Here is a 42,186-nt window from a genome sequence, read left to right on the forward strand (position 1 = left end):
TCGAGAGGCGTATCACTTGGCCGACAACGGCACCAAGAAAGAGGGCCAGGCCCGAGTACTAAAACAAGTGTTCGACAGTGGGAAAATGACTGAGCGCAAGCGCCAGGCGGCAGAGAGCTGGCTGCAGGGACACCTGCCGGCGCTGGATGGACCGCACGCGAGCCGACCGTGGATCAAGTACGTCCTGCGGGAGCTGGTACGGTCTCCGTTCACGGTTGCATGAATGCTGACGGTGAGGTCTCACCTACCGGAACTTGACACGGACGCAAATGATTTTCTTCTTGAAAAGAGAAAGTCACAGATCTATAATTCAAATAGTTTATTTGTTAACCAAACATATTGAGGGGTGTAAAGTGTGAGCAGATCAAAGAGGCTGTCTCTAGTTGCCGTAAGCGCTGCCATTGCGGCTACTGTTGCGGTTGGGTGCGGTTCTGGTGGCACTTCTAATGGCAGTAATAGCAGCAGCGGTAGTAGCAGTAGTCACACATCATTGACACTTTGGAGTGTTGACAGTGGATTGGCTGAAAAGACAGACAATAAATTAATAGCGCGTTACAACAAGGCAAACCCGAATGCACAGATTCAGGCACAGTATATCGCGCCTAATCCGTATCTGCAAAAGTTCCAAATTGCAATGGGAGCTAAGAAAGCTCCAACCATCTTCATGAACTGGGGCGGAGGACGTCTTGAGAGTTATATCAAGGCAGGCGACGTGTTGAATTTGACGCCTTATTTGAACGCCGACCCATCATGGAAGAACAAGTACCTTCCGTCGGTAATGAAGTCGGTTACATTTAACGGGAAGATTTACGGGATTCCATATGGGAACATGCAGCCTGTGAACTTTTTCTATAACAAAAAATTGTTTCAGCAATATAATCTAACGCCCCCAAAGACATGGGATGACCTTCTCTCTGACGTGCGCTTCTTCAAATCGAAGGGTATCATCCCTATCGCTCTGGGTGGAAAGGATAACTGGCCTGACCTCATGTACTTTGAATATCTTGTAGACCGTTTAGGTGGACAACAGCCATACAACGATATAGCCGCAGGCAAGGCGGGTTCCTGGTCCAATCCGGTCATTACAAAGGCCTTAACTATGATGCAGCAACTGGTAAAGGCGGGCGCTTTTGAGCCGGGATTCAGTTCCGTCGGTTCCGGTGATGGATCTGATGCAGCTTTGCTTTACAGCGGAAAGGCCGCTATGTGGCTAATGGGCAGTTGGGGCTATGGCGCAATTAAGACCAGCGATAGTAGCTTCATGTCTCAACTTGGATGGTTCCCATTCCCTGCTGTTCCGGGTGGCAAAGGCAATCCCGCGGATGTTTGCGGAAACCCCAGTGACTACTATTCTATCCCGACGTCCGCGAGTCAACAGCAGGTCAAGGCTGCAATTAACTTCCTTAAGAATTACAATCTCGATTCGGATAACGTAAAAGACCTCCTTGCTATAGGTTATGTTCCTGCAGTGAAAGGGATTGAATCACAGTTGAAGCAGTCGCAAGATGCGTCTTATGAGACCTTCTATTATAACTTGGCGAAAAACGCTCCATATTACCAACAATCCTGGGATACGGCTCTTCCCGCCGCGGAAGGAAACGAGTTGGACACGGACCTTGGAAAGCTACTTGCAGGCCAGATGTCGATTAGTCAATTCGAGACAGACATGAACACGCAGCTCCAGCAGAATTAAGCAAGATTAAACAAGCGACCAGGAAGGCACGCCTTCCTGGTCATGATCTCCAGTGAGGAGTGATTGGATGCCTGGCACACGCATGAATTGGCAACGTTGGGTGATGACGTTGCCTGCCATTGTATTTTTCGGAGTGTTTGCCATCGTTCCGATGTGTGTTGCTGTATATTACAGCGGGCTAAATTGGAGCGGTATCGGACAGGCCCAATGGGTTGGTCTTGCTAATTGGGCAAATGCTTTCAGCAATGGAGAGGCGCTTCATTCTCTGTGGTTGACGATTGAATTGATGATTCTTTGTTGGCTGTTCCAAAACCCGCTAAGTCTTGTGCTTGGTGTATTTATGGCAGGAAAACAACGACACCGAGCTGTGTATGGGGTCATCTATTTCATTCCCTTACTTTTTTCGTCTGTGGCCATTGGTATTACGTGGTCATACATTCTGGATCCCGAGTTTGGATTGCTAGACTCGTTACTGAAAGCCCTCGGTATTGGGAATGGCTCTGAGAATTGGCTTGGTAATCAACACATCGCGATGTTCGTTGTTGCGTTAATTATCGCCTGGCAGTTTGTACCTTTTAATTCGCTGTTGTATCAAGGCGGTGCCAGGCAAATCCCTGAGTCGCTTTATGAGGCGGCAATGTTGGATGGGGCGACTCCGATTCAGGCGTTCTTTTTCATCACACTGCCCCAACTGAAGTACACCATCATCACGGCGACTGTTTTGATTCTCACAGGTACGCTTACGTATTTCGATTTAATCTATGTAGTGACAAACGGCGGCCCGGGCGATGCGACGCAGGTCCTTGCCATGGATATGTATAAACAAGCCTTCACGAAGCTGAACATCGGTGCGGGCAGTGTCATCGCTGTCATCCTTGCCGCTTTCGGATTGCTACTATCTATTCTCATTCTAAGGCTCACCGGTTTCAACAAGATGGAAAGTCAGATGGAGGGTGTCTGACCGACATGTCTACATCAATGGTAACCGTCCAGCAGGAAGTTAAGCATAATAAACGTCGCAACAGGGTATCCGGCTATGGGATTGCATTTACTGCGTTTGGTACTATTTGGCTGATTATAACAGTATATCCGTTGCTTTATATGCTGATGACCAGCCTCCGGACACAAAATGGTTACCTGATGGGGAAACCATGGTTACCGCCCTTGCATCCGACGCTCGATAACTATGTTCAAGTGATCCAAGCCGGTTTCTTTCATTACTTCCTTAATAGCGTCGTAGTATCTGTCTCAGCCGTGGTTCTTATTGTGACCTTTGCTCTGTTTCTAGCCTACGTGGTTGTCCGTTCGAGGAGCAAAATAGTACACACGATTTTTAATATTTTTCTTGTTGGGCTTGCCATGCCTATTCAGGCAGCCATCATCCCGGTTTATCTGTTAATCCTCAAGCTAGGGTTGTATGATACGTTGATTGGGATGATTTTTCCTATGGTTGCGTTCGGGTTGCCGTTGACCCTGCTTATCTTGGTAAATTTCCTACGTGATATACCTACGGAATTATTTGAGGCCATGGGGCTTGACGGTGCCTCCGATTTTCAGACCGTTTGGCACCTGGTAGCTCCTTTATCAATTCCCTCTCTTGTTTCGGTAGGGATTTATCAATTTATACAATCGTGGAATAACTTCCTGTTTCCCTTAGTACTTACGCAGAACAAAGCTGTCCAAGTCCTCCCCTTAGCTATTGTGCAGTTTCAAGGGGAGCATACAATTGACGTCCCTGTAACAATGGCGGCCGTTATTTTTTCGGCTCTGCCCCTTATCCTAGCGTATATATTTGCCGGACGATACTTGCGCCGTGGTATGTTGACCGGATTCGGTAAGTAAGATATCCCCATTTCAATTACCGAGATGGAACGTAATCGCTTTGTCCTCTCGGGGCATAGAAGGTATCGAAAGTCGTCGTTCCGTCAAGGGTCGCTGCGCTCGTTCGGTCTGGCGCCCTTGACGTCACTCCTACCGGTCGGATTTGAGCAGCTTCGGGACAAAGCCAGGGCTTGACGGGGCGGATCATCTGCTCCATCTCCCCACTTCAAGTATTTGACTAATGTTTCCAAGGCTGACAATACCACGCCTTTTAACGGTCGGGCCATCTCGATAGGACTCTAGTTTGACCTACCTTTTCGATAGGAAAGTGAGTCGAATCCATGAAAGAACCGCGCCGTGGCGCGGTATCGGACCCCAACCAGGTGGCTTATATGCTTCTAGTCATCTCGCCAACTCGTCATAAGCAACCGCCACTGCTCGTACGAGGGCCTTATCCTGCAAGCCACTCACGGACCTCACGATCCGCTCGATACCTTGCTCCCGGATGGACTCCTGCAGGCGCTGTGCCTGGGCGTCACCTGGGTAATCAAACCGATATGCGGAGGCGATACCGGTGACCAAGTGCTCGGCGGGCAGGCCGTACGCGCGACACAGTCGAAGCGGCGCAACCAGCCTGTCCTCGGGCCCCAGCTTCCGTACGGGGTCGCGCCCGACGCGGACAACCTCGTCGCCCAGGTACGGATTTCGAAACCGCTCAAACACTCGGTCTGCATACACAGCCAGATCGGCTTCGGTGAATGTCTGTTCATACTTCCGCGCTAGGGCGGCCGCAACCTCGGCCTGTGCGCCACGGGCTGTGTCTGCCGCTCGGCTGTGGTGTGTGGCCTCATCGATAGTGCGGCATCCTGCCAAGTAGCCGATATAGGCCAAGATGGCGTGAGCGCCGTTGAGCAAGAACAGTTTCCGCTCCAGGTACGGACCCAAGTCGTCCACCAGGTGGACTCCGTGAATCTTTACGTCCCCTTTCAGCGCACCGCGTTCGACGTCCCACTCAAAGAAGGACTCGACAAACGCGTCGAGCGGCTCGGCTCCCACTTCCGGCCGGTGATTGGGAGCAATCCGGTCCACCGCCACATTGGCGAACCCAATGTGTTCTTCGGCAAAGCTTTGCGTCGACTCGTCCAACCGCGCCCATACGGACTGTTTCAGCTGATGGGTGGCGTACAGCGCGTTTTCGCACGCAAGCACGTTTTGGTAGCCGCCCCTGCCGGACATGGCGCGCCGACGGATGGCTTCTGCCAGGACATCGGCCACCGCGTCCAGGTTATCGACACCTACGGCCGTAGTCACCACGTCCGCATCGGCGACGTGATCCACGCATTCGGAAGAATGTAAGCGCACCGCCCGCACGCCTGTAACAGATTCGGTTTGCATGGATTCTCCCAGGATGCACACGCGGTAGCGTCCACGCCTGTTGATCTCATCCACGAGCGTGTCCGCCACATCGGCAAACACCAATTCGTAGCCGGATTGGTGCAGCAACTGCCCGATAAATCCGCGGCCGATGTTGCCAGCGCCAAAGTGGACAGCCTTCATCACAGGCCCTCCCGCCGGATGATGTCGAGAATCTCACCGGCATTGGCGGCGCTGACCATGGCCTTGACGTTATCTTCCTCCATACACACCGTGGCGATCTTCCCGAGTACCTCGACGTGCTCTTCGCCGCGCCCAGCAATCCCAATCACCAGCCGAGCCACGTTCCCGCCGCCAAAGTCCACACCCTGCGGGTATTGTGCAATCACAATGCCCGATTCACGGATGAGAGGGACCGATTCCGGCATTCCATGCGGGATCGCGACTCCGTTGCCGATGTATGTGGTCATGCTCTGTTCGCGGGCAATCATCCCGTCGATGTAGCCGGCCTCCACGTAGCCATTGTCCACTAGTTTCTGCCCCACGCGACGAATTGCGTCGTACTTGTCCTCGCTCGGGACGCGCAGCAGCACGTCTTGTTCTGTCAGTTCCCTCATCTCTCTCACTCCTGTGTCTCCATGATGCGCCGCGCCTTTGCCGTCAAATCCTCGGCATCGGCTGCATGCAAATCAATGACCCACTGCGGGTCTTCCACCAGCGCTCGGCTCAACCGGCCGAGCCGCTGCAGCACCGCGGGCGGCTCGTCTTGGTGGGCCAACAGAACCAGCACCGTCCGCACCGGCTCTGGATGCTCTCCCAGGGCGCGCATGAAGACCGCCTCCCGCAGACGGACGACGCCGATATACGGAACACACAGATCCACGGTGCGTGCGTGCAAAAGCGCCATAGCCGCACCGGGCAGCACCACGCTGCCCTGTCGCTCCCGCTGCCACAGCGCCTCCCGCACCAAGGCGGCAGAGGCGCCCGCCAAATCTTGCACCCGCAGGGAAATTTGCTGGACCAGGTCTTCCACGCAGGAGGCTGAGGTCGACCACACATCCAATCCGGGTTCTGCCCACCGGCGAGCCGTCGGCGAAGGATGGCGGGGCGTCGCTCCTTGCATCGGTTGGCCGGCCGCGCGCAGGCTGGGCGGCGGCACGCCCTCCACTCCAGTCCGTTGTGGCCGGGCCGTCAATTCGTTGATTGCGGCGCGGACGCTGTCAATCTCCTCCTGGGTTAGAAACGGGGAGACCACCACAACCGGCACGTCCACCTCCTGGGCGTCGGCAGGCACGGTGCTCAATATCAAGTCGCAGTCCAGGGCCTGCCCGTGTCCCGCCGCCCCCACTCCGACAATTTCCAGCTGCGGAAGTTCGGCTCGCACGCGGCTGGCTAGAAGTTCCGCCGAACTGATGCCGTTGGGGCAGACGATGCGCGCCCGCGGCCGCTGCTGCACACGCAGGCGCTCCAGCGCGGCCCCTACGTGCATGGCCAAAAATCCGACCTCCTCCGCCGGAACGTCGAGCTTTGCTGTGGCAAACACCTCGCGACTGGCGGCGAGGGTGGCCGCATACACTCCTGGATAGCGCCGGCGCACCTCATCAAGCAGGGGATTCCGGATGGACAACCCGGCGGCCATCCGGTGCATCGCCGGCTCCAGGTGCTGAGCCAAGGCCGTCGTGAATTGCCGATCCGCCTGCAACGGGACACCGACCTGTCGGCCGATGGACTCGGCTAAACGATGCGCAAACTCGAGAGCAGTCACGTTGGCGGGCAGCAGCTGGTCCCGCTGGGTCAGTTGCACCTTGGCGCCGCGCAGGTGCGTGACCAAATCGGCGGCTTCGGCCTCCCATGCCAATCCGGCCGCATCCGGCGCAAGCTGCTCCAAGATGCGGCCGACCAGCCTGCGATCGCGGGTTTCCTCCTTCAGGCGGATACCGTCCTGAAGGCGGGAGCTGTCCACGCCGATCCGGACGCTGTTCGCCCCTCCCGCTTCCGTGCGCGAGCCGCGGGCAGCTTTCCCCTTTTCCCTCGGACGCGCATGTGAACGGGCACCCCTTCCAGACTGGTGCAAAGCAGGTTCATCGGCAGGTGCGTCGACGAGGCTCCGGCCCTCGCGCAACCGGGCGAGCGCAATCAGCACATGCAGCAAGAAGGATGCAAAGCCGGCTTCGTCAAGGGGCGGATCGAGCTCGGACAGCTCTGCCGAAACCACCTGATAGACCCGTTTCACCTCTTCGGGGCCAAAGAAGCGGACGAGAAAATCGAGGCGTGCGTCGGGCATCTCCGCCCCCGCCGCATGGGCAGCGCCTGCGGATGTCTGAGAAACTGGGTCGCGCAGGAACAGCATGAGGTCCTCCGGGCGAATCCGGTCGTGCACCAACTCCGCCAGAACCAACCGCCGCTGCCGCTCCTCTCCGGCCACCTCCACCCCGTATCCGCGCCGGCGTACCAAACGCAGGTGGTACTGGGCAAACCACTCCTCCAGGCCGTCCAGAAGGTGGCTGACGCTCGCCGGAGCCAGATCGAGACGGCGACTGAAGTAGGCCAGCTTGACCGGTCCGCCCGCCGCCAGCAGTTCCGCCGCGACCAGCCAGGCCCGGTCCGCCGGCCCCAGCGGCAGCGGCCAACGTGCTCGCGGGGCGCCACGCACGGCCTGATCGATGGCGGCGGCTGGACCCGCCAAGCGCCATATGCCTGCCTCGTCACTGGCGAGTGAAGCGCCAAAACCGTCCAGATACGCTGCCACCGCACGCAGGTCCCGTTGCAGGGTGCGACGGCTGACCCCCAGCTGCTCGGCCAATGCCACCATGTCAGCGCCCTGCGGTCGCGCGGCGGCCCGCAGGAGGAACGCTTGGCGGGCCGAAAGATGCCGGTTCATAGGTATCGCTCCCGTGCATGTTCAACGCACCCGCGAGCCCCGCTCACTCCGAGATGCGCTTGAGGTCCTCGACAAAGGCGTCGTACGTCGCCTTGTCCAAGAAATTGTCGACCACGTAGATTTTGGCGTGCGGGGCCACTTGCCGGGCGCGCCCCACCAAGCTCTGCTGGGTGAAAACGACCGTCGCGTCGGAGGGAATCTGGTTGACCGGGACGTGCGTCACGTCCATGTTGAATCCTCCGGCCTGCAGGCGTTTTTTCAGGATGGACGCTCCCATGGCGCTGGAACCCATGCCCGCCTCACAGGCGAACACCACGCGATTGGGTACCTCGGTGAGGGTATCCGTTGGCTCCTGCCCAATGGCGCGCTCCGCTGATGCGATGGAGCGGTCTGCCGCCTCCGGAACCGACTCGGCCTGGGCTGAGGCGGCCAGACCTTTGCTCTGCAGCTTCATGCCGCGCACCCGCTCTTTCGCTTCGTCCAGGTTGTCTTCCGCTCCTTGCCCCGTGCGCAGGAGCAGGCTGGAAATCACAAACGACACCGCCGCCGCGACGAAAATGCCCAACAGCACAGGGAACAGGCCGCCGCGCGGCGACATCATGATCTCCGCGATGATGCTCCCCGGTGAAGCCGTCGCGACCAAGCCCGCGCCCGTCCACATGAACGTCGCGTCGCCCGCGATACCCCCGCCGATGACCGCCAGCACGAGAATCGGCTTCATCAGCACGTACGGGAAATAAATCTCGTGGATGCCGCCGAAGAACTGAATCAAGATGGCACCCGGAGCAGACAGCCGCGCGTTGCCTCTGCCAAAAAGCCAGTAGGCCAACAGGACGCCCAAACCGGGACCTGGGTCCGTCTCCAGAAGGAAGAAGATGGACTTTCCAGTCTCCTTTGCTTGCTGGAGGCCGAGCGGATCGAGAATACCGTGGTTGATGGCGTTGTTCAAGAACAGAATCTTACCGGGCTCAATGAAAATCGCAATCAACGGCAGCAGGTGAATCGAAGTTATCCACTGCGCCGCAGCGCCGAGCGCCGCCGACAGGGCGGTCATCGCCGGTTCCACAACCAAAAACGCCAGGATGGCGAGGATACCGCCGAGGATGCCGGCCGAAAACGTGTTGACCAGCATTTCGAACCCCGCCGGAATGCGGTCTTTGACCGCCCTGTCGAACGTTTTCATCAAGTAGCCGGCAAGCGGCCCCAGAATCATGGCGCCGATGAACATAGGTACGGATGATCCGACCGCCACGCCGGCTGTAGCGATGGCGCCGACAACGCCGCCGCGCTCTCCGTGCACAAGCTTGCCGCCGGTGTAACCGATGAGCAGCGGGATGAGGAAGTTCACGAACGGATTGACCAGCTGCGCCAGTTTCGGGTTGGGCAACCAGCCAGAAGGAATGAAAAACGCGGTAATCAGTCCCCACGCGATGAATGCGCCGATGTTGGGCATCACCATGCCGGCCAAGAAGCCACCAAATCGCTGCAGGGCGGTGCGTGCCCCGCCGCTGGGGCCTGGCATGGCCGAGGCTGGAATCGCCATATATGAATCCCCCTTCATGTATGAGTGCTGAGATACCATCTGGTGACACGTCTACTCTACGAGGGGTGCAAGGCGGGGTCAACGCAAACAAATTCAGAGCTGGCGCGCCGGTTGGCGACAAAACTGAAGAGAGTCATGGCAAGAGCACCACCTTCATTGCCCATCCTTTTGCCGTCAAACAGGTTGTACCCCTGCTTCGCCCCAGAGAGGGGCAGACGGTGGGTGAGGGCTGTCCGTACCTAACGTGCTCCCGGACAGCAGGAATCATGTGGGTTCAGGAAAGGAAAGTGGAGAAGCGGAGATTATTAGGGCCTAGGCCCGTCCATCTGGTTAAAAATGGAACGCTGCGAGGTGGCTGGATTTGCATAACTTTGTCGGCCAAGCACAGATTAGGTGAGAGGTCTCATGATCTCGCACGAAAATAAGGGGAGGACTGGAAATGCACCAGGCTCTGCAAGAACTGCAGCAAATCCGCTCGATTTGCCAGCAGCTGGCGGCCGACGAACAGCACAACGCGCAGATACTCCAACAGTCGCCGACGGGCGCGACGATGGCGGCGAAAGAATCTCAAGCCGCACAGCAGCTCCAGCAATGTGTCCAACTGTGCGACCGGATTGCACAATCGATTCAGCAGTCCAGTCTGCAAACCAACCAGTTTGCGGGGTATGCACCGTTTGCCCAACAAAATCCGTCCCATCAACTCCAGCCGCAGACCTATTCGTCCGCCGCTGTGCAACAGGTGCTGCAGGCGGACCGGGGGACTGCGACCGACCGGCGCGAGGCCCCAAGCTACACCCATTACAGCTCCCAAGCTGCAGGCGCCCAATACGGACAAAACTTCGCGTCGAACACGGGTGTCCAGCAGGCGCTGCAGGCGGACCACCAGGCGACCGACTGGCGCGGACCGAGCCACACCAACTACAATGCCCGGCCGACCGCCCAGTTTGGCCACAGCTACGCTTCCAACACGGGCGTGCAGCAGGTGTTACAGGCTGATCACCAGGCCACCGACCGACGCGAGGCCCCAAGCTACGCCAACTATAACGCTCCGACTAATGCGCCGTATGGGCAGAATTACGGCAACCCCGGCGTCCAGCAGGTGCTGCAAGCGGATCACCAAGCCACCGACCGCCGAGGCCCCAGCCAGGCGAATTACAACAGCCGCGCGTATCAGTAACTTTTCGTCTCAGCCGCATCGGCCGCCCGTGCCGGGCGGCCTTTTGTCATTCGATATAGATCATCTTGCGCGTCATGCCACCGTCCAGCACCAGGTTGACACCTGTTAAGAAGTCGTTCGCGGGGTCGGTCAGATAAAAGCAAGCCCGGGCCACATCGCTTGGCCTACCTACCCGGCCCGCCGGGTGCTGAGCATGATCCGCCTGAGTCAGCGCGCCGTAATCACCTGTCTCAATCCACCCTGGACTGATACAGTTGACACGAATGCGCTTCGAGCCGAGGGAAACAGCCAGCGCGTGGGTGAGTGCCACAATCCCGCCCTTGGACGCGGCGTAGGCTTCACTGTTGGGCTCGGACATCAACGCCCGCGTCGACGCGATGTTGACGATGGCGCCCCCCGTCTCCGGCATCCGTTTTGCCACCTCGCGCGCGCACAAAAACGCTCCCCGCAGGTTGGTCTCAAGCACCGCGTCCCACTCCTCCACAGTCAGTTCCAGCGGCGATTTCCAGATGCCAATGCCCGCGTTGTTGATGAGAATGTCGATCCGCCCGAACCGGGCGGCGGCGGTTTCCGCCAGCCGTGTGACGGCCTCGGCCTGACGCACGTCACAGACCACGGTCGTAACAGAGTCCGGAGATAGTTGGGCAGTCGCCTCGTCCAGCAGCTGCGCGTCTCGGTCGGCGAAGACGACGCGCGCCCCCGCCTCCACGTATGCCGTTGCCACCGCCCGACCGATGCCCCTCCCGGCCCCGGTCACCAATACCACTTTTTCCGTGAATAGTCCTGCCATAAACGCGTGCCTCCTTGTTGCAAGTATCTTGGCGATTTCATGCGGCCGTTCCGCAGGCTGCCTCTGCGCACCTTCACATACCAACGTTGGCTTTATTCACCCTCTTCATCGCCTGGCGGCCGGTCGCAAACCAGGCCATCCCGGCAACCATCAGCAACAACCCGCCGGTACACCAAAACAGGCTGTGAATGGAGTAGGCGCCGCCAATCCATCCGCCAACCAAGGGTCCGACCGTGTTACCAATTTGGTTGGCGGTCTGGTTCAGCCCGAACGCGCGCCCGCGAAAATCAGGCGTGGTGAAGCGCACCACGAGCCCGTTGATAGCCGGAAACACCGCACAGAAAAACGCCCCGTAGATAAACCGAACAAGGGCAAACGTCCACACCTGGTGGAACGGAATCTGGGCGAGGGTCCAGAAGCCCCCACCAATCAGGCCAATCAGCAACACGCGCCGAAAGGTGGTCCTGTCCGCCAATTTGCCCCACAGTGGGGCAAACACCACGCTAGCGATACCCGCGAGGGAAAACACCACCCCGGATAGCAGCGAGGCGTTGCGCACAGAACCGGATAACTGGGCGACGTACAGCGTCAGTACGGGCTCGACGGTCATGATGGAAAAGGCGGTGAAGGCGTTGAGCCCGAAAGCGGACAAAAGTGGTTTGTTGTGCCACGCGTCCCGAAACGACGCGATCACAGACGTGCGCTGTTGAGTCGGCTTAAACCTGTCCTCCGTCACCCAGAAGATGACCAGGAGTGTCGAGCAAAACACCAGGACGCCCGCACTGGCGAAAGCGATCCGATTGCTGAACAGGTGGGAGAGGCCCCCGCCTAAAAGCGGCCCCACGATGCCGCCGGTGGCCGTCGCGGCGGAAATCATCGAGAGAGCGTACCCCACCTTATTCTCCGGCGTGTTGGTGCCGACCAGCGCAATCGCGCCTGGGATGTATCCGGACAACAGCCCCTGCAGGATGCGCAGGGCCAACACCTCGTAGGGGTTTGTGGTGAAAGCGGTGAGCACGTAGATAACGAACAAGGCAAACCCCGCCCGGACAATCATGGGTTTGCGGCCGTACTTGTCCGCCATGGAGCCCCAGAACGGAGAAGCGATGGCACCGGCCACGAAGGCGGCGCTGTACAACAGGCCTGACCACATTTCGGTGTGCGTGTGCACGCCTATCTGAATGAGGAACAGGGGGAGGAACGGGATGACCATAGAGAAGCTCGCCGAGGTGACCAAACACCCAATCCACAACACCGCCAGGTTCCGCCGCCACGTCTCCATGCCGTATCGCCTCTTTACCCTGTGTGTTCTCTCCCCATTCTACATTACTACAGGGTTTTTCAGGTCGAAGAATCTCACATGTTGCGCACGGCTTGCGCGCGGCCGAGTTTCCGTGAAATGAAAGATGGAGCCCCCTCTGCACACCGCTGCAGAGTACCACGACGGGAACATCTCCACAGCGATGGCCCCCGTAGCAGCTGCCATCAAGCCTTCTGTCGTCAGCGCGACCAAATGTCCAAGTGAATAAACTCCTGCGCCTCCAGCATCAGAAAGAAAATGACCGCAATCAAGATGACAATCGCCGCCACACGTTTCGCATTCATGAGTCCGGTCTCCTCGTACTGTGATGAAACATAGGGTACCCAATTGGCCACAGGCGCATGAGCCCGATCCCCAACGTCACATTTCATGTCACACCTGCACCTTTGACCTACAGATCACTTTATATTTGTAATGTTTTATTACAAATTAAGTTGATCCAGAGCAGCATTGGCGGTACGATTCAGCTACGGGCGTAAGCATCGCTCCCGTGCTTTACTCCCTCGAATCGTCCATGCGTCACTTCCCATGACTCCCACTCCGCGAGAGTGGGACTTTTTTTGCCTTTCCAGGTCTGTCCCCCGCTTAAATCATTTTGTATACTTTCCCTGGCAAAAAACAATGAATTACTGAGGTCAAACCTCCATGATTTCGTTATAATGTGTACGAGTCAGTTGTTTTGTCCCCAAGAAAGGAAGGTTGATGTCATGTCGAAGTCGCTTGGGACGCCGGAGCGTCCAAAAATCGCCCGCAACATTACAGAGCTGATTGGACACACCCCGCTCATCCGGCTCAACCAGATCAGCGATGCCACTGGCGCCGAGGTGCTGGCCAAGCTGGAGTACTTCAACCCGCTCGGGAGTGTCAAGGACCGTATCGGCTATGCCATGATCACCGCGGCCGAACAGCAGGGCTTGATCAACAAGGACAGCGTTATCATTGAACCCACAAGCGGCAACACAGGTATTGCCCTGGCGTTCGTATGCGCGGCCAAGGGTTACCGGTGCATCTTGTGCATGCCGGAGACCATGAGTATAGAGCGCCGCAAACTGCTGAAGGCGCTTGGCGCCGAACTCGTCTTGACCGAAGGGGCCAAAGGCATGAGCGGCGCCATCCAAAAGGCAGAAGAGTTGGTGAAGAGCACGCCCAACGCCTTCATGCCGCAACAATTTAAAAACCCTGCCAATCCGGAGATCCACCGTCAGACGACAGCGGAGGAAATCTGGGCGGATACCGACGGCAAAGTGGACATCCTGGTCAGCGGCATCGGGACCGGCGGCACCATCACGGGAGTTGCCGAGGTCATCAAACAGCGCAAGCCGTCCTTCCAAGCTGTGGCCGTGGAGCCCACGGATTCTCCCGTTCTCTCCGGTGGCAAGCCTGGTCCGCACAAAATCCAAGGCATCGGAGCCGGCTTCGTCCCTGATGTTTTGAACACGAAAATCTATGACGACGTGGTGCAGGTTTCCAATGACGAGGCGTTCCAGGCAGCCCGCAAGTTGGCCCGGGAAGAAGGCATTCTCGTCGGCATCTCGTCTGGCGCCGCGCTGCACGCGGCTTCTGTGGTAGCGAGCCGGCCTGAGAACCGGGGGAAAACGATTGTCGCCATTCTGCCGGACACGGGTGAACGGTATCTGTCCACTGCGCTGTTCCAAGACGAGCAATAATCAGGTCGACCGTCAGCGTAGAAGGGATTGTACATCTGTACAGCCAGCGTCAGGGGGCTGTCCCAAAGGTGCCAAACGCCCCGGGACAGCCCCCTTATTTGTGGAAATCTGTGTGGATTCATGACAAGGCTTCCGTGCAGCGATAGCCGCCAGCTGTCTCAGTTCCTAGACAGTTCCCCTATAAGTTCCAGCAAAGTCCATGCCTTCGGAACAGAATCAAAATCTTTCAAGAGAGACCAAACCTCATTCTGCTTTGTGTTCCCCCACGCTCCAGTTAAGCGACGAAATTTATCCTCCACCTGCACCCAAGTTAGCGGATTATCGATACTCCCGGACGCGTGGTCAATGCGAACAACACGTTCGCTCCCGTCTTTCAGTTGAACTTTCAACTCCGCCGCGTCCCTGGCAACATGAGAGGAACTCCGCAACGTTATCTTGTCCATCAAATTCCGAATCTCACTTCGCCCAATACACGCCTTGGAAAACTGCGAAGGCACAACAAACCCGTCAATAATCGCCAGGGATAACAGATAGGTCGCACTAAACTTCCCATCCAAGCCCTCCGACGGGTGCTTAATGGCGGTCAACTCGTTGACAAGTGGATGCACGAGTCCAACGATTTCTTCAATGCTATCCGCCGAAATGCCAAGGTTATGAATCTCAATTCCCCCGTCAATAATGGGATGAGTGACGACACCGCACGGATATGGCTTGAAGCTGTTATCCATAAAGTGCCATCTCTCATTGAGATCATTAAAGACCGAATAGTCTATTCGATCTGTAGTGATGGCCAATCCCCGGTCACTCTCAAGAAAATTCGCAGGACCATCGGCACCCATTTTGGCCATTTCAGCCGCCAACACTGAATTGCTCGCTGCCAATCCAACCTGATATGGCTTGCCCATAGTGCCAAACGCAGCGCGAAATCCACTTGTCCCCAAACCCGCCAACGCGGCTGCGTTCACGGTCTGTTTGAGAGAAAAACTCATCAGCTTCGCTATTGCGAATGCCCCGCCGAATCCACCGAGGCTTGCAGTGATATGCCAACCGGCATCGTAATGTTTGGGATTCACAGCAATTCCTATGCGAATGAACAATTCGCATGCAACCGAAAAAGCGCTAAGAACATCCAGCCCGCTTGCTGTAGAGTCTTCGCGAATGACCGACAACAGCGCAGCAAAAACCGGCGCACTGGGATGAATGACGGTTGCAAGATGCGTGTCGTCAAAGTCTAAAACATGAGCGTTCGCACCATTGATGAAAGCAGCATTCATCGGACTGACACGGTCACGAACGCCAATCGCAATCGCGGTTCCCGGCCCAAAAGACCATCCCGGAGCCGTATCGCCACAGAAGATTCGCCCCTCATCCGTCTCCTGGCCAGCCCACGTCACTGCAATCCAATTGGCCAGTGACTTTTTGGCGTGTTCTATGACTTCGCACGGAATGTCTTCGCTCTTCACACTTAATGCCCACCGTGACAGTTGCTCAAGCGCATGTACACTTCTCTCCACCGTTTTTCAGCAACCCTTTCTGTTCTGATGTTGGTTCATTTCGTGTCAGTTGGGAGGACGTAAAGAACAATGAACGTGCAGGCATGGGAGACGCAATCTGTCGGACAATAGATTTAAGAACAGTATCAGATACGCGTCCCCCGCTTGCGGCCTGCTCGTCAACACGCAAATCGGCCACTTGGCTTCTTCGTCGAAACATCCGCTCACAATTATAACTTATAATCTCGAAACGATGATCTCATTCTCTTGTGCATTCTCGACAGTTCCCGAATTACTGGACACTGCGTCATCACCCTCAAAACCTGTGGAAAAATCATCCTTCTATTCGAAATGGGTGCGATTCCGTTTGTCGCTAGATGCCCATTGGCATCCTTACCCCGAGACGACTCTCCCTTCGATATCCTCCAATGACTTTTTATTTGTTTCTTCTCCAAAGGCCGCTGTAACGACGCCGACGCCCAACACGGCCGCAATCATGGCGAAGACCCACTCGACACCGTATTTGTGTAAAACAAACACCACCGCATATGGAAATACAGCGCTTGCAACCCGACCAATGGCGACAGCTAGCCCCACTCCAGTGACTCTCACTTCAGTTGGGAATAACTCCGGCAAATACGTCGAAATACTGACCCCGCCAAACGCCATAATCATGACCTCGGTCAGGAATCCCATCAATAGGATGACAACAGGATTTCCGCCATGAGTCAATGTAACTCCATACAAAATTCCAAAGACACACCCTAAAACTCCAGCCCCAATCATGACAGATTTCCGCCCCACGGAATCACTAAAGAAGACACCTATCAAACCTCCCAATGGCAGCCCGATCCCCATTACAGCTGTATAATACAAGGAATGCGCCAGTGTGAAATGGGCAGAAACGAACATCGTGGGGACCCAAGAGACGAAGCCAAAGACAACACAGAGCTGCACACATTGCAATAAAATTGCAATGATAGTCCTTCTTATCAACCGTGGACTGAACAACTTCACGAACCCCAGGTCTTTTTTGGTCAAAGACAATTTAGTCTTTGTTCTGTTTGCTTCTCCTAAACTCTCCACTTTCTCTCGAATTTTCCGCAAGTATTCGCCCTTGCTGATTCCCTCTGCAATTGCGTTCGCGATCGTGACATAACCCTTTTTCTCCAGCCAACGCGGAGATTCAGGCAACGTTTTTCGAAGCGCCCACACAATCAGCCCCATGATTCCGACAGACGCGAACATCCAACGCCATCCGATGGTAGGCAATAAGGCAAGCCCTACGAACGCAGAAACGGGCTGACCGATGCTGACAACGGCATTGAGCAGGTTGTTATTCACCCCTCGGCGCTGGGGAGGAACAAACTCAGCCAGGGTTGAGTATCCCGTGATGATCTCACCGCCCAATGCCAGGCCAATGATAAAGCGAAACACTGTGAACCACACGACATTCGGCATCAACGCAGCCAGTATGGAGGCAGTGCCGAACACAAACAGATTAATTTGGTACATCTTCTGACGTCCGAGAAGATCAGCGACCAACCCCGAGGCAATGGAACCTATCGCTAAACCCAAGAAATTATAGAACAATATATTCGCATTCTGATTTACATTCGAAAATCCTGACACCACAAAGAGGGCCAGAATCGGACTCAGCATATATAAATTAATGCCGTCGATAAACATTCCAGCCGCGATTAACACATTGATCTTTGTGTGAATGGATGAAATGTGAGCGCTATCAAGCCGTCGCTGAACAACAGATTCATACTCAAATTCAGCCACTGAACCCACTCTCCCATTGATTTTATATTTTGATCGATAGACTCCCCCATTTGTGGCTCGTATCTGCAGCGCTCTACTCTATAATTTATAAATTATAATATCACCTCCTCAGTAAAAGCACTTGCATTCAATTTCAGGCCTCACCCCCTCCACATACTTCCGACTAGCGCAAGACTTTTTTTAGAGCATTTCTAACTTGATCCCAGCTGTGATTGACGTGGGTTCTCACTGCTTCCACCGCCTGAAACGGATCCTCCGTCAAAGTATCCACGATAATCCGGTGTTCTTGTAAAACCTCAATTGGTCGTTCCTGACTGTGCGTCCAAGCTACTGCTCGCAGAAGCGGAACCATCATCCACAGTCGTTCAACCATGTTTTCCATGAGCTCATTCTTGCTCAATTTCGCTAATGTCACGTGAAATTTATAATTAAGAAATTGCAATTGCTCATGGTCTCCCCGTCGCAGCGCCGATTCCTGGTCATGGATCAAGCTGTCTAACATCCGCAGAACAGTTGGATCAACACGGTATTCAGCCAATTCTATAGAGCACGGTTCTAGCACCCTGCGCAGGTCATATACATTTTTCGCCTCTTCCCAGGAAAAATTACGTACAAATAAGGCGCGATGCTCCTTTCGTACAACAATACCGTCCGATTCAAACTGTTTCATGGCTTCCCTTACAGGTGTCAAGGACATTTCAAACTCAGCGGAGATTTTTTCCTCATACAGCCTTGTGCCTGGCAAGTATTTTCCCTTTATAAATTGCTCTTTCAAGCTAGTGTAAGCAATTTGAGATAACGTTCTGTTAATATCCGGCACCACCTATTTTATTAATTATCATTTATAAGATTATATTGATGTTACAGTCCAGTGTCAACGACACAAGGTCATTCAGGCTGATATGAGCGAGTCCGTCCAGCCTCAAAAAGGCACATTTTAAGCGAACGGATAGTGAGTTCCAGATATCCAGAAACGTTATTGTCCCCCTTTTCTACAACGATGAACAGTTAGATGGAATGGGGCGCTGTCGCGAGGCGAAGGAAATATGGAATATTTTGATTTGATAACCCGATTATACTGCCCTACGGTTACGCAATATTGATGGCCCTCGCGGCTAATACTGCGATAATCATCAGCGATATAGAAGACTGGGCCATCATCAGTACTTTGCAGCGACGCGACATAACCATCGTGTCTGTCGGACTGAACGCTGTACTGGTGTTGAACGCTAGGAATAGATAGTCGATGAAATTGGGGGTCCAGCTTTCCCATTCAGGCAGATTGGATGTCATCTGTGGAAAAAGAAAGTCACGTAACTCAGGTTGATGGGCATGCCGACGGATTGGACCGCCTTGATCTACCTCCCAGTACCAAACCGCGAACACAAGGACATTCGCTGACCAAAGTATAGCCGCGTCACGGAACAAAGCGAGTGCGCCTTCGGTGTGATGAAACAATGCGATGACGAGTAGAATCACACTAATAAGTACCCCGACCGTGACAATGAATGTGATAAGGATCCCTATTCTTCGCGTCCATACATGGTGACCGCGAAGTATCGCAACATAAAGTGGTATCAACAAACATCCGATAAACACGAGCAGGCCCCAGTTTGGTCCCGGTGTGAGATTCCCCGATAAAACACTAACCAGCATGCCAATGACCAATACAGCGATGGAAAAAGGCCACCGTCGCACATGGCGAACCACTTCACTAAGTTCCTGAAGTTCATGTTGAATTGGATCGTAGCTTCTGGAATGCTTTTTTCGCATAGGTTAGTCCTCTCTTCCTATGAGCGAATAGCCATAGCGCACCTTCTTTGTTAACTTTGTCAACATCCGAATAGAATAATTACCGCATTATCCGATCTTGTGAAAAAATCATGAATGGTTGACTGTAAAACACAATTAGCGGATTCAAACCACTTGTAGAGTCCAGCCGTGGACTCGCCGAAGTCATCTGTGATGCAATCATAGGTGACTTTCATTATATCAGCATGACACGACTTGAGTGCGATCATGGCCGCGCAGCACATCTAAAGTGACCACAGCCGTAAGCGCAATGAACGCTGACAAAGGAGAATCGCGACAATAGTCCCTCTGATGTTGTTGTAATGATAAATCACAGACAATCAGAACAGAGACAGGCATCCATGTGCGCGGTCTCCGGTATATTTTCATTTAAAATCAGGTTAAACGAGATCACTATCTCCTGTCAGTTCCAAGAAGGACTCTTCCAATGTCTTGGTTCGCACGTTGACCCAATACACTTTAATGCCTGCAGCCACGAGGGCTTCGACAACCTGCGATGTTTCCTCACGAGTAACACGCACCGCCAAACCATGGTTTGTTGTTTCAGCCGGTCGATTCACAGTGGCGGAGATCACTTTCTCGGCGTGGTCCAGTTGATTCACATCGAACACCGTGATTTGTTCGTTAGTACCACTGACCATGTCATGGACTCGCTTTACGCTGATAAGCCTCCCATGCTGAAGAACTGCCACCCTGTCACACATCAACTCCATTTCGGAAAGCAAGTGACTCGACACGATGACCGTTAGACCTTCCTGGTTAGCCAATTTGCGCAGATGATCTCGAAGTTCCCGAATGCCAGCCGGATCGAGCCCGTTTGTAGGTTCATCAAGAATGAGTACTGAAGGCTTGTGTAGAAGCGCTTTGGCTAACCCCAGGCGTTGACGCATTCCGAGGGAATAGGTTTTGACCTTATCGTTAATCCGCTTTTTCAATCCTACGAGTTCCACGACTTCGTTGATCCGCTCTCGGGAGATATCGGATGACATCCGGGCAAAGTGCAGCAGGTTTTGATAGCCGGTGAGAAATTTATACATTTCCGGGGTTTCAACGATGCAACCGATCCGTTTCATAGCTTCTCGGAAGTCGCTCCGGATATTTAGCCCGTCAATGAAGACATCACCGCTTGTGATGGACATCAGTCCGACCATCATCCGGATCGTGGTCGTTTTCCCCGCTCCGTTCGGACCTAACAAACCGAATACTTCTCCTTTTGGGATGTCGAACGATAAATTATCGACAATGGTCTTATTGCCGATTCTTTTGGTGAGATTCCGAATTTCAACCACTATGTCTTTTGCCATGAAGAACTAACCTCCTGAACATCGACGTGTCGGATACGCAACGAGAACATCATGTCTTCCTTAGTGGCCCGATTTTTTCAATAACTCAATCGAAATCAAACGAAATTGTTTTTGTGGTATCCTACCCGAGAGTCCAGAGACTTAAGACTACGCACTACTGTATATTTAGAACCGACTCCGAAGCATTACTGCATTAACGCCCCATTAGCTGAATATATGCAGGGTCGCTTTACTTGAAATCCCAATTATTCATCATTTACGTATGCGACACATCTCGTTTCACGAATGTCATCCAGGCCAGTCCAATCATGACGATTAAGTACGCGATGAGCATTGAGATAGAAAAACCGGGTCTCATTCCATGAAGCAGAGGTCCGCGAATCACGTACTGAGACAGATCGGCGTTTACAAACAAAAGGTATTTGTCCCAAGAATAGTTTCTGACAGCAACAGCAAGTGTGGGCCCCATTAGAGTTGCCATAATGGCAACGGTTATAGCCAACGCACTGCTGCGGAACAGGGTTGAAATCATGATAGCGATAGTCGTTGTCACAGTAACCTCGATGTACAAGAAACCGTATTGCATAAACAGATACGATGACACAGCCATTTGGTGAAACGTATGGTTTGGGCCTACGTATGTTTGAGGTACCGAGGCCCCTGCAAACCCGAAAAAAACGCCACCAATAGCCCAAGACAGGATCAACATCGACAGGGTCATAAACAGTGAGAATAATAATGCGGCCAAGTATTTTGAGGCTAGAATTTTCGACCTTGACACACTTTCTGTCAACAACATATGGATGGTTCCGGCGCTGAACTCTCCAGCGACAATATCTCCGCCGATGACTGCCACGAATGCAAACAATAGTGTTTGGAGATCATTCGTGGCTTGTAACGAAAATGTCCACGCGTTCAAACTGGTCGGACCCAGAGCTTTCATCATGTTCTGTCCGCTATACAAAAACAATGCGGTCAATATGATAGCAACACCGAGAAGTGAGAACAGGCTCCACGTTCTCAGCCGGAAGTAAATTTTCATGTTCTCATTACGAACTAGGTTGAGCAATTGTACGCCCCCCTGGGCCTTTCCGGAATCACTCGTAGCGTAATCGATTTGCGCGCTCACTCCGTACAGCATATTCCGAATCCGAGCCTAGGGCAATCTGAAGTTAACTAAGTGTCTAGGTGTTTTACGTCCACGGTTTTTAGCCCATACAATGATGTGATACAACTCTCAACTCCCCATTCTACCGATCCAATAAGCGAATCAATCATGACACTTTGCGGCCATAGCTCGAGAATATGAAGTCACCGTATACTTATACTGGTGTATTTATGGGAGAGTGACGAGGAACAAGACCTGGGCCATGCCTGGGACCACGCCCGGGACACGACCAGGCCCTGTCGGCCTCCCGTCTATTCACCGACCGGCCGTTGCCCGCAAATACTTGCCCGTAATCGAATGTTCGGCGTCGACGATTTGCCCGGGCGTGCCTTCGAAGATCACTTGCCCGCCCCGGGTGCCGCCGTCAGGTCCCATTTCGATAATCCAATCGGCGTTTCGGATCACGTCCAGATTGTGTTCGATCACAATGACGGTGTTGCCGGCATCGACCAACCGGTTCATGATCGCCAGCAGATGGCCGATATCGGACATGTGCAAGCCGGTCGTCGGTTCGTCCATCACGTAGATGCTGCCTTTCTTGTGCAGCTCGCTGGCCAGTTTGATACGCTGGCATTCGCCGCCCGATAGCGTGCTGAGCGGCTGGCCGAGGGTCAAATAATCGAGCCCCACATCGCTCAATGCCTGAAGTTTGCGGAGCACGTCCTTGTTTTCGAAGAAGGCGAGTGCCTGCTCGACGGTCATCGCCAGCACGTCGGCGATCGATTTGCCGTTGAGCTTGTATGCCAGCACTTCTTCCTTGAACCGTTTGCCTCCGCAAACTTCGCAAGGAAGCTTGACGCTGTCCAGGAACGCCAGATCGGTATAAGTGACGCCGAGACCCTGGCAATTTTCGCAGGCACCTTTGGAGTTGAAGCTAAACAGACCCGGGCTCACCTTGTTCGCCGCCGCGAACGCCTTGCGCACGTCGTCCATAATGCCGGTGTACGTGGCCGGATTCGAGCGCGCCGAGACGCCGACGGCCGATTGGTCGATCGCAATCGCCTCGGGATATTGGCGCAGGAAAACCTCCATCAAAGTGCTCTTGCCCGAGCCGGAGACGCCTGTCACCACCGTCAGTACACCCGCGGGAATGTCGACGCTGACATTGCGCAAATTGTGCAGATTGGCGTCCACGATGGACAATTTGCCGGACGGCTGGCGATATATCTCCTTGAACGGGAGCGGCTTCCTCAAATGTTTACCTGTAAGTGTATCGGCCTCGAGCAGGCCCTCATAACTGCCTTCGTAGACGATCGTACCGCCGCGGCTGCCGGCATGTGGGCCGACATCGACGATATGGTCCGCCACTTGAATGACGTCCGGGTCGTGTTCGACGACGATGACGGTATTCCCCTTGTCGCGCAGCTTGCGCAATAATTCGTTGAGCCGGTGCACGTCGCGGGGATGCAGCCCGACACTCGGTTCGTCAAAAATGTAGGTTACATCCACCAGACTGCCGCTCAGGTGCTTCACCATCTTGACGCGCTGCGACTCGCCGCCGGACAATGTATCAGTCTCACGGTCCAGCGTCAAGTAGTCAAGTCCGATATCCACCAGATGCTGCAGCCGCTCCGTCAGCGACTTGACGACCGGCGCGGCGACAGGATCGTCAATCTCTCGAATGACGCGGATGAGCTGTCCGACCTCCATGGAGGACATCTCCGCAATGTTGAGTCCATTGATCCTGCAGCTGAGCGCGGCCTGATTGAGTCTCGCGCCGCGGCAGCTGGGGCAGGGACCCTCGGAGATGTACGGCGCAACAGCTCGTTGTGTGCGTTCGGACAGCGTCTTCACATCCCGCTTGATGTACTTGTTGGTGAACTTCTCGATGATGCCTTCCACTGTAATATTCACTGCCTTCCCGGCGAACTGCATCTTCACTTTCCTCGCCTTGCCGTACAGCAGTTGCTCCAGCTCCTCATCCGAATAATCGCTCAGCTTCTTGTCGGGATCGAAGAACCCCGACTGCACGATATACGTCCAATCCATGCTGTTCACCGTATAGCCCGGCAGCAGGATTGCCCCTTCATTCAACGACTTTGACTTGTCCAGCGCCTTGTCGAGGTCGACGCCGAGCCTGCGGCCGATGCCGTTGCATTCCGGGCACATCCCGTTCGGATCGTTGAAGGAAAACAAATGGGGCGGTCCGACATGCGGTTCTCCCAAACGGGAAAACAGCAGGCGGAGCAACGGGGAAATATCGGTAATGGTGCCTACCGTGGAGTGCGATCCACCGCCCAGACGTTTCTGGTCGACGACAACCGCCATGCTCAAATTTTCGATCGCGTCTGCATCCGGTTGCGGAATCCGCGGCAGAAAGTTGCGGACGAACATACTGAAGTTTTCGTTCAGCAGACGCTGGGATTCGGCGGCGATGGTATCGAAAACGATCGACGATTTGCCGGAACCGGATACACCGGTAAAAATGGTGATTTTGCGCTTGGGAATGCGCAAGGATACGTTCTTAAGATTGTTCTCCCTGGCCCCGCGAATTTCGATAAACTCTTGATAAGGTTGGTTCATGGTACCTTCCTCCGTTCAACGAAAGCTGAATTCTTCATAGAGGTAGTACCAGCGAAGCTGTTACCACCCGCAATGGAATATAGTGGTATTTCCAGTCCCGAAATCAGATACAGCCAACATACGTGTAAAAACAGATCACTCAACTTTTTAAGCTCGCCGCACCATTTACCCCAGCCATACTTAGCGCCTTCGAGTCCTTGAGCATTTGAGGTTCCGATATATAGTCAAAAACAAAAATGGCTAGTCCAATAACGGACAGTCTGTCGACTGAAACGGCCTTCAGATTCCATTCTGAGACGTGTTTCTTATCTCCTCCATATGTGACTCCCTTACATAACGAAAACGCCGCACAAAACGGCGTTTTCTGTCTGATAATAGACCACTCTGTCGACTAAAACGGTCTCGGCCAGTTAGGATTAAAGGGAGTCCGGATCGTATTGCCTACCCCGTCAGAAAAGAGATTGACCTACATGTAGAAAATTCGTGTTACAGTTCTGTTAACACGTTTTCGAGCTGTTTAGCCATGCTCTGCCAACCATATTTCGCTCCACTTAATGCTTGCTCCGAACTGATACCGGTTTGATCGAGATGCACATGAGTAGTTCCATCCTCATCCTGTTTCAACGTCCAAGTAACCGTATTGCTTTCCCCAGCGCTTACCCATGTGTAAGATAACCGATGAGGCTCGTCCACTTCGAGGACTTCACCCTCTATAATGCCGTTCCACCCTCCTGTCGGCTCCATCCGAAACTGAAATTTATGTCCAACAACCGGTTTAAAATCATTCTCCCTGAACATCATCCATTTCGAAAGAGTATTCGAATCCGTTAAAGCGAACCACACCTTCTCGATTGGACTCTTAAAGTGAAAATCCAGTGAGAGGGATTTCATTTTTTGTTCCTCCTGTAGTAAATGATTTAAAACGATCATTCTTTCTTTCCAGAATTTCTCGTAATAAGATACCCAATCTTGAATTTGCCTTAACGGAGCAGCATTCAGCCGATACAGCGTTTCCCTGCCGACTCTTCGCTCGGTTACGAGACCGGCATCTTTGAGGACCGCCAAATGCTTGGAAACCGCTGTACGACCCATTTGAAAGTGAACCGTTAACGCATGCAGAGGCAATTCTTCTGCATCTGCCAAGAGACGAAGCAATTTGCGCCGAGTTGGATCGGCAATGGCGTGATAAACATCCCGCATTTGACTTTTATCTGTCAACATCACCCTCCCCATAAATACAATTTCCAAAACAATACTGATCAGTGTCCTATTTTAGGACACTAATCGGTGTCCTGTCAATCATTAGGTGTTTGTTAATATCTCCCTGTATGACTGCCTACATTCGGAGGAGCTGCGCAACGGGTATCAGGACGACGTACCTTGTGTGGGAAATACATCAGGGACATTTTTTCGTTCTTCCGGCACATCACCCACAGATGCAATGAGAACATGGCAATATTAAGCTGAACAGACCGTTGGAAGGCTGTGGAGTCTACGTCCCGAAGCCAGGGATATCGCTGTTTCAACGCGGGGAGTTGTCGCATGCAGGCGTATTGGTTCATCGTGGTCTTGCCCCGTTCGTAGGATTCCTTCCGACAGGTGAGAAAATGGTTGAACACGAATCGGCGGCACCCGATGGTGCGTAGGATTTGTTATTCCTCTTCTTTTGTTGGATAGAGGCGGAAGGTTTTATGCATATCGTCCACCCACAACACGCTTCATCCCACCCCTAAAGGAGTGGGCTTTCGCACGGGATTTCTGTAAATTAAAGAATCGGTGCATACCCGCTCCAGGGGGTTCAATGTCAACTTGTAGATCTGAAATTTTGGAACAACACCGATGGCCCCGACCGAGAAAACGCTCAGGGTGGAAAGTTACAACACCATCCTCTTCATGAAGATTCCTCCTCATGGATTGTCTACAGGTAGTATAGCCTGATGCTCTCTACACGTCTAAAGAACAGACGCAATCGGCGCAAATTTGATGCGACTTCTCACGACTCACGTCCGCATTGACGTATATTCTTGCTGTGTTACACTAAATATGAAAAGAGAGCCGGAGGGGGCAACCTCCGACTCCCGGGCACCAACGCCTTGGGCGTTGTCCCTGCCCAACAAGTTGTACGTCAGGCAGTAACCGCCCCACAGGCGCTAACCAATGGGGGCGGTTACTTGCGTTTTATGGCAAGAACCACTGCCACGACGAGCGACAAAAGCGCCACGATGAAAGATTGGATCATCAACGACAGCACAGTAGCTACGCTCATGGCCCCACCCCCTTCCCGAAAAGCCGGGCAGGGAGTGACCCCCAAGGTTTCGGTGCTTAGATATAGTCTATCAGATTTTTTTCTTTAGAGAGGAGACTAGAAACTACGGAATCGACACAATGGGGGAAATCTCGCGTATCCTGTGGAGCACAATTAGAGATGTCAATAAAAAGGTCGAGAGCAAGAGAAATTGAACAGATTAGAAGCCGCCTGGAATTGTACCTCCAACCGGCTTTTTCCTATTTCTGAAAGTGTTCTTGAAGAAACAAACCCCTAACCTCCGGCGGAACAGGCGGATTGCGCACTTTCTCCACTTCACGTACGACATATTGAGAAGTAGTTCAACATGGTCCACAACGCGAGAGCCGCACATAGGTTTCAAAGGTTCCTGCGTGCTTAGGTACCAGAGCCAGATCTTCGTGTATGCGCCGTTCCTAATAAACTTAGGGGCAAGCAGGTTTAGTGCTATGAGGGCCAACTGTGGAATCGACGCTAACGCTCGGGCCGATTTTGCACAGAGGACAGTTCATCCAGCGGCCGGCCAGTCTTGGTGGGATTGGCTGTAAATCTTTTTATTTTATAGAACCGTTTCCAACTCGAGCTGAATCGCAACACGGTTCTACAACGAGAACGGTATCGTCAGTTCAAGCAGCAGCCTGCGCTCCACAGGCCTCACCTCCCGGTACCCGTAACGCGGTCCGCAGGCCCGGGGGTGAGCGACCGTTCACTGCAGCGTCAGAGGGGATGATAGGATAAAATAATCAAGGTATAATGAGAATGAATAAAGGAGACGCACAACTGAATACGGAATCACCATAGCAACTCGTGCCCCTCGGTTCTCCGGCAAAGAGATGCCGCATCACCCTACGATACTGGCGAGGGGGCTGTCGTCCATCTTTACTCAGAACTTTCACCGTATAGACCCCCCCCACGCCGATAGCGGCGTGGCACCCTGGTAGCAATGGCGCAGAGGAGCTCGTAAGGAATTGTGTTTGCGAGTTCAGCCAGTTCGATCAAGGTCAGGTTGTCATAGATGACCACTTCATCTCCTTCCTGCACGTCTGAGAGCGAAGTGACATCCACCAAGGTTTGGTCCATGCATACGCGACCGATGATGGGACACCGTTCACCGTGAATGCGGAAGTATCCTCGGTTCGAAAGAGAGCGCGGGAGTCCATCTCCGTATCCAATCGGGATAGTCGCCACGCGTGTCGTCCTGGTTGTCACGAACGTACCGCCGTAGCCGATGGCCGTCCCTGGTGGTACTTCCTTGAGCATAACAATCCGCGACATCAGACGAAGCGACTGAATCAACGTTACGGAATGCTTTTTCAGGTTTTTGGAAGGATACACCCCATACAGGCTAATGCCGAGCCGGACCATATTGAAATAGCTGTCTGGCAGTTGCAGAATGCCTCCCGAGTTCGCCGCATGGAACAACAACGGACCCTCATTTGGAATGGCCTGCTTCAATAGCTCAAAGAATGCGCGGCTTTTTTTCAGTTGTTCTATGGAAAAAGAAAGATCACGTGCGTCCGATTGCGCCAGATGAGTAAATGCACCCGTCAGCCGAATATATGGGTGCCGCCCAATCAGCATCACGGCCTGCAGTAGCTCGTCCGCGTGACGAACACCAAGTCTGACCATGCCTGTGTCAATCTTCAGATGAACGTCCAGGAGTGGGCCTTGAGCCGTTGTCATACTTGCAGCCAGCTGCTCAGCGTGGCACACGGATACCACGGTAAGCGCGATCTGATGGCGGGCTGCAACGACCGCATAACGTGGGGAAACATGCCCGAGCACCAGAATCGGCACGTCTATACCGGATTGCCTCAGTTGCAGTGCCTCATCCAGCGTCGCAACGCCTAAGCAGCGGGCGCCCGCCTCCAGTGCGGCCTCAGCGACTTGACAAGCCCCGTGTCCATACGCATTTGCCTTGACGACCGCCATGATTTGAACGTCGGGTCCGACGTGCTTTTGGACCGCCCGTACATTGTGGATAATTGCGTCGAGGTTTACATCTACCCACGTATCCCTGTAGTAGGTGCCCTGTAAACTCGTCGTCATCACCCTCAGTCTGACCTGGTGCCCTCTGTCAAGAAACGACAAATTCGTATTCGTGGTATGGCATATCCAGGGCCTCAGCCACCGTTTTGTGAGTCACTGCACCGTATGCGACATTCACCCCGCCCCGAAGCGCCGGGTTTTGCCGTGCAGCCTGCTCCCACCCGAGGTTTGCAATTTGCAGTGCAAATGGGAGAGTGGCGTTGGTCAGTGCGATGGTTGAGGTTCGAGCCACTGCACCCGGTATGTTGGCAACCGCGTAATGAATCACACCGAACTTTGTGTATACGGGATTCTCATGGGTCGTGATGTGGTCGATGGTCTCAACTGAACCGCCTTGGTCTATCGCAACATCTACAATAACGGAACCAGGTTTCATGGATTGCACCATCTCGGTGGTCACCAATTTCGGAGCCTTCGCGCCAGGTATCAGGACCGACCCAATGAGCAGGTCCGCCTCTGCGGTGCACGCAGCGAGGTCGTAGGGATTAGAAGCCATAGTCTGAACCCGATTCCCAAACAAATCGTCCAGAAATGCAAGGCGCTCAGCGCTCTTATCTAGAACCGTGACGCGCGCACCCATTCCCACAGCGATTTTCGCCGCATTCGTGCCGACTGTGCCCCCACCGACAATCACCACATAGGCCGCGCGTACGCCGGGGACACCACCGATAAGAATGCCAGGTCCCCCATAGTGGTTTTCGAGGAATTGGGCACCGATTTGCGGCGCCATTCTTCCGGCAATCTCGCTCATGGGCGCTAGTAGAGGCAGTGCACCACTTTGGGTTTGGACGGTTTCATACGCGATCGCGGTCGTCCTGGACTCCATCAGTTGTTTTGCGAGTTCCGGTTCTGCCGCAAGATGCAGATAGGTAAACAGTGTCAGACCTTCCCGGAAAAACGCGTATTCTGACGGCTGTGGCTCTTTCACCTTGACGACGAGATCCGCTTCTGTCCAGGCATCTTCGTGGGAGACCAGCCGTGCCCCCGCCGCTCGATATTCCTCGTCAGTGAAACCGCACCCCTGACCCGCACCCGCTTCGACAAGAACTTGGTGACCTTGCGCGACAAAACTCTTTACACCTGTCGGGGTGACGGCGACTCGGTTCTCATTGTGCTTGATTTCTTTTGGGATGCCAATCAACATGCGTATGTTCCTCCTACTGTACATTTGGCCGCGACATCACTCGTGCCGCGTTGCGGAAGGTGAGCATCGCGATCTCCTCGTCGTTAAATCCCCTCGCATATAACCGCTCAATCAGGCGAGGCACATCCTCCACGCGCGCCAGTCCATCGGTTCGTTCTGGAAACCCAAAGCTGTCCGGCAGATAATCCATGAAGTCAAAGCCCAATCCTACGTGCTCAATGCCAATCAGATCGGCTATATAGACAATGTGATCAATAAAACGGTCGACAGTCGCATGGTCCGCGTCCACAAAGCGCGCATACGAATTGATACCCACCACTCCCTGCCGCTCGCCGATTCGGCGCAAGTGTGCGTCGGACAAATTGCGCGGATGATTGCACAATGCACGTGCATTGGAATGGGAAGCGATGACCACTCCCTCTGTAGCCTCAAGCACATCTGTCGTGGACGCTTCATCCAAATGCGACACATCGATCACGATATTCGATCGCTCACACGCTTGAACGACAGCACGGCCAAAGTCCGTCAACCCCTGTCTCGCATCTGGATCGTAGAATTGACCTGGGCCGCTTGCAAGTTCGTTCTGTCCCCCCCAGACGAGGATTGCGTGGCGAAGTCCCAGCGCTTTCAGAATGCCGAGCGACTGGGCGCATTGTTCATTCCGCAATTGGTCGAACTGCAGGCCGAGCGACGTGGGTCTCCACCCATCGTGAAAGACAGGCCATTGCTCAATGAACGTCATTCCTTCTACGCCCAACATCACCGCGAATTTTCCGGATGCGATGCAATCCAAAAGTTCATTCACATCCGTCACCAATTGCACGCACGCTGTGGATTCCGCGAGATCAGCGAGAAGTGCGCCGGCAATCTGCAGGATCCGCCTAGCGGCGTTGGCACGGTAGGCAGGTTCTACCCAAAGCGCGAGGATAGCTGCCTTCACTCCATGATCCATCAGGCGCCTGGCATGCCGGTTCTGAAACACGGCGTGTTCACCGCTCGCCCGTCTCGCTACGATATCGGCGGGAATGTCCGAATGGAAATCGAAGATTGTCAACCCGGATGTGTTACACAACGAACTCCCCCCAATCTTTGTGCTCCCCGCCGAACATCAATGGGTCCCTTCCTGCTTCACGTGCATTATAAGATGGAGAATGGATGTTTTCAATATCCTAAATAACAAAAAATAAATTTACATGATATTAAACGACAACGGTCCGACTTATCCGTTCGTACATTGACAAACAGGGATAAGTTAAGATAATGTACTCAATGGGTAAAAATTTTATTTTATTGAAATCTATTTGGAGAGGGAGGAGAGCGCGTGAAGGTTGAGGGATCGAAGATACATGGCGGTTTTAAACCGGTTATGGGACTGCGCCAGGTACTCGCAATTGCCATTGCTGCCATTTCCCCCACCACGTCCGTATTTCTCGTTTATGGTGCTGGCTTGGATTCGGCAGGGACCGGTGTATTTTGGGCATTCATCATCGGGGCGTGCATCGCTATCTCTATGGCGTTTTGTTACGCGGAACTGGGGTCCATATACCCAGGTGCAGGGGGAGCCTATACAATCGTCCGGCGCGCGCTGGGAAAACCGCTCGGATTTGTTGCAGTTTTCTTGTTTTTGGTTCTGGGGGTTGTGGTGACGGCAAGTATTCTGGTGGCTTCTTCAACATATCTGAATTCACTTGTACCCCAAATCCCCGTGAATTGGGCGGCCGTGGCCATGATGGCGATTGTCACGTGGTTCTCACTAGAACGTATCGGTACGGCGAGTTGGGTTGCCATGGTCATGCTGGTCATTGAGCTTGTCGTGATCCTGGTATTTATCGCTGTTTCCTTTACAGGCGTCAGTCACCCTATCGGATTCATTCTTCATCCGATTACGTTGAATGAGCATGGTATTCTAACCGGAGTCGGATTGACCTCCATGATGGCCGCAGTGGTGCCCGCATTGTTCGCCTTTAATGGCTACGACTGGCCGCTCTATTTTGCGGAAGAGACGATAGAACCTCGTCGCAATCTACCACGGGCGGTCATGATTGCCGTGTTGACTTCCGTCGTGGTGGAAGTACTGGCTGTTGTGTCTGCGACGCTCGCTATCCCGGACTTCGGCACTGCCATGAAGTCAAGTGCGCCACTTACCTATGTGGCACAGTCTGTGGCAGGCCACGTAGGTGCGACCATACTGATTATCGGGGTCGTCATCGCCATGTTTGACACCGGATTAAGCGGAAATCTGGCGTATGCCCGCATTTATTTGGATGCGGCGCGCAATGATAGCTGGCCGGAACCTATCAATCGCTTCTTTGGCAGCATGAATCGACGCAATGTCCCGAAGTGGGGGTTCGTCTTTCTCGGTCTAGGTAACGCGATCCTGTGTTACTTCACATCATTGAACAACCTCATCACGTTCACCGGTGTTATCATTGTGACCATCTATCTTCTGATTGCGATCTCCGCAATTGTGAATCGCTTCAAAGCCCGTTCGGAGGAACGGCCATTCCGGATGCCCATTTGGCCCCTCCCTCCCATCATCGCGATACTTGGCGTCGTCGTAGCCCTGACGCAACAATCGTCCGGTGACATCATTAAAACTGCGGTAATTGTGGTTGTAGCATTCCTGTACTGGATTGCATATTTGAGGCTAAAGGAACGCAAAAAAGAAATTGAAACGGAAACTGGAGTGCAGAATTTCGACAGCGTTGCATATGAGTTGAAGACGGAGGATTGAAGGCCCAAAATCTTTAAATTGGTATCCGCGCACCGTGCAAAACATGACTACAAGGATTCGCCGTCATGTTTTGCACGGTGCATGTATTGTAAGTTATTCTATTAATCAAAGAGAAAGCCGGCGTAACGGTCAACAGTCTGTTGGAGGAACCAATCGAATGTCGGAATTTGACTATGCTAAATTAAGAGAGGTTCGGCAACAAAAGGGGTATACGATCAAAGAACTCGCCGACGCCTGCGGCGTGAGTACCAGCCTGATCAGTCAAGTTGAACGCGGAAGAGTTGTTCCGACCCTTACCGTCTTTTGGAGGATATGTAATTATCTCGACATCCCTATGCATGCTTTTTTCCAAAAACAAGAGACCGACGAGAATCTGGTTGTACGTAAACATCAGCGCAAAATCATTCATTTTCCGGACTCTCATGTACGTTATCAGCTATTGACTCCGAACATGCATGGCCAAATCGAATTTCTTCTCGTCGAGATCGAACCCGGCAAAGCTCATGATCCAGAAGGTCTTGTTATGCACGCCGGTGAGGAATGCGGCTATGTGCTGGAAGGAGAACTCATCATTCGCCTCAATACCCATGAAATCCGTCTATATGAGGGGGACAGTATTTCATTCCCTTCTTCCACTCCTCATCGGTTCATAAATCCTGGGTCTGTAACATGTCGTTCCATTTGGGCCATGACACCTCCAAGTTTTTGAACAAGGCCCTTAGGGTGTCTCTGCATAGTGTCTGATAAGCCGCTTCTCTGGTACGGGGGCGTTACCTTCTTCGTAGGTGAGATGAGGATAATGTTCATTCCCTCGTGGACCAGAGGCGGTATCTTTATTCCGTTGTCTGCGATACCCTCCCGACTCATGATATAGTGTCCGTTCTCCTTGTCGGGGACCGTTCTCGCCTTCTTCCAAAGTGGATGAGGCATCAATGTACCAGAAGTTTCCGTCGTCGAACTCGGCCTCGTTCGATTCCTTCATCAACTGAGTCTATTTACCATTTGTGTAATATAAGGTTACGGGTGTATAGTCTTATTTTTTACCTTGCGTATATAATTTACCATTTACTACACCACATTCCAATTTTCTGGATACCCTTGTGGATCCCTCGGAAGAGCTGTCACGTGGGTTAATTTTCTACCCTGATATTCCCTAATATCATGCCGTCATTGACATACAGCACATTGTCCAACTCAATATCTGGATGCCTTACATATCGATGATCATTTATCATCTGAATAAGCATAACATTACATTGCACAAATTTACTCCTCTAGTGGACATAGATCAATGGAGCCACAGAAAGTAGACAATCTCCTGTTAGTAGGATGATACTGGGAATGCCAACCGAGAAAACGCTTAGGGAAGAAAATGCCAACATCGTCCATATACTCTACAAATCCATTGTGGATAGGCGGAAGGATTGGCAATAAATTGTTTATACCAATCTCCGTTAGCGGTAGCGTCCAGCCCCGTCAGATGAAGCCATGTGGTGCCGAGGCCAAAAGGCGGCAAGCCCGGGGTTAAGGCGCTCAACCAATGGGGTAGTTCCTTGCGTTTTACGGCAAAAACCACAGCCACGACGAACGGAAGCAATGCGACGATGAACGATTTAAGTAATTTATGCGACATCGCACCGGCTCATATGGAGCAGGCGATAGCATTGTTTCTAACCACGTTATTGCCTTGCATAATCCCCACCGCATTCAGGTATGCATCTCGCTTTTCCGCCGTGATTGGAATCTGGCAACTTTGGTTCTATTCCCACATATCTTCATAGAACACCATTTACGTCTACCAGTCGAATCCCAAAAGAGCAACACACAATCAGGATTTTCGCAGCGACGTATATGCCTGAACTTTTCTCCCGATAGAAGCTGTAGAGCATCAAACGCCACCAGTGATAGAAGTGAATCTCCAGGTGTCCCGAGAGGGAAAGGTAGAAGTTGATCTGCAACTAATTTGTAAGAAAAAGGTGTGTTCCTTATTCGTTCCTCGAGTTCCTCTATCCAATCTTCATCAGGTGAGTTTCCGGCCGCAATATGTTCGAAGTTGGTACGTAGAACAGCTCGAAACGATCGGATTTTCTCCAGATCGTTTGTTGTCCATTCTTCGTCTACTTCCAAAGATAACTGCATGGGATCCAACGCCTTCGCACATGTCATGGTTTTAATCCACAGCTTAAGATCGTCTGTTGATTTCAACAGATCATGTCGAACTCCTCGTTTGATGACTTCTGTATTTACAAGGTCCATAGAGAGAGAACCTGATATTAGTGGGAATGCCTGTTTTTTTGCGGACATGTTCCTGCCTTCCCTTCAACGTCCATTGACTGCGAGTAGCAAAGTGAGCATTTCGTATCCCTTCGTAAGAAAAAACTGACCAAACCATCATGAAGAGGAGAGCAACAATGACTCTTCATCAGATTAACTTAGATGACTCACTTTTGCACGGTGCTCTCTCATTGGGCGGAGATGTGGCTCGTCTTGGGGACGAGATGTGAGGGTACTAGCAGATGATGCCAGGGGGAACACAGGCATCAGGCTGTACTTACCTGAATCAAGGGATCCGCATGGTGATGTTTAAAAGCCTTGTCACATAAGACTTTTCACTCGTACAGCAACTCCCAAGTTAAGCTGGGAGCCCGACGTGAAAATCTTATGTTAAAACAATTTTCATCACACCATCTATATACGCACAGGTTTAACTAACCTAGAATAAATTATTGACTGGTTAGTTTGCAGAAGGATATACTTTTTTCAGCCGTGTTTTCGTGACAGACCTAGCGCAAACGAGGTGAGACTGATGCAACCACAAGACTGTATCCGTACCGTGACATCAAACGTGTCCACAGTCAGAATGTCTTATATCAGGAAAATGAGGGGGCAAGGGCGTAGTCCGCTGAAGATCAATGTAATGGACAGTGCGACAGGGTTTATCGGCGGATTTTTGACTATTCTTATCCTTGTTGTTCTAGCACATTATTCATCGTTCCCCTGGCTAATGGCCCCGTTTGGTGCCAGCTGCGTTTTGGCCTTTGCCGCCTGGCAAGCTCCGTTGTCACAGCCCAGAAACATTATTGGAGGGCATTTTGTTTCCACACTCGTAGGCTTAGTAATCTACCACCTTTTTGGAGATCAACCTTGGACGTTAGCGTTAGGAGTAGGGGTTGCCATTGCATCTATGATGCTGACAAAAACAACCCATCCGCCAGCTGGTGCGGATCCCCTGGTTGTTATACTGGATGGGAACACATGGATCTTTCTGTTATCTCCAGTTCTGCTAGGCTCTATTGTGATTGTTCTTATGGCATTAATCGTAAATAATCTAAGAAAAGAAAGACAATATCCGACTTATTGGGTGTAGAGTTCTCAAGCTCGATTTGACGACACCATGTTGAGACGATGGAGAATGAGAGATATGGTAAGACGTGGATTCGTAGCACCCAGGGATATCCTATGAGGATAGGAGTTCGCATTCCGAAATTGAGATGAGTTCAATGCGGGAAGAGCCTTGCCCTTCCCGCAAAACGTTTTTCAGACTCTGCTTTCATAGAGGCTACTTTGTCGGCTGGAACCACATCTACGGGCGGATGTTATCGAAAGTCCCAATAGAAGGGTACGTGCCGCGGGCCCTGCCTTCGCCGGACGGGGATGGCAGCCACACACACTGCCCATTCGGTAGTTTACTCATCGGTTCTGCTCAATAATTCACGCGCACAACGCTGTCCGGATGCTGTTTATAAAGGCTAATCGCCTGTTGGGCCATAAACAAGCCGACAGCTTTGTTTTGGTTCCAGATGGTCGAAAATTGATCGAGCGGAACGGGCTGATTCCCTACGTATGTTCCTACTTCAACCGTCAGTCCGGGGCGACCGACATTGTGCGTCCACCAATCCGTCAATCCGCCACCGTCAGAGGCCCCTATGGGCTCAATGGAGTACCCTGTCATGCTTCGAACTTTCGTCGCGTACCAATTGTCAGTGCTCTCTTGAGTGTGGGTCAATTTGTAGCCCCAGTAAATGACTCCGCCTGAAGAATGATACGCGACTTCGTCCTGCGGATTGATTTGATTGATTAATTTCAGCACAGCTTTGACTTCATTAATGTAATACGGCGCGGGCCCTTTGTAATTTTCGTACCACGGATGGTTTACAAGATCGTACCGAAGGTCCGCCCAGCCTCCGTCGTATTGGAGGTTCGGATCGATGCCCTGTGCGTTGGCTTTCCAGCGTTTGAAATTGCTGCTTCCGCCATTCCAACGCGTCAGGTTCGCCCAACTGCTTTGAGGGAAGGCAGACAAACCGAATTGTTCAAGTGTAACGCCGTCCGGGTTGACCATCGGGATAAACCAGATTGTCGCGTTGTTCAACACATTCCGCACGTTGTATCCGCCAATGGATTGACCTTTCTCGTACGCCTGAGCGTATTGCTCGATCATGTACATGTTTAAGACGGTCGTGATCCATTCCCGGGCATGGTGGGAGCCGTTGATGAACGCCGTTGGTTTTCCCTTGCCGATCGACACAGCGTAAATGCTGCGACCGTAAACAGTTCGTCCGACTATCTCCGAATGCACCAGATCTGGGTACTTGCGGGTTAAGGATTGGATGTCTTGAACCATCTTATTATATGTATAGGTTTGATAGGGATTGACGATTGTCTTCGGTTTCGTCGAAGATTCGGGAGAGAATCCAAACAAAGCATTCCATGTTGCCAGACCAACCACTCCATCGACCGTCAAGTGGTGAGCTTTCTGGAAGGCTTTTACGGCCTTCAATGTCTTTGATCCAAAAATGCCGTCCGCTGTACCACAAGAATAACCGAGCTTGTTTAATTGTTGCTGAACTTCTTTCACGTACGTTCCCCGACTCCCCATTTCTATCAAGTGCCCTGGGTATGTGACAGCCGTCGTGCTGTGTGATGAGGTCGCTGCATATGCCGTAGTTGGCAGAACTCCTCCAACTGTCCCCGCTGACAAAATACCCAAAGCAGAGAGCGCCAACATCGTCCTCTTCATCAAGATTCCTCCTTATTGGTATCTACAAGCAGTATAGTAAACTAAAAAGACCCACAAAAAGGATTTCAAAGGATTTCGTCTGTTGCATATGAACATGATGATTTCGCACAGGCCTACTGAATCCTTGATGATGCCTATGGTAGTCCTCGCGACACGCCTAACTGGGATTTGTTTATGATGCCGGCTCGCCTCATTTCAGTAGGCAGCACAGCGATCGCGGAGAAGCCAACATGTTAGAGTAATAGAAAGGAACACATTACATATTCGACCTTGCATTGGAGGCATTTTGGTGAGAAAAACAATCCTGGCTCTATCAACAATCACTGCATTGTCTACCGGTTCTATCTTTGTTCCCCCGACGACGGCTATGGCCTCCACATCCACATCCACATCTATCGCGTACCCGGGACACTTGATTCAGATTGGGTCTAGGGGAACCTATGTCAAGGAAATCCAAGAGCGACTGAACAAGCTCGGCTATTCAGCGGGTACTGCTGACGGGATTTTCGGTCCAAAAACGGTGAGTGCAGTGAAAGCTTTTCAACAGGCACATCACCTCGCCATCGATGGGATCGTGGGCCCGCAAACCTGGGATGCGTTGTTTAGCTCGACTGGAGCCTCCTTTTCTACGCATCCTGCGAACTCTACGAAGAGTACCGTCAAACTTTCATGGGAGCAACAAAATTCGATTGTGTTCGACGGCGCTTTTAAGGATTACCTGGAAGACCGCCACGACACCGTTTCTGTAGCTGTCTATGATGCGAATACAGGGCAAACGTACACGTACAATCCGAATGCGACCTATTGCACGGCCAGCATCGTGAAAGTTGCCCTGATGACCGTTTTATTGTACAAAGACCAGATCGCACATCGTGGAGTGACAGCCGCCCAGAAAAAACTGTTAACCCCCATGATCGAAGAGAGCGACAACAACATGGCATCAGAACTTTGGAATCAATTAGGGCGTGGGAAAGGGATAACCCCTTACCTTCGCAAATTCGGAATGAGCCACACGATAATGCGGAACGACGGTTATTGGGGCCTGACTGAGACAAACGTACTGGATCAGGTAACGCTTCTGAAACTGCTGGCATATCCCAACTCGATCATCGACAACACGAACCGACAGTATGCTCTAGGATTGATGGAACATGTCGTGAGCGGGCAGCGCTGGGGAGTGTCGGAGGGTGTCCCTTCGGGAACGACCGTTGCGTTGAAAAACGGTTGGTCTCCGTATGTTGCTGGAAATTGGCGCATTAACAGCATTGGCTACATTCATGGACATGGTCACAATTACGTAATTGCCGTTCTAACCTTCCACAACGCCAGTGAGGACTACGGAATCGACACAGTGGAGGGAATCTCAAGAATCCTGTGGAACACAATTGGAGAGGTGGATGAAAAGGTTGGTCACGAAACTAATTGAAACCCAACAGATACTGTAAGAAATTAAATCATGCGGCCTGTTCTATGAGCCCACAGCTTTAGCTGTGTGGCTCATGACCTAGATGCACAGATTTGGGTACAAATGGTATAACACAGGCAGAGCAGACTTAACTTCCGGAGACAACTTTACACCTTGTTTTTCGGTCCAGCGCCAGAACATAATGCGAATGTCCTCTTGGCCTGGGTTAGGAACGTAGATCTTCGTTCTCAAGCGCCCAGGGAGAACTAGTGCCTCATCGAAGTCTTCCAAGCGGTTGGTGGCCTCCATGACGAAGACCCGATCCCGCGGCTCGAACCCGTCCATCTCCGCCAGGAGTTGATTCAGCTGGCTGCCGTGGTACGGATTCATGCCTTCCCGTTTCCCGATAAAGATGGTGGTGTCTTGAGTTGAACCTTAATTCGTTGGAGACGCTCAGGATCGCGTGACAAAAACTCTTCAACAGACGCAGATGATGATGATGTACTAAAGCATGTTCACCGGCAATTCGATCTGTCTGACAACCATCCATTCTGTTCCGCAATGTACGCAGCTTCTACACGATTCCGAGCACCAGTCTTTTGAATCGCTGATGACAGATAGTTACGAATCGTCCCTTCGGATAAATGAAGTGCCCGGGATATGTCGGCAATGGTAGCCCCCCCAGCGGCTGCCCCGAGCACAATTCGTTCCCGTTCGGTGAGAGGGTTGGGCCCCACGCTCAGTGCCGATGCCGCCAAATGTGGGTCGATCACTCGATCTCCCGCCACGGCCCTGCGAATAGCTACCGCCAATTCCGAGGCCGGAGCATCTTTGACCATAAAACCGATTGCACCGCCGTCCAATGCTTGGCGTAGATACCCCGGACGTCCAAAGGGCGTCAAAATGAGGATACGACAATCCGGAAGATGCTTATGCAGTTCGGCCGCTGCTGTTAATCCGTCACTGCCCGGCATTTCGATGTCGATAAGCGCGACATCAGGATTTGTGGCGAGTGCGGCTGACAGCACCTCGTCACCACGCGATGCCTCGGCCACCACTAGAATATCGTGTTCCAGAGACAGTAGTGCTCGAAGCGCACCTCGGACCATGGCCTGATCTTCCGCAAGCAGAACGCGAATGACGTTATCCGTGTTCCCCACGATAGATTAACCATCCTTTTACACTTTTACAGATTTCAAACGGGCAAGTGTACTCGGAACAGAAAGCTGCCTGCGCCATCCGGACCTGCTTCAAGCTGTCCTTGTACCGCGCGGACTCGTTCGGCAATCCCAGACAATCCTGAACCGGCTACGAAAAGGTTCCCGGGTTTGACAGTCGTCCCCTCCTGGCTGCAACCGTCGTTCCAGACTTTCGCGTGTACATTCTCACGGTCTCCCCAAATTGTAATCTCACACTGCCCAGCTCTACTGTGTCGAATCACATTGGTTATGGCTTCACGTATTGTCCAAGCCAGAACCGAATCGATTTGTGGAGGTAGGCTGGCAACTGAGCAATCGATATTGCATGCAATGCCCGCAGCGAGCAGCATCTCCCGTGCGTTTTCCAATTCCTCAGTGAGTGTGGGCTTACGATAATTCATTACGGCCTGCCGGACCTCTTTCAGGGCCTCGCGAGCAACATTTTCAACATCTTGAATCTCAGCACTGGCTCGCTCTGGATCGAGAGGGAGAAGTCGATGTGCCAATTCACTCTTGAGCGCCATGAGGGAGAGACTGCGGCCAAGCAAATCGTGAAGGTCTCGGGCAAACCGCAGGCGTTCATTGGCGATGGCCTCCGCTACGGCAAGGCGTGCGATCTTCATTCGCGCAGCACGCAACTCGTGAATTGTCGCTCCCATACGGACAAACCCGATCATGCCGAGCCCGAGTCCACACATGACTACGACAGTAATGCCGATGTTCACCCAGCCGACTCTAACGGTGAGGCCGGTCGCAATGGCCGTTACCATTGTCGCCAATACCGCTCGGACGGCTAACTTAGCTGGGAGTACGAGGCCTGCACCACTAGCTGCGAAGAAAAACAGTTCTAACCAATTCGATCGCCAGAGCAGCGTGCTACCCACCGCCATCGCCGTGATCAAGCTGAGGAGCAACGTCAGCTTGTACAGGTTTCGTCGCCCCTTACCGTGGGGATTCCAGATGAGGTACACGTATAGCGCTGAATACGAAATGGCAACAACTAAGCCCGTGATGGTAGGAACTGTCCCCTCTTGAGAGATCAGCAAGTTCCGCACGGGAAGGTAGAGAAACAGAAGCCACATTGCGATAAAAGTTCGTTCCAAAATCGGCGGAAGGCCAAAATAGGACGTAAGTGAAGTGGATATTCGTTGTCTGACGGACTGATGATGCTGCTGTGTATGATCGAAGAGGTGCTGCGTTGCCCCCCTATAGAGCACCCTCGACAACCTCCTTGGGTCGTGCTTAACTCGATGTAAGGTACTCATCACGATGATACGCGATGATCGCTAATACTAAAAATCCCACTGTATAACCTGTGATCCAAGCAATATTGGTCCAGATGTCATGTCCGCCCTTAGCACCAAGCGTTGTCCAGCCCCACTCCGCTAGGTTGTATGAAGGCAGATAGGGAGCGAGTTCCTGAATGAACTTCGGAAGCAACGGAAGCGGCATAAACAGTCCTGACGCAAACGACATAGGAAAGAAGATGAGATTAGCGACAATGGTAGCCGAGTTTGGACCGGTTATGAGACCCAGTAGAAAGCCTAATACAATGAATGGAAAAGTTCCACATAACAATACACCGAGCACTTCGAGCGATTTACTGATTGGCATATGAATATGGGCGACGAAGGCACCGAAAGTAAAGAGTGCGGTCAATGTAATCAATTCAAACACTATCGCCATGGTGAATTTGCCGATGAAGTAGGTTCTGGTAGTGACGGGCGTGGTGCGCAGAAGCCGATACCAACCGCTTCCTCTTTCGCTTGCGACCGACGCACTGAACGAAGACATGGCCATGGACATTACGGCGTAGGTTCCAAAGGACGACATCATGTAGCATCCGGCATTGATGCCCGCCATTTGATCCTTGACATATGGCATGCCAAACATGGCAAAGAACAGAACAGGAAATAGCATCGTGGGAACGGAGAACATGGGCATACGAAACAGTTTAACGCATTCGAAATACACATAATGGAGGAGCGTCCCAATA

General features: G+C 52.7%; 34 protein-coding genes and 2 pseudogenes. 10 read left to right on the plus strand and 26 right to left on the minus strand.

The window, feature by feature from the left end; translation table 11 throughout:
* From AK2_RS17205 to AK2_RS13580, 4 genes and pseudogenes are all read left to right on the plus strand, one after another.
* Nucleotides 1-223 (plus strand): annotated as a pseudogene (locus AK2_RS17205) (ISLre2 family transposase); the annotation flags it as partial.
* Between the two features lie 132 nt (nucleotides 224-355).
* Nucleotides 356-1,693, plus strand: a complete 1,338-nt coding sequence (locus AK2_RS13570; RefSeq protein WP_067935488.1) for an extracellular solute-binding protein — start codon at nucleotides 356-358, stop codon at nucleotides 1,691-1,693.
* 67 nt (nucleotides 1,694-1,760) lie between these two features.
* Nucleotides 1,761-2,654 (plus strand): carbohydrate ABC transporter permease, encoded by an 894-nt coding sequence (locus tag AK2_RS13575; protein WP_067935491.1) that lies wholly within the window; start codon nucleotides 1,761-1,763, stop codon nucleotides 2,652-2,654.
* 5 nt (nucleotides 2,655-2,659) lie between these two features.
* Nucleotides 2,660-3,535, plus strand: a complete 876-nt coding sequence (locus tag AK2_RS13580) for a carbohydrate ABC transporter permease (RefSeq protein ID WP_217994707.1) — start codon at nucleotides 2,660-2,662, stop codon at nucleotides 3,533-3,535.
* Between the two features lie 381 nt (nucleotides 3,536-3,916).
* Here the strand turns inward: AK2_RS13580 and AK2_RS13585 are convergent, their stop codons facing one another.
* Genes AK2_RS13585 through AK2_RS13600 form a run of 4 tightly spaced genes read right to left on the minus strand, consistent with a single transcriptional unit; the run spans nucleotide 3,917 to nucleotide 9,312 of the window.
* Nucleotides 3,917-5,071 (minus strand): mannitol-1-phosphate 5-dehydrogenase, encoded by a 1,155-nt coding sequence (locus tag AK2_RS13585; protein WP_067935496.1) that lies wholly within the window; start codon nucleotides 5,069-5,071, stop codon nucleotides 3,917-3,919.
* Nucleotides 5,071-5,505 (minus strand): PTS mannitol transporter subunit IIA, encoded by a 435-nt coding sequence (locus AK2_RS13590; RefSeq protein WP_067935500.1) that lies wholly within the window; start codon nucleotides 5,503-5,505, stop codon nucleotides 5,071-5,073. Before AK2_RS13590 ends, AK2_RS13585 begins: the two co-directional genes overlap by 1 nt.
* A gap of 5 nt (nucleotides 5,506-5,510) precedes the next feature.
* Nucleotides 5,511-7,769, minus strand: coding sequence for a BglG family transcription antiterminator (locus AK2_RS13595; protein ID WP_067935504.1), 2,259 nt, complete (start codon nucleotides 7,767-7,769; stop codon nucleotides 5,511-5,513).
* Between the two features lie 43 nt (nucleotides 7,770-7,812).
* On the minus strand, nucleotides 7,813-9,312 hold the full coding sequence (locus tag AK2_RS13600) for a PTS mannitol transporter subunit IIBC (protein WP_067935507.1): 1,500 nt from the start codon (nucleotides 9,310-9,312) through the stop codon (nucleotides 7,813-7,815).
* A 439-nt stretch (nucleotides 9,313-9,751) separates the two neighbouring features.
* Here AK2_RS13600 and AK2_RS13605 point away from each other — a divergent pair, with 439 nt between their 5' ends.
* Nucleotides 9,752-10,489, plus strand: coding sequence for a hypothetical protein (locus tag AK2_RS13605; protein WP_067935511.1), 738 nt, complete (start codon nucleotides 9,752-9,754; stop codon nucleotides 10,487-10,489).
* 46 nt (nucleotides 10,490-10,535) lie between these two features.
* Here AK2_RS13605 and AK2_RS13610 read toward each other — a convergent pair whose 3' ends face one another.
* Nucleotides 10,536-11,279 carry an SDR family NAD(P)-dependent oxidoreductase gene (locus AK2_RS13610; protein WP_067935514.1) on the minus strand — a complete coding sequence of 248 codons (744 nt, stop codon included), beginning with the start codon at nucleotides 11,277-11,279 and terminating at the stop codon, nucleotides 10,536-10,538.
* Nucleotides 11,280-11,352: 73 nt separating this feature from the next.
* Complete coding sequence (locus AK2_RS13615; protein WP_067935517.1) at nucleotides 11,353-12,561, minus strand: MFS transporter; 1,209 nt, start codon at nucleotides 12,559-12,561, stop codon at nucleotides 11,353-11,355.
* 746 nt (nucleotides 12,562-13,307) lie between these two features.
* Between AK2_RS13615 and cysK the strand changes: the two genes are divergently transcribed.
* Nucleotides 13,308-14,267 (plus strand): cysteine synthase A, encoded by a 960-nt coding sequence (gene cysK / locus AK2_RS13620; RefSeq protein WP_067935521.1) that lies wholly within the window; start codon nucleotides 13,308-13,310, stop codon nucleotides 14,265-14,267.
* 158 nt (nucleotides 14,268-14,425) lie between these two features.
* Here cysK and AK2_RS13625 read toward each other — a convergent pair whose 3' ends face one another.
* From AK2_RS13625 to AK2_RS13680, 14 genes and pseudogenes are all read right to left on the minus strand, one after another.
* Nucleotides 14,426-15,781: an MmgE/PrpD family protein gene (locus AK2_RS13625; RefSeq protein WP_083521211.1), complete on the minus strand. Its 1,356-nt coding sequence runs from the start codon at nucleotides 15,779-15,781 to the stop codon at nucleotides 14,426-14,428.
* Nucleotides 15,782-16,153: 372 nt separating this feature from the next.
* The gene (locus AK2_RS13630) at nucleotides 16,154-17,548 is read right to left on the minus strand and encodes an MFS transporter (protein ID WP_067935527.1); all 1,395 of its coding nucleotides are present in this window, start codon (nucleotides 17,546-17,548) and stop codon (nucleotides 16,154-16,156) included.
* 163 nt (nucleotides 17,549-17,711) lie between these two features.
* A complete protein-coding gene (locus AK2_RS13635) occupies nucleotides 17,712-18,371 on the minus strand; it encodes a GntR family transcriptional regulator (RefSeq protein ID WP_067935530.1) in 660 nt (219 codons plus the stop codon).
* A gap of 266 nt (nucleotides 18,372-18,637) precedes the next feature.
* Nucleotides 18,638-19,321 carry a hypothetical protein gene (locus AK2_RS13640; RefSeq protein ID WP_067935533.1) on the minus strand — a complete coding sequence of 228 codons (684 nt, stop codon included), beginning with the start codon at nucleotides 19,319-19,321 and terminating at the stop codon, nucleotides 18,638-18,640.
* Between the two features lie 419 nt (nucleotides 19,322-19,740).
* Entirely contained in the window at nucleotides 19,741-20,664 is a 924-nt protein-coding gene (locus AK2_RS13645) for an ABC transporter ATP-binding protein (RefSeq protein WP_067935537.1), read from the minus strand.
* A 256-nt stretch (nucleotides 20,665-20,920) separates the two neighbouring features.
* The gene (locus AK2_RS13650) at nucleotides 20,921-21,733 is read right to left on the minus strand and encodes an ABC transporter permease (RefSeq protein ID WP_067935540.1); all 813 of its coding nucleotides are present in this window, start codon (nucleotides 21,731-21,733) and stop codon (nucleotides 20,921-20,923) included.
* Between the two features lie 354 nt (nucleotides 21,734-22,087).
* Nucleotides 22,088-24,355, minus strand: coding sequence for an ATP-binding cassette domain-containing protein (locus tag AK2_RS13655; RefSeq protein ID WP_067935543.1), 2,268 nt, complete (start codon nucleotides 24,353-24,355; stop codon nucleotides 22,088-22,090).
* Nucleotides 24,356-24,841: 486 nt separating this feature from the next.
* The gene (locus AK2_RS17535; protein ID WP_067935594.1) at nucleotides 24,842-25,246 is read right to left on the minus strand and encodes an SRPBCC family protein; all 405 of its coding nucleotides are present in this window, start codon (nucleotides 25,244-25,246) and stop codon (nucleotides 24,842-24,844) included.
* A 93-nt stretch (nucleotides 25,247-25,339) separates the two neighbouring features.
* Nucleotides 25,340-25,588 (minus strand): annotated as a pseudogene (locus AK2_RS17540) (ArsR/SmtB family transcription factor); the annotation flags it as partial.
* An 80-nt stretch (nucleotides 25,589-25,668) separates the two neighbouring features.
* Entirely contained in the window at nucleotides 25,669-26,004 is a 336-nt protein-coding gene (locus AK2_RS17850; protein WP_083521213.1) for a helix-turn-helix domain-containing protein, read from the minus strand.
* Nucleotides 26,005-26,522: 518 nt separating this feature from the next.
* Nucleotides 26,523-26,621, minus strand: coding sequence for a putative holin-like toxin (locus AK2_RS17545; protein ID WP_245632913.1), 99 nt, complete (start codon nucleotides 26,619-26,621; stop codon nucleotides 26,523-26,525).
* 897 nt (nucleotides 26,622-27,518) lie between these two features.
* Nucleotides 27,519-28,688, minus strand: a complete 1,170-nt coding sequence (alr, locus tag AK2_RS13670; RefSeq protein WP_067935547.1) for an alanine racemase — start codon at nucleotides 28,686-28,688, stop codon at nucleotides 27,519-27,521.
* 28 nt (nucleotides 28,689-28,716) lie between these two features.
* On the minus strand, nucleotides 28,717-29,832 hold the full coding sequence (gene ald, locus AK2_RS13675; RefSeq protein ID WP_067935552.1) for an alanine dehydrogenase: 1,116 nt from the start codon (nucleotides 29,830-29,832) through the stop codon (nucleotides 28,717-28,719).
* A gap of 13 nt (nucleotides 29,833-29,845) precedes the next feature.
* A complete protein-coding gene (locus AK2_RS13680) occupies nucleotides 29,846-30,904 on the minus strand; it encodes a dipeptidase (RefSeq protein ID WP_067935555.1) in 1,059 nt (352 codons plus the stop codon).
* A 249-nt stretch (nucleotides 30,905-31,153) separates the two neighbouring features.
* On the opposite strand from AK2_RS13680, the gene AK2_RS13685 reads away from it, so the two are divergent.
* Nucleotides 31,154-32,566: an APC family permease gene (locus AK2_RS13685; protein WP_067935558.1), complete on the plus strand. Its 1,413-nt coding sequence runs from the start codon at nucleotides 31,154-31,156 to the stop codon at nucleotides 32,564-32,566.
* Between the two features lie 157 nt (nucleotides 32,567-32,723).
* The gene (locus AK2_RS16605; protein WP_083521214.1) at nucleotides 32,724-33,275 is read left to right on the plus strand and encodes a cupin domain-containing protein; all 552 of its coding nucleotides are present in this window, start codon (nucleotides 32,724-32,726) and stop codon (nucleotides 33,273-33,275) included.
* Nucleotides 33,276-34,273: 998 nt separating this feature from the next.
* Here the strand turns inward: AK2_RS16605 and AK2_RS16610 are convergent.
* Nucleotides 34,274-34,870, minus strand: a complete 597-nt coding sequence (locus AK2_RS16610; RefSeq protein ID WP_083521215.1) for a CGNR zinc finger domain-containing protein — start codon at nucleotides 34,868-34,870, stop codon at nucleotides 34,274-34,276.
* A 502-nt stretch (nucleotides 34,871-35,372) separates the two neighbouring features.
* Here AK2_RS16610 and AK2_RS16615 point away from each other — a divergent pair.
* On the plus strand, nucleotides 35,373-35,933 hold the full coding sequence (locus AK2_RS16615; RefSeq protein ID WP_083521216.1) for an HPP family protein: 561 nt from the start codon (nucleotides 35,373-35,375) through the stop codon (nucleotides 35,931-35,933).
* Nucleotides 35,934-36,269: 336 nt separating this feature from the next.
* Here AK2_RS16615 and AK2_RS13700 read toward each other — a convergent pair whose 3' ends face one another.
* Nucleotides 36,270-37,586 carry a M14 family zinc carboxypeptidase gene (locus tag AK2_RS13700; RefSeq protein WP_083521217.1) on the minus strand — a complete coding sequence of 439 codons (1,317 nt, stop codon included), beginning with the start codon at nucleotides 37,584-37,586 and terminating at the stop codon, nucleotides 36,270-36,272.
* 289 nt (nucleotides 37,587-37,875) lie between these two features.
* On the opposite strand from AK2_RS13700, the gene AK2_RS13705 reads away from it, so the two are divergent.
* On the plus strand, nucleotides 37,876-39,012 hold the full coding sequence (locus AK2_RS13705; protein WP_067935574.1) for a peptidoglycan-binding protein: 1,137 nt from the start codon (nucleotides 37,876-37,878) through the stop codon (nucleotides 39,010-39,012).
* Nucleotides 39,013-39,090: 78 nt separating this feature from the next.
* Here AK2_RS13705 and AK2_RS17680 read toward each other — a convergent pair whose 3' ends face one another.
* The 4 genes from AK2_RS17680 to AK2_RS13725 all read right to left on the minus strand — a co-directional run.
* Nucleotides 39,091-39,381 (minus strand): AAA family ATPase, encoded by a 291-nt coding sequence (locus AK2_RS17680; protein ID WP_067935579.1) that lies wholly within the window; start codon nucleotides 39,379-39,381, stop codon nucleotides 39,091-39,093.
* Nucleotides 39,382-39,506: 125 nt separating this feature from the next.
* Complete coding sequence (locus tag AK2_RS13715; protein ID WP_245632914.1) at nucleotides 39,507-40,151, minus strand: response regulator transcription factor; 645 nt, start codon at nucleotides 40,149-40,151, stop codon at nucleotides 39,507-39,509.
* A gap of 35 nt (nucleotides 40,152-40,186) precedes the next feature.
* Nucleotides 40,187-41,407, minus strand: a complete 1,221-nt coding sequence (locus tag AK2_RS13720; protein WP_067935582.1) for a sensor histidine kinase — start codon at nucleotides 41,405-41,407, stop codon at nucleotides 40,187-40,189.
* Between the two features lie 25 nt (nucleotides 41,408-41,432).
* A partial coding sequence (locus tag AK2_RS13725; protein ID WP_169794799.1) for an ABC transporter permease occupies nucleotides 41,433-42,186 on the minus strand: 754 nt, incomplete at its 5' end.

The organism is Alicyclobacillus kakegawensis NBRC 103104, assembly GCF_001552655.1.
In the GTDB taxonomy this organism is placed as follows: Bacteria; Bacillota; Bacilli; order Alicyclobacillales; family Alicyclobacillaceae; genus Alicyclobacillus_G; species Alicyclobacillus_G kakegawensis.

Excerpts from the sequence above, each read along its gene's own strand:
- AK2_RS17545 (WP_245632913.1), bottom strand. The coding sequence starts at position 26,621 with ATGAGCGTAGCTACTGTGCTGTCGTTGATGATCCAATCTTTCATCGTG.
- AK2_RS13590 (WP_067935500.1), bottom strand. The coding sequence starts at position 5,505 with ATGAGGGAACTGACAGAACAAGACGTGCTGCTGCGCGTCCCGAGCGAG.
- ald (WP_067935552.1), bottom strand. The coding sequence starts at position 29,832 with ATGTTGATTGGCATCCCAAAAGAAATCAAGCACAATGAGAACCGAGTC.
- AK2_RS13595 (WP_067935504.1), bottom strand. The coding sequence starts at position 7,769 with ATGAACCGGCATCTTTCGGCCCGCCAAGCGTTCCTCCTGCGGGCCGCC.
- AK2_RS13610 (WP_067935514.1), bottom strand. The coding sequence starts at position 11,279 with ATGGCAGGACTATTCACGGAAAAAGTGGTATTGGTGACCGGGGCCGGG.
- AK2_RS13580 (WP_217994707.1), top strand. The coding sequence starts at position 2,660 with ATGTCTACATCAATGGTAACCGTCCAGCAGGAAGTTAAGCATAATAAA.
- AK2_RS13700 (WP_083521217.1), bottom strand. The coding sequence starts at position 37,586 with ATGAAGAGGACGATGTTGGCGCTCTCTGCTTTGGGTATTTTGTCAGCG.
- AK2_RS16610 (WP_083521215.1), bottom strand. The coding sequence starts at position 34,870 with ATGTCCGCAAAAAAACAGGCATTCCCACTAATATCAGGTTCTCTCTCT.
- AK2_RS13640 (WP_067935533.1), bottom strand. The coding sequence starts at position 19,321 with ATGCGAAAAAAGCATTCCAGAAGCTACGATCCAATTCAACATGAACTT.
- AK2_RS13605 (WP_067935511.1), top strand. The coding sequence starts at position 9,752 with ATGCACCAGGCTCTGCAAGAACTGCAGCAAATCCGCTCGATTTGCCAG.
- AK2_RS17535 (WP_067935594.1), bottom strand. The coding sequence starts at position 25,246 with ATGAAATCCCTCTCACTGGATTTTCACTTTAAGAGTCCAATCGAGAAG.
- AK2_RS17680 (WP_067935579.1), bottom strand. The coding sequence starts at position 39,381 with ATGAATCCGTACCACGGCAGCCAGCTGAATCAACTCCTGGCGGAGATG.
- AK2_RS13655 (WP_067935543.1), bottom strand. The coding sequence starts at position 24,355 with ATGAACCAACCTTATCAAGAGTTTATCGAAATTCGCGGGGCCAGGGAG.
- alr (WP_067935547.1), bottom strand. The coding sequence starts at position 28,688 with ATGACGACGAGTTTACAGGGCACCTACTACAGGGATACGTGGGTAGAT.
- AK2_RS13600 (WP_067935507.1), bottom strand. The coding sequence starts at position 9,312 with ATGGCGATTCCAGCCTCGGCCATGCCAGGCCCCAGCGGCGGGGCACGC.
- AK2_RS13585 (WP_067935496.1), bottom strand. The coding sequence starts at position 5,071 with ATGAAGGCTGTCCACTTTGGCGCTGGCAACATCGGCCGCGGATTTATC.
- AK2_RS16605 (WP_083521214.1), top strand. The coding sequence starts at position 32,724 with ATGTCGGAATTTGACTATGCTAAATTAAGAGAGGTTCGGCAACAAAAG.
- AK2_RS13615 (WP_067935517.1), bottom strand. The coding sequence starts at position 12,561 with ATGGAGACGTGGCGGCGGAACCTGGCGGTGTTGTGGATTGGGTGTTTG.
- AK2_RS16615 (WP_083521216.1), top strand. The coding sequence starts at position 35,373 with ATGCAACCACAAGACTGTATCCGTACCGTGACATCAAACGTGTCCACA.
- AK2_RS13575 (WP_067935491.1), top strand. The coding sequence starts at position 1,761 with ATGCCTGGCACACGCATGAATTGGCAACGTTGGGTGATGACGTTGCCT.
- AK2_RS13645 (WP_067935537.1), bottom strand. The coding sequence starts at position 20,664 with ATGGCAAAAGACATAGTGGTTGAAATTCGGAATCTCACCAAAAGAATC.
- cysK (WP_067935521.1), top strand. The coding sequence starts at position 13,308 with ATGTCGAAGTCGCTTGGGACGCCGGAGCGTCCAAAAATCGCCCGCAAC.